We start from the raw sequence: 41821 nt of genomic DNA on the forward strand, positions 1-41821 counted from the left end.
CAAAGGGAGCTCAAGCCCATAAGGAGGGCCTACGAGGCATGGGTCGAGGCCGGACTTCCGCTCGATTGGGACAGGCAGGCCTTCGAGGCCGAGCGCAAAATGGATTCTAAAAAACACCTTGCCAAATAGGAGCGTCAGGACGCATGAAACCCCCGCCGCACGAAGTGCGCAGCGGGGGTTTCTTGCATGTCCGAGGACGTTCTGAAAAATAACTTCAGGGCGGGCCCGAACGATAACAACCGACTACAGGTCGATGTGCGATTCCTTGATCGGGAACGGCTCCGCGAAGTGGCACGCGCAGCAGTGACCAGGTGCAACTTCCTTAAACTCGGGAAGCTTCTCAGAGCAGATACCCTGAGCGATCGGGCAGCGAGTGTGGAAACGGCAACCGGTCGGCGGATCCAGCGGCGACGGCGGATCGCCAGCGAGGATGATGCGCTTGCGGGTCTTCTGGATATCAGGATCGGGAACCGGCACGGCAGACAGCAGCGACTGCGTGTACGGATGGTGAGGCTCGCTGTAGAGCGTCTTCCAGTCCGAAACCTCAACCATCTTACCCAGATACATAACGGCAACGCGATCGGAAATGTGCTGCACGACGGACAGGTCGTGAGCGATAAACAGATACGCGGTACCGAACTTGTCCTGGAGCTCCTTAAGAAGGTTCAGAACCTGGGCCTGAATGGATACGTCAAGTGCAGAGACAGGCTCGTCGCAGATAATCAGCTTGGGCTTCAGAGCGAACGCGCGGGCGATGCCGACACGCTGGCGCTGGCCGCCCGAGAACTCGTGCGGATAACGGTTGATGTGCTCGGGATTCAGACCGACGACGTCCAGCAGCTCGCGGACGCGCTCGATACGCTCCTCCTTGGTACCCACGCCATGAATGGTCATGGGCTCGGAGACGATCTCGCCGATGGTCATACGGGGATTGAGCGAAGCATAGGGATCCTGGAAGATGAACTGCATCTCGCGACGCATGTCCTTGATCTCATGCTTGCTCATCTCGGCAACATCTTTACCCTGGAAGAACACCTTACCGGCGGTCGGCTTGGTCAGGCGCATGATGGTGCGACCCGTCGTGGACTTACCGCAACCAGACTCACCAACCAGACCAAAGGTCTCGCCCGGATAAATCTCGAACGAAATGTCATTTACTGCAGAGACAACACGCTTGGAGAAGCGCTTGGCGAACATGCCGGACTCAGCGGGGAACTCCTTAGAGAGGTGCTCGACCTTCAGCAGCGGAGTACGCTCGTTGGTATCTGCCATTACGCCTCGCCTCCCTTCTTGGAATCCTTGCGCGTACGGGACGTCTCAGGAGCGTTCTTGAGGAACTCGGGGTCACCGGAGTAGTGGCACGCAGAGTAATGACCAGACTCGGTGACAACGCGCTCGGGGCGCTGCTTGCGGCACTTGTCCGTCGCATAGGGACAACGAGGCGAGAACACGCAGCCCTCAGGCAGGTTCATGAGCGAAGGCGGGTTGCCGTGAATCGGCGTAAGCGGCTTCTTCTCTTCGATGGCCTGCTCCGGGATGGAGCGGATAAGACCCCAGGTGTAGGGGTGGCGACTCTCGTAGAAGATTTCCTCAGCAGTACCGAACTCGACGGGACGGCCGGCGTACATAACCATGATCTTATCGGCCATATCGGCAACGACGCCCAGGTCATGGGTAATCATGATGATGGCGTTGCCGTTCTTCTCCTGCATTTCCTGCATGAGCTCGATAATCTGAGCCTGAATGGTAACGTCCAGAGCCGTCGTGGGCTCGTCGGCAATCAGGATATCGGGATCGCAGGCAAGAGCCATAGCGATCATGACACGCTGACGCATACCGCCGGAGAACTGGTGCGGATACTCATTGACGCGTTTCTCGGGCTCGGGGATACCCACGAGGTCCAAAAGCTCGGTAGCGCGCTTGAGCGCCTCCTGCTTGGAGTAGCCACGGTGCAGACGAAGGCCCTCGCCCACCTGCTTGCCGATCTTATAGACCGGGTTCAAGGAGGTCATAGGATCCTGGAAGATCATCGCGATGTCGTTTCCGCGAATGTGCTGCATCTCTTCCTCGGTCATCTCGAGGATAGAACGACCGCGATAGCGAACGTCGCCGCCCTCGATCTTTCCCGGAGGCATCGAGATGAGGCCCATGATGGTCATGGCGGTCACGGACTTACCGGAGCCGGACTCACCGACGACACCCAGGGTCTCGCCGCGATCGAGCGTGTAGGACACACCGTCGACAGCGCGAACGACACCATCCTCGGTATGGAAATACATCTTAAGGTCATCGACCTCGAGCAGATGCTGGCCCTCGGGAACCGGCTGGTCCTTCAGGTCCACATAGTTCTTGTTCTTCTTCATCCTTATGCGTCCTTCATCTTGACGTCGAGGGCGTCGCGCAGACCGTCACCCAGCAGGGTGAAGGCGAGCACCGTCGAGAGAATTGCCAGACCGGGCATGATCATCATCCAGGGAGCAGTCAGAAGATACTGCTGACCGTCCTGAATCATGGAGCCCCACGAAGGCGTAGGCGGAATAACGCCCATGCCGAGGAAGGACAGAGCGGACTCGGTCAGAATGGCGCCACCAATGTTCATGGTCGCGTAGACCACGATGGAGGCGACGGAGTTCGGGAAGATGTGACGCACTACGATACGAGCATCAGATGCACCCATCGCGCGCGCAGCGTCAACATAGTCGTTTTCTTTGACCGTCAAGATTGCAGAGCGGAAGACGCGCGCAATCGAAGGCCAGCCGAGAATACCGATGGCGATAAAGACGTTCTGAAGACCACGGCCGATAACGGCGATCATGGCGACAACGAACAGCACGTACGGGAACGCCAGGAAGATGTCCGCACAGCGCATGATGATCGTATCCCAGATCCCGCCGTAGAAACCGGCCAGAGCACCCATGACCAGACCGATCACCGTGGAGATCGCGGTGGCCATAATGCCGACGGACAGCGAAACGCGTGCACCGTAGATAACGCGGACGAGAATGTCGCGACCAAGGGCGTCGGTGCCAAACGGGTGCTCTGCACACGGAGCCAACAGCGACGTCTCGGCCATGGTGGTCGAGTCGGAAGCCGTCGGCGAACCGAGCCAGGGCTTAGCCCACAAATCTGCGGTCAGGGCAACCAAAACGACGATGATGATCCAGCAGACACCGATAACGGCGAGCTTGTTCTTGCGAAGACGCTTAAAAGCGTCACCCCACAGCGTGCGGGACTTGGCGGGAGCAGATGCGGCCTTGGTGGCGGTAGCCTGCTCCTGAGACTGAGAATCAGTTTCCTGCATGAGACGTACCTCCCTTAGGCCTTATCCGACGGACCGCCAAGGCGGATGCGCGGGTCGAGGAATGCATAGCTAATGTCGACGAGCAGGTTAATCACCATGACGACGACGACGATGAGCGTAACGCCGCCCATAACGATGGGCCAGTCACGCATGCTAATGGCGCGATAGACCTCATAGCCGATACCGGGCCAGTTAAAAACCGTCTCGGTCAGGATGGCGCCCGAAAGCATGCCACCAAAGTCGACACCAATATAGGTAACGACGGGGATGAGTGCATTCTTAAGCGCATGCTTGACGATGATCGCGCGATTGGAGAGACCCTTGGCCTTTGCCGTACGGATGTAATCCTGGTTCATGACGTCAAGCAGCTGCGAGCGCATAATGCGGGCGGCATAAGCGGTCGAAACCGAAGCCAGCGTAATGGTCGGAAGCACATAGTGCATCCAATCCTGATACTGAGAGCTGGAACCGCCGGCACCCGAGATCGGCATGGAGATTGCACCGCCCGTAGCGTCCTTGAGGATGACGCCAAAGAACAGCTGCAGCAACATACCGAGCCAGAAGGCCGGGACCGCAACGAGGATCGACGTGGTGAGCGTTACCAAAATATCCCAGAAGGAATAACGCTTTACCGCCGAAATGATACCCGCACCGATACCCATGATTGCCTCGAGCACGATGGCGCACGCGGCAAGTTTGACCGTATACGGATACTTCTGGGCAAAAATTTCCGTAACCGGCAGCTTGCGCTGATACGAATTGCCCAGATCGCCATGAAGCAGGCCGTTCATGTAATACAAGTAACGGTCCACGAGCGACGTTTGAACGGGGTCGCCGTTCTCGTCAAGGATCGCGTTGCCGTCCTCGTCCGACTGGACCAGGTGATAGCGGACGCGAAGCTGAAGCTCCACCTCGGGGGACAGAGCCTTGTCTCCACCGATCAGCTTGATCGGATCTCCCGGCACGATATTCTGAAGGGCGAACAGAATCAGCGTAACGCCCAAAAATACCGGGATGAACTGAAGCACACGTTTAACGATGTACTTACCCATACCACTCCCCTATCTAGGGATTAACCTAAATGGGATGCCGATCGCCAGACCGGCATCCCAAAATTACCATCAGCCAGTTTACCCCAGGTTAGGGAGAACTGTATGTTTCCCATGAGGTCTACGTAAATACTTGACCCTCACGGAAGCTGCAAACTCTTAGGCGAGCTCAGCGGTACCCAGCTCAGCGTGCTTCTGCGGATCGACATAGAGGTGCTTGATGCGATCGGAGCCGACGATGGTGTGCGTGTAGAACATCACCGGGATGACCGGGCAGTCGGCAGCGACCATAGCGTCGGCCTCCTGCATCTTAGCAACGCGCTCTTCGTCGTCAACCGTGGTGCGAGCCTCGTTGACCTTGGCGTCGAACTCGGGGTTGTTGTAACCGGAGCGGTTGTCGCCACCGAGGGAGTCGGAGTGGAACAGCGGATACAGGAAGTTGTCCATAATCGGGTAGTCGGCAATCCAACCCAGACGACCGAACTGATAGTTAAAGTTCTGGTACTGCTCGAGCAAGGCAGACCACTCAGGGGTATCGGAGACAGCGGTAACGCCAACCTTGGCGAGGTCACCGATGATGGACTCCATGATCTCCTTGTGGCCACCATCCTGGTTGTAGGAAAGGGTCACGTTAATGCCACGATCGCCGTTAGCGCCAGCGGGAGCAACCTTGTCCAGGTACTCGTTAGCCTTGTCGACGTCGTAGGCGCAGAACTCCCATGCGCCCTCCTTGTAGCCATCGATGCCCGGAGGAACAATGCCGTCGGCGGGGGTACGGGTACCCTTGAAGATAGTCTTGCAGATGGCCTCACGGTTGATGGCCAGGGAGATACCCCTGCGCAGGTCGGCGTTGTTAAACGGCTCGGCCGTGTTGTTGCAGGTCAGGTAGTAGGTGGAAGGCTCGGAGCCGAGCAGCATGCGCTCGCCGTCACCCATGGTGTAGCCGTCCTTGGACACGCCGCGATCCTTCTTGGCGGCGTCGATCTGAGCAACGGGAACGTCGCAGACATCGAGGTTACCGGCCTGGAACTCCTTGTAAGCGGTCTCCATGTCCTTGATGACCTGGAAGTGGATGCCATCGATCTTGGCCTTGTCGCCATAGTAATCGTCGAACTTCTTGAGGTTGATCTCCTGACCATCCTCCCACTTGCCGTCCATCATGAACGGGCCGTTACCGACCGGTGCAAGGTAGAAGCTCTTGGCATCGGACTCGGCGCACTCGGGAACCGGGGCCAGAGCCGGGTGAGAGGCGACGAAGGGGAAGTCGGCGTAAGCGGAAGACAGCTTGACGACGAGGGTCTCATCGTCGGGGCAGGTAACACCGCTGAGTTCAGTAGCGTTACCGGCAAGCAGATCGTCATAGCCCTCGACCATGGAAAGGTGATAGGAGACCTCGGAAGGGCCATACTCGGTAGCGATGGCCGACTTGGTGTTGACCAGACGCTCCCAACCGAGCTTGAAGGACTTGGAGGTAACGTCGTCACCGTTGTGGAACTTGGCCTTCTTGATCTTGAAGGTGAACTCGGTGGCGTCGTCGTTGGCCTCGAAGGACTCGCAAGCCAGCGGAACGATCTCGCCCTTCTCGGCGTCATAAGAGGTCAGAGCGTCAAAGAGCTGGTACTCGACCTGAGTGCCCTGGTCCTCCTGGACATTGTAGGGGTCGATGCAGACCGGGTTGTTGATGTAGAAGTTCAGCGTCGAACCGGACTCAGAACCGGAAGCGTCGCCGCCCTTCTTGCCGCATGCGGCAAGAAAAGCCATGGAGCTCGCAGCAAGGGTACCGCCGACAAAGGCGCGACGACCCATAACGGGCTGGTGGAACATAGAATCAGCCATGCCATCCTCCTTATGAGATAGGACAAAGTAAGTTCGGTCGGGCAACGTCAAGACAGCCCAATCGAACCATTCAAACGCGGTCCGCCGTTTTGGCTGGTTATACAAAGCGGACCAACGTATTGCAATACAGTAGCGCATTTTATGCACGATTTGGGGCTAATTCCGGTTAACGGTCGAGATTTTCTTTAGTTGGGCGAAGTATATGAGGATATTTTGACTCTGTTACAAATATGTAAACAAAAAGGGTCCCGCACTTGCGGGACCCTTTTCAAGTATTTATGCGGCTCGTGATTAGTAGCCCACGATGCCCTGCGGGAAGAAGAACATGCACAGCACGACGCACACGGCAAACACGACAGCCATGATGACGGTCAGGCGGTCAAGGTTCTGCTCCATAACGCCCGTGGCAGAGCTGGAGTTATACAGCGAGCTGGCAATCATATCCGAAACGCCGGTACCCTTACCGGAATGCATCAGGACGAGAATCGTCAGCGCCACGGCAGAAACAGCCCAAACGACAAACAGAAGAATCTGGAACGGACCCATAGATAAGCTCCTTAATAGAACAGTTCAAACTCCAGTACTGTACCACAATCCCCCGCTCTCCCCTACCTGCCACTCAAGGACGGGGTGGAAATGGCAGAAATACCAAAAAGGGGGGTTGTCCGGTTGTGGACAACCCCCTTGCTAGAAAACGGTATTTGTTTTCTATTAGGCCTCGGTAGCGAGCACGCGGCCCGTCATCTCGGCGGAAGGCTCAATACCAGCCATGGTGAGCATGGTCGGAGCGATATCGGAAAGACGGCCGTCCTCGATACCGGTGAGCTTGGCCTTCTCATCAACGATGATGAACGGCACGCGGTTGGTGGTGTGAGCCGTAAACGGATGCTTGGAACCGTCGGAAGCAACGTCAAACATGTGATCGGCGTTGCCGTGGTCGGCGGTAATCAGTGCAAAGCCGCCCTTGGCGAGAATCGCCGGGACAACCTTGGACAGGGCATCGTCAACAGCCTCAACGGCCTTAACGGCAGCGTCGAAGACACCGGTGTGACCAACCATGTCGCAGTTCGCGAAGTTCACGATGTAGAAATCAGCGCGATCCTCGTTGATGGCGGCGACGAGCTTCTCGGTAACCTCGGGAGCGCTCATCTCGGGCTGCAGATCGTAGGTAGCAACCTTGGGGGAAGCGACGAGCACGCGCTCCTCGCCCTCCTTGGGCTCCTCGATGCCACCGTTGAGGAAGAACGTCACGTGGGCGTACTTCTCGGTCTCGGCAGTGTGCAGCTGCTTCAGGCCATTGGCGGCGATAACGTCGGCCAGGACGTTCTCGGGGAACGTCTTGGGGAAGGCGACCTCGACGTCAAACGTCGGATCATACTCGGTCATCGTCACAAAGTGCGAAAGCTTGATCTGCTCGCGCTCAAAGCCGTCGAACTCCTTGTCCGTGAACACGCGGGTCATCTGACGAGCGCGGTCGGGACGGAAGTTGAAGAAGATGGCCGCGTCACCCTCGTGAATGCCCTCGTTGTGGGCAGCGAAGGGCTCGACGAACTCGTCGCCGCGCGGGTCCTTCTCGTAGTAGGCCTTGATACCGGCAACGGGGTCGGTATCAGCATCGGACGCGTTGACCATGACGTCGTAGGCGCGCTGGATGCGCTCCCAACGATTATCGCGGTCCATGGCCCAATAACGGCCCGAGACGGTGGCAACGCGAGCGTCGCAACCGGTCTCCTCGGAGATCTTAGCCAGGAAGGCGCAGAACTCACTCATGTAGCCGGCACCGGACTGCGGGTCAACGTCGCGGCCATCCATGAAGGCGTGGACGCGAACGGTCTTGACACCGTGCTCGGCAGCCATCTTGACCAGAGCCTCGACGTGGTTCATGTGGGAGTGAACGCCGCCAGGGCTCATAAGGCCCATGAGGTGGAGAGTCTTGCCGTCAGCCTTGACATCGTCCATGGCCTTGACGAAAACCTCGTTCTTGGCGATGGAGCCGTCCTTGATGGCATTGTTGATGCGCGAAAGCTCCTGGAACACGATGCGACCGGCACCGATGTTGAGGTGACCCACCTCGGAGTTGCCCATCTGGCCGTCGGGAAGGCCCACGTCCTCGCCCGAAGCACCGAGCGTGGTGTGGGGGTACTTCTCGTACAGGCTATCAAGGAAGGGCGTCTTGGCAGCGGCGACGGCGTTCTCGCCATCGGCCGGAGCAAGGCCGCAACCATCCATGATGATCAGGAGTGCAGGAAGATGACGTTGTGCCATATGTCCTACTCGCCTGCCTTGACGACCATAGAGGCGAAGTCGGCAGCCTTGAGCGAAGCGCCGCCCACGAGGGCGCCGTCAACGTCGGGCTTGGCGACGAGCTCGGCGATGTTGCCGGGCTTGGCGGAACCGCCATACAGCACGCGGATGCCGTTGGCGAGCTCCTCGCCGAACATCTCCTTGAGGGTCTCACGGATAGCGCCGCAGACCTCCTGAGCGTCCTCGGCGGTAGCGGTCTTGCCTGTGCCGATGGCCCAGATGGGCTCGTAGGCGACGACGACCTGCTTGGGGCAGGTGATCTCAAGGCCAGCAAGGCCAGCCTTGACCTGGTTCACGACGTGCTCGACATAGGTGCCAGCCTCGCGGACCTCGAGGGACTCGCCGCAGCAGAAGACGGGAACAAGACCGGCGGAAACGAGAGCCTTAGCCTTCTTGTTCTGATCCTCGTCGGTCTCGTGGAAGTAGTCGCGACGCTCGGAGTGACCGATGATGCAGTAGGTGCAGCCAGCGGACTTGAGCATGTCGCAAGAGGACTCACCCGTGAAGGCACCCTTGGCCTCCCAGTACACGTTCTGTGCACCGAGGGCGATGGGGGCAGCCTGAATGCGGTCATGAACCGTGGTGATGTCGATGGTCGGAGGGCAGACGAGCACCTCGACGCCAGCCGGAACCTCGGGCAGAGCCTGAGCCAGCTCGTCGGCGAGCTTGGCGGCCTCGGCGACGTCGTTGTTCATCTTCCAGTTACCAGCGATAAGAAGGGTGCGATTAGGCATCGAGAAGCGCCTCCACTCCGGGCAGGGCCTTACCCTCGACGAGCTCCATGGAAGCGCCACCACCGGTGGAGATCCAGCTCATCTTGTCGGCCAGGTTGAACTTGTTGACAGCTGCGACAGAGTCACCACCGCCGATGATCGAGGTGCAGTCAGCCTCGGCGACAGCCTCGGCGATAGCCTGGGTGCCGTGAGCAAAGTTGTCAAACTCGAAGACGCCCATGGGGCCGTTCCAGAACACGGTCTTGGCGCCCTTGACAGCCTCGGCATAGAGCTCCTCGGTCTTGGGACCGATGTCCATACCCTCACGATCGTCGGGGATAGCGTCGGAAGCAACAACCTCGGGGACAGCGTCCTCGCCAAAGTGATCGGCAACACGGTTGTCGATGGGGAGTAGGATCTTGACACCCTTCTCCTCGGCCTTCTTGAGCATCTCGCCGGCGCGCTCGACCCAGTCCTCTTCCTTGAGGGACTGACCAACGGTCAGGCCCTGAGCCAGGAAGAAGGTGTAGGCCATGCCGCCACCGATAATCAGGGTGTCAGCGGAGTCGATGAGGTGATCGAGAACACCGATCTTGGAGGAAACCTTGGAACCGCCGACGATGGCGACGAAGGGACGCTCGGGCTCGGCGAAGATGCCGGTCAGCGTGTCGACCTCCTTCTCGAGCAGGAAGCCAGCGACGGCAGGCAGGTAAGCGGCGGGGCCCACGACGGAACCCTGGGCGCGGTGAGCGGTGCCGAAGGCATCGAGAACGAAGACGTCGCCATAGGAAGCGAGCTTCTTGGCGATCTCGGGATCGTTCTTCTTCTCACGCTTGTCAAAACGGACGTTCTCGAGAACGAGGACCTTGCCCGGCTCGACGGCGGCGACAGCCTCAGCAGCCTTCTCGCCGTAGGTGTCGGCGACAAAGGCAACGTCGAGACCAGAGAGCTCAGCGAGTTTCTTGGCGACGGGCTCGAGGGACAACTCGGGCTGGAAGCCGGTGCCCTCGGGACGGCCGAGGTGGCTCATGAGGATGACGCGAGCGTTGTGCTCAACGAGATAGTTGATGGTGGGCAGGGCAGCCTTGATGCGGGTGGTGTCGCCAACGACGCCATCCTTGATAGGCACGTTAAAGTCAACGCGGACGAGAACGCGCTTGCCGTCGACATCGATGTCGCGGACGGTCTTCTTGGTAAAGGCCATGTTTGCTTCTACCTTTCGTACGTGTCTGCCTCCCATTACGGCAGACGATTTCTTATAAAAAGGGCGCGACCCTAGGGTGTAAGCCCTATAAGGCCGCGCCCTTCTTTAGACGCTCAACGAGCTATTCGCTAAAAGCTAAATTAAGCAACGAACTTCTCGAAGTACTTGATGGTGCGGACCATCTGAGAGGTGTAGGAGTTCTCGTTGTCGTACCAAGAGGTGACCTGAACGAGGGTCTGGCCGTTGCCGAGGTCAGAGCACATGGTCTGAGTGGCGTCGAAGATGGAGCCGTGGGTCTCGCCGACGATGTCGCGGGAGACGATCTGGTCCTCGTTGTAGGCGAAGGTCTCGGGGATGGTCTCGGCGTAGGCCTTCATGGCAGCGTTGACCTCGTCGACGGTGACCTTCTTGTCAACGACGGCGTAGAGGTTGGTCAGCGAGCCGGTCGGCGTCGGGACGCGCTGGGCGGCACCGATGAGCTTGCCGTTGAGCTCGGGGAGAACCAGGCCGATGGCCTTGGCAGCGCCCGTGGTGTTCGGGACGATGTTCTCGGAGCAGGCGCGGGAGCGACGGAAGTTGCCCTTGCGCTGCGGGCCGTCGAGCGGCATCTGGTCGCCGGTGAAGGCATGGATGGTGGTCATGATGCCGGACACGATGGGAGCGAAGTCGTTCAGACCCTTGGCCATCGGGGCGAGGCAGTTGGTGGTGCAGGAAGCAGCGGAGATGATGTTGTCCTCAGCGGTCAGCGTCTCATGGTTGACGTTGTACACGATGGTGGGCAGATCGCTGCCGGCCGGAGCGGAGATGACGACCTTCTTGGCGCCAGCGTTGATGTGGGCCTGAGCCTTAGCCTTGCTGGTGTAGAAGCCGGTGCACTCGAGAACGACGTCGACGTCGAGGTCGCCCCAAGGCAGGTTGTTGGCGTCGGCCTCCTTGTAGATCTTGATCTCCTTGCCGTCAACGGTGATGGAATCCTCGCCAGCAACGACCTCGTGATCGCGAGCGTAGTTGCCCTGCGTGGAGTCGTACTTCAGCAGGTAAGCGAGCATATCGGGAGAGGTGAGGTCGTTGATAGCGACGATCTCGGAGCCCTCATGACCGAACATCTGACGGAAAGCCAGACGACCGATGCGACCGAAGCCGTTAATAGCAACCTTTACTGCCATTGTGTCTCCTTTCGTAAGGCCCCCGCGAGCTACAGCGCCCGCCGTTGAGGCCCACAAACTAACCACTCGCCTAATATACCTTTTTTTTGACTTGAATTTCACGAGAATGCTCGAAATTGAAAAGCAAATTTACGTTAAAACGTTTTAAAGACTAAAATAGCAGCTAAATCCGTATATAAGTCGTTACTTCAAACTACCTGTTTGCTTCAATGAGCTTTTCAAGCCGTAAAACACGATGGTAGAGGGCTGACTTCGACAAGGGAGGGTCAGCCATCTCCCCCAAATCACGCAGCGACAGATCAGGATAGCGCTCGCGCAGGTCGCAAAAGACCGCCAAGGCATCCGGAAGCGCATCGCGAAGGCCACGCTGCTCGAGCTCGTCGATAAGCGCAAGCTGATGTTGGGCAGCACCGGCGCTTCTGGTTTGGTTGGCGAGCTCGGCATTCACGCGACGGTTCACATCGTTCTTAACCAACTTGACCGCGCGCGCCTCCTCAATCTCGGCAACGCTGCGCTTGGCACCAATCAGCTTTAATAGATGCTCGATTTCCTCGGCGCTCTTAATGTACACGGCATATGACCCCCGCCGTGCATTAACACGAGCATGGACCCCAATCTGCTCCAACAGATTGCAAAGTCCCTTGGCATATTGCTCGCCCTGCACAGCGATCTCCAAATGAAAATCGCCGCGTGGATCGGCCACGAAGCCGCCCGCGATGAGCGCGCCGCGGATATAGGCAAGTCTACAGCAAGGACGGGCAACGATATGTCGGGGTACGCCGGCGACAAGTCCTCCCCTACGGTCGAGGATACCCAGCAGAACCAAGGCCTTATCCAGGTCTGGCTGATCAGGCAAGGTGATGAGGTAGTTTCGAACCTTATGCAAGACAGATTTGCGGACGGTGAACTCCGTTTTGAGCTTAAGGATACGATGCGTCAGCGTGATCATCGTGCGCGCGACGGCTCCCGTCTCAGTCGCAACGGTCAAACGATACCGCCCAGAGCCGGCAAGGGAGAGCGTACCACTCACGCGCGTGAGGGCGGCGAGCGTCGACAAGTCGCAGTATTCACATTCGGGTTCGCAGCGCGCAAGCTCGTCGCGCACCTCAGCGGTAAACGACATGCAGGCCTATGCCTTCGTGTTGGCGCGCGACAGGTCGCGGTGGGAGATGCTCACATGATACTGAGCGCCTTCCAGGTAACGGGCCGTGGCCTCGGCAATGGCAACGCTGCGATGCTGGCCGCCCGTGCAGCCGATGGCGATAGAAAGCTGCGGCTTACCCTCCGCGATATAGCCTGGCATCACCGTATCGAGCAGCTGTGTCCAAGCCTTCCAAAACTCCTGCGTCTTGGGATGGTCCAGAACAAAATCAGAGACCTTTTTATCGAGACCGGTCATCGTGCGCATCTCGGGATCGTAGAACGGATTGGGCAGGAAGCGGACGTCGATCATAATGTCCGCCTCGACGGGCATGCCGTGCTTAAAGCCAAACGAGAACACGTGGACGTCCATGAGCTGCTGGTCGGACAGCTCGGAAAATGCCATACGTAGCTTGTTGCGCAGCGCAGAGGTACGCAGACGGCTCGTGTCGATAATCATATCGGCTCGGTCGCGCACGCCCTGCAGCTGAAGGCGCTCGCGCTGAATGGCATCGGCCGTAGTCTCCCCCGGCTTGGCAATGGGATGACGGCGGCGATTTTCGCTGTAGCGACGAATCAGCACCTCGTCAGAGGCCTCGAGAAACACGATGTCACAGCTCATCTCGCGCTCCTCGAGTGCGGCAACGGCATCGAGCAGCTCATCGAACAAGCCCTGGCTGCGCAGGTCGCAGGTGACGGCAAGATGCCTGCCCACGCCCGTATTGATGCCGACGAGTTCGGCAAGCTGGGCGATCAGACGCGGAGGCAAGTTGTCGATGCAAAAGTAGCCCATGTCCTCGAACACATGCATGGCCTGCGTTCGGCCCGATCCAGACATTCCGGTGATGATGACGATATCGGGGATGCGCTCCGAGCGCTCCGCCGCATCCATGGCATCTCCCTTTTGCATGTGCGCCTCCTAAAACAAGCGCGGGACCCGGCCAGCGGATCCCGCGCGATCAATTGCCTTTATTGAGTATACCGCCCCGAGCGGATACGAGGCCTGTCTTACGCCTCAAGCGCAGCCTTGAACCAACTTGTAATACTCGTGGGATGCGTGATGGCGGTGCCGACGACAACGGCCCAGGCGCCAGCATCGATCGCGGCGCGAGCCTCCTCGGGCGTGTGCACGCGGCCCTCGCAGATGATGGGAAGACCGGGGAATTCCTCGGTCGCCTGACGCAGGAGCGGCAGATCGGGGCCATCGGCCATGGTGCAGTCGATGGCAGCGACACCGTGAGAAAGCGTGGTAGATACCAGGTCGAAGCCCATATCAACCGCACGGCGAATGTCCTCGATGGTGGCACAATCCGCCATCAGGAGCACACCCTCCTCGTGCAGCGGGCGGAAGGTATCCTCGACCGACTTGCCGTCGGGACGCGGACGATCGGTGGCGTCGATCGCCACGATATCGGCACCCGCAGCAACGCAGGCGCGAGCGTGACGCAGCGTCGGCGTGATGTAAACGCCCTCGTGCCCATCCTTCCACAGGCCGATAACGGGGACCTCACAGCGACCCTTAATGGCGGCAATGTCGGCAAGGCCCTGGCAGCGAATGGCGGCGGCGCCGCCGAGCTCGCAAGCACGAGACATTTGAGCCATGGTCTCGGGCGTACGAAGCGGCTCGCCCATATACGCCTGAACGCTCACGACGAGCTTGCCCTTCAGGGACTGGATCAAAGGATCAACGGTCATGTTCGACTCAACCTTTCTCAAAAACAGCCTTCTGAGACACCGCACCTTGACGTTCAAACCGTCGCTCGCGTACCGAAGTACGCTTCGCTCCTCTTTCACGTCAATCTGCGGCACCTCAGAAGGCGCACTTGGTAGCTATGTTTATTTCAACGACGCAAGAAGGTGTTCGGCGGCACCGATGAGCGGAGCATCGCCCTCAAGAGAACCGATGAGGATCGGCGTGTCCTGAAGCGGATCGAGCGCCTGGCTGGCATAGCCCTCGTGTACCGAATCCTTCCACGTCTGTGAACGCCAATCGGGACCTTGGTGAATCACGCCACCCGAAAGCACGATGACCTCAGGGTCCAGGATGTTAGCGAGCGAGCCCAAGCTGGCACCCAGCGCAAAGCCGGCGTCATGGATGACCTCAGTCGCCTTTGCGTCGCCCGCGCGGCACAGGTCGTTTACATCGCGACCGACCGAAGGACGGCTGGGGTCGACGCGGCCAAAGCGCTCGTCGTACATGCGACCAATGGAAGTGCCCGAAGCAACAGACTCAAGATGGCCAGAACGCCCGCAGGCGCAGGGAATGCCGGCGGCAGCCGAGCACTCGATGTGGCCCATATGACCGGCAGCACCGTGGAAGCCCTGCATCACGCGGCCGTTCTCGACATATGCGCCGCCGATGCCCGTACCGATGCCCAGACACAAGACGGAGAACTTGCCCTTGCCGACGCCCCAGTGGGCCTCGCCCAGAGCATGAGCCTGCACGTCGCCCACCACGGCAACGGGAAGACCAAGGTCCTCGCGCAGACGCGGCCCCAACTGAACGCCAGACCAGCCGGGCATGATCTCGTTGGCGTAGGCGATGGCGCCCGTCTTGGGGTCGACGACACCGGCGGCGCCAATACCGATACCGAGGACCTCGACATCGGGGTTCGCCTCGAGAGCAGCCTTGATGGACGCCTCGATGCGCTGGAAAACTGCCTCGCCGCCTTCTTGGGCCTCGGTGGGAACCTCGGCTTCAAAGACCGGATGGGGCACGCCGCCATCAGCCGGATACTCCATAATGGCAGTCGCAATCTTGGTGCCGCCGATATCGACGGAGCAAACGTACTTGTTCTCCATGTCGCTCTCCTTAGGAGATATAAACAACTACAGGAAATGCGCCGTCAGGCTAGCCGTCACAGCGCGGTAAAGGTTTTCCAGGTGCCCGAGATCGCCGAGAAGCCGTGTGGCCATTGACCTAATGGGTCATGGCCGCACGGTTGAACGGCGAGGTCGGGTGCCTGGGAAAGCTTTAAAGGAGGCCGTTGTCCTGGAGGACCTTCTTAATCGCCTCGACGTTCTCACCGGTCATGGCCTTCACCGGGCGCGGCATGGTCGGGCTGTCGAAGATGCCCATGAGGTTCATAGCGGTCTTGAAGGCGCCGACGCCACCGGCATAGCCCTGGACGCCCGAGGTGACATCCCAGATGTGGGAGATCTCATTGAGACGATCCTGCTCGGCCTTGACGGTAGCCCAGTCACCAGCCTGAGCGGCCTTCCACTGACGCACGTAGCCCTCGGGCTCAACGTTGGCGAGACCCGGGACGGAACCGTCAGCGCCGCCGAGATAGGCGCCGTCGACAACAACCTCGTGACCGGTGAGGATGCTCATCGGATGGCCGTTCTTCTCGTTCTCCTGAACGAGGTAGCGGAACGAGATGTCATCACCCGAGGAATCCTTGACGCCAGCAAGGACGCCCTCGGCGCCGAGCTTGGCAAGGAGCTTCCAGGGGAGCTTGGTGTGAACGCAGACGGGAATGTCATAGGCAAAGATGGGCAGGTCGAGCTCCTCGTGCAGGATGCGGAAGTGCTCCTCGACCTCGGTCATACCCTGCAGGGCATAGAACGGGCAGGTGGCGACGAGGGCATCGGCGCCCAGCTCCTGGGCGACCTTGCCGTGCTCAATCATGCGCTCGGTCTCGGTATCGATGATGCCGACCAGAACAGGCACACGGTGGTCGACGATACGAACGGCCTCGGCGATAATCTGGCGACGGCGCTCATCGGTGGAGAAGACGACCTCGCCCGAAGACCCCAAGAAGAACAGACCATCGACGCCGGCATCGATCATGCGGTTGATGCTGCGCTCAAAGGAGGCAACGTCGAGCTGGTGGTCTTCGGTATCGGGAACAACGACGGGAGGGATAACGCCGGTGAATTTCTGAGTTGCCACAAGAATCTCCTTAGCTGTCTGGCGAGCGGCCCTATGCCGCTCACTCTTGTTGGCAGTGTCCAGGCCGTCTAGGCCAAAGAACACGGATAGAACGTTTGGTTAAAGAAGTCGACGACTTCGTTTTCGAACGCGTTAATACGCTCATGAGCGTATTTGGCATAGATGATATGCCTCCGGTCACACTCAAGACCGTTGAATACGGCAAACTGACCCTTGGGGTCGCTCACGGTATCCATGAGCGACGTGCCCATGAGCACCGATCCGCGCACCCGAGACGACAGAGCCTCGAGGCCACCGGGAATTGGATTGGCAACCGCCGTGCAGGCAAGTCCGCGCTCGTCCAGAGCAGAAACCGCCAGCGCGACACCGCCGCCAAGACCCTCGCCCCATGCAAAAATGCGATCGGGATCCATGCCATCAAGATTGCGCGCGACCTTCGCCAACGCGCAGCCCCAACGGACGCGCTTGACAAAAGCGGGCGAAGCAATCCCCCACTGCAGGTCGTCCGCACCAGCAACATCGTCATCCAGCGCGAGAACGGCATACCCCATGGCGGCAAATCTCGTCATGTGATGCCATCCACGCACGGGTCGATCGATGTCGTGAAACATCAGGCACAGCGGCACGCGCTCAGACACTCGGGCACGACCGACAGGCTCGATCAAACGAGCGTGAATCGCATCGTCACCGAGCTCAAAGGAGACCTCCGAGTAACGGGCGCAGGGGTTAACAAAGTCAATCGCCGTAATGGCCAGGCCTTGAATCTCAAGATTCGAAGCGCATGTCTCTAAATCAGAAACATCTGCTTGGACATCACCGCGCCAGTCCCGATATTCTGCGAGCCTTGACGAAACCGTTCCAGGCATCTCCGCGAGCCCGGGGACGATCAGCTCGTCGATATTGCTCTCGCACTTAGACATGAGCCTCCCCTCCCTCGCAGAAAAACGGAATGATCAGATCGTCAAAGTCCTGAATCTCCTCGTGGCCAAAGCCCTCAAAGAACTCGCGTCGCTTCTCACAGGCCAGATTGTTGTAGACCGCAAACTGCGTCGCCGGCGGACAGACGATATCGGCTGTGCCCGTGCCAAACAGCACGGGGCATTTGACCATGGGGGCAAAGTTCTTGGAATCGAAGTACGCCAGTTTGGCATAGGCCTCCTCAATACGAGTCGAGTCCTCGTCAAACCAACGCGACCAATAACGCAGGCCTTCATAAGCGATATCGTCGGCATCCAGATCCCAAACAAGGCGGAAATCCGACAGGAAGGGATAGAGGATGGCAGCGCGATTGATAAGCTCACTATTAAGCGCGCAGGTCGCAATGCCCAAACCGCCGCCCTGCGATGCGCCGTTCACAAATACGCGGGAAAGATCGATGCCCTCGAGCTCGCGAACAATACGGCACAGAATGCGGATATCCTGGTGCAAGCGGACATAGTAAAGATTGGCCGGGTCGCCGTCGATACCGGCGACGATATGCCCAGCAACCGTCGTGCCTTCAAATCCACCAATATCCTCGGAGGGGCCACCCTGGCCAGGACAATCGAGAGCGATGAGTGCCATGCCCATGCCCGCAAACGACGCCTGCTCGAACCAGCTGCGGCTTGCACCCGGATAGCCGTGGAACTGTAGCACCAGCGGCACGGGCTCGTCCGAAACCGGCTGGAGATACTTGGCATGCAGGCGTGCACCGCACATGCCGGTATACCAGAGGTCGAAAAACCGACAGGTCGCGGAATCCGCAACCGAAGCCGCCTCAATCGCATAGTCGAGCTCGACGGCGTCGGCCTCGGCCATGCGGTCCTTCCAAAAGAGATCGAAATCCGATGGACGGGGCATAGCGCCTCGATATTCACCAAATTGCTGTTGTAGCTCCTGAGCACTTGGCATGGCTCGTGAACCCAACCTTTCGAAATCGCAACGGAGGTGCGCCCGGCAAGGGAACCGGGCGCACGGGAGGGAAAGCGAGGCTACTCGCCGAGCTTGGGATGCAGCAGCGACGGCGCAGCGCCGAGCAGCATCTTGGTGTAGGGGTCCTGAGGGTGCTGGAAGACCTGCTTGGCCTCGCCCTGCTCGACGATCTTGCCGCCATTCATAACGATGATGTCGTCAGAGATATAGCGGACCGTCTGGATGTCATGGCTGATGAACACCATGGCCAGGCCGAGCTCCTTCTTAAGGTCGGTCAGCAGGTTCAGAATCTGCGCGCGGACCGAAACGTCCAGAGCCGAGGTGGGCTCGTCGGCGATGATGGCATCGGGGTTCAGCGACAGGGCGCGCGCAATTGCGACGCGCTGGCGCTGGCCGCCCGAAAGCTGGCCGGGAAGAACCTCGGCGGCGGAGCTGGGCAGACCGGTGAGCTCCAAGAGCTCCTTGACGCGCTTCTCCTGCTCGGCCTCGGTACCCAGGTTGTGGACGCGCATGGGGTCGAGCAGTTGCTCGCGAACGACCATGCGGGGATTGAGCGCCGTGGCCGGGTTCTGGAACACGACCGAGATGACGCGACCCATGTGGCGACGGTCCCCGGCGGTACGTTTGGTAACGTCCTTGCCCTTAAAGTAGACCTTGCCGCTCGTGGGGGCCTGCAGGCCGCACATGACGTTGGCGGTGGTGGACTTTCCGCAACCGGACTCGCCGACGATGCCGATGGTCTGTCCGGGCATGAGCTTAATCGTTACACCCTGGACGGCGTGAACCAGGTTGGGGTGCAGAATCGAGCCGGTACGGGTCCTAAAGGTGACGTGGACGTCATCAAGGAAGATGATCGGCTCGACGCCGTTGACTGCGGTCTCGCTCATCTACATCACCTCCGCGTGAGGGGTCAAACCATTTGCCTTGAGCACCTCGTCGGGGAGCTCGGAATAGAAGTGCTCGGTGCCGGGCACGCGCTTGAAGACCGGACGGGTGTCCAGGCCAATGCGCGGATGGCTCGAGCGGGGTGCGAAGCGATCGCCCTTGGGGAAATCGCGCGGGCTCGGAACGGCGCCGGGCACCTGGTGCAGGCGGCCCGAACCGCTCTCGATGGACAGGACGGAACCCAGAAGGCCGCGGGTGTACTCGTGAATCGGGTTGGTGAGCAGCTCCTTGGTGGGCGCCTGCTCGATAACCTGGCCGGCGTACATAACCGTGATGTTATGAGCGACCTCGGCGACCAGTGCCAGGTCGTGCGAAACGAAGATCATGGCAAAGCCGAGCTTGGCCTGAAGATCGTTAAGCAGCTTGATGACCTGCTTCTGGACGGTAACGTCCAGAGCGGTCGTGGGCTCGTCGCAGATGACCAGTTTGGGGTCGCGGGTAAGGGCCATAGCGATCAGAACGCGCTGACGCTGACCACCGGAAAGCTCATGCGGATAGCTCTCGAGCGTACGCTTGGGGTCGAGGCCCACGAGCTCCAGGAGCTCCTCGGCGCTACGGGTACCGCCGCGCTTGGTGAGCTGCTTCATCTGGGCGGAAATGAGCATGGAGGGGTTGAGCGAGGACAGGGCGTCCTGATAGACCATGGCGATATCGGTACCGCGCAGGCCGAACCACTCCTTCTTGCTCATCTTGAGCAGGTCGCGGCCCTCCCAGAGAACCTCACCGGAAAGATGCTCGTCATCGTCGGTCAGGCCCATGATGGCCAGCGTGGTGATGGACTTACCGCAGCCGGACTCACCGACCAGGCCCATGGTCTGGCCAGGACGGACATCAAAGTTGACATGATCGACGACGTTGATATCACCGTGGTGCTCAAACTGGATGCAGAAATCACGGACCGAAAGGATCGGCTCAACGGACTCATCGGGCACATGGCGGTCGTTACGCTTGAGCTCGACATCGCGCAGGGCGCCAAGACGGGCGGACAGGGACTGAGCCTGCTCCTTGTAAGCGCGAACAGGGTCGGAGACCAGCAGGTCGGCCTCGCGGCGCTTGGAGGAATCGGTCGGATCCAGGGCGGCGGAGGGAGCAGCGGCCATGGCGTCGGTAATGCCCTCGGAGAGGATGTTGAGCGCCAGGCAGGTGATCATGATAGCCAGACCCGGGAACAGCGCCTGCCACCAACGGCCAGCGAGCACGCCACCGCGGGCGTCGGCGAGGATGTTGCCCCAGGTAGCGGTGGGCTCCTGGATACCAGCGCCGATAAAGGTCAGCGAGGCCTCGAAGATGATGGCGTCGGCGACCAGGGTAACGGTGAAGACCATGATCGGGGCGATGCAGTTACGCAGAACATGCTTGATCAAAATCCACGGAGCCTTGGCGCCGGAAACGATGACCGCGCGGACATAGTCCTCGCCGTACTCGGACACGATGTTGGCGCGCACGATACGGGCAATCTGCGGAGTGTACATAAAGCCAATGGCGAAGATGATCGACGGCACGGAATTGCCCAGGATGGAGACGAAGACGGCAGCGAGGGCGATGCCCGGGATGGACATGATGATGTCCAGGATGCGCATGATCGCCTCGGAAACGGACTTGCGCGAAACCGCCGCGAGGGCGCCCACGACCGAGCCGCAGACCAGAGCCATGGCAGTAGCACCGAAGCCGATGATCAGCGAGTAACGGCCACCGTAAAGCATACGCGACAGGATGTCGCGGCCCTTATCGTCGGTACCGAAGATAAATCCATTGCCGGGAGCCTGGCGAGCAGTGAAAATCTCGACCGGGCTATAGGGGGCAAGAAGGGGCGCCAGAATCGCGGTCAGGGCGACCAACACCAGCACGACGGCGGCAATCTTAGAAGACAGCGTCATCTTCTTCCAGCCACCGAGCTTGAGCCCCTTGGAGGCAGCCTTCTCGAGCTGCTCGGTTTGCTTCTCTCGAATCTTTACCATAATCTACACCGTCCTGATGCGCGGGTTGATGAGCAGGTAGAGCATGTCAACCACGATGTTGATGATGATGAAGGCAAGAGCAACGACGATGACGACGCCCTGAACCAGGTTCGCCTCGTTGCCCTGAACGCCCTGCAGAATCGCAGTACCCATGCCGGGGAGGTTGAAGATGACCTCGATGACGACGGCGCCGCCCATAAGGTAACCGATCTTAAGACCGAGGGTGGTGACCGGGGTGATCAGCGCGTTGCGCAAAACGTTGATGCCGACGACGACCTTCTCGGGAACGCCGGCGCCACGGGCCATGCGGACGTAGTCCTTGTCGAGCTCCTCAACCATGGCGGTACGCACGATACGAGTCATCTGGCCCGTCAGCGGGAATGCCAGAGCGATAGCGGGCATGATCATACGTCCCAGATAGCCAGCCGGGTTGGTGGTGAAGTGAGGCAGAGCACCGGATGCCGGGAGCACCTTAAGGTAGGAAGAGAACAGCAGAATCAACAGAACGGCAAGCCAGAACGACGGGGTTGCCAAGCCGGCGATGGAAAAGACGCGGATCACTTGGTCCGGCCATTTATCGCGATACAGTGCCGCGATGACGCCGAGCAAAAACGAGACGACCGCGCCGATGGCAAGACCGATGAAGGTCAGCTGCATCGTGACGGGCAGGGCCGTGGAGATGCGCTTGGCAACGGAGTTGCGAGCAGCACCATAGGTGCCCATGTCACCATGGATCAGATCGCCCATGTAGCGCACGTAGCGCACGGGCCAGGGGTCGTCCAGACCATACTTCTCATGGTACTCGGCAACCGCCTCGGGCGAGGCACCGTCACCCAACGCCGTATAGGCGGGGTCGGTCTTGGAGAACGACATAAGGAAGAACACCAGGACGGTGACGCCCAATGCCATGATCGGCAGCGCCACGAGACGCCTTCCAATCAAACGTAGAAAGTTGTTCACGTTCTCTCCCCTTTCTTTTGTCGGTAGGACCAACTGGTATATGAGTATGGATACTCATTACAAGACCCGAGCGACATCGAGGCCGCCCGGGTCTTTGTTTCAACTATGAGGACGTTGCCTTACGACCGACGCCCCACATATGACTCAAACGAGTCTTAGGCCTTGACGGTCGCGACGCCCCTGAAGGACATGCTCGTCGTGCCGATGCCCTTGAAGCCATCGAGGGCCTCGCCGTTGGGCGCGGTAGACGGATCGTCCCAGGAAGCGGAGACGGTCTTGACGTGGACAACGGGGTACAGAACAGCGTTGTCGGCGATGATGTCGAAGCACTCGTTCCACTTCTTCTGCTGCTCGTCGCCCTCGGCGGCAAGAGCCTCGTCCATGAGACCGTGGAGCTTCTCCCACTCAGCGGACTCCTTCCACGGGCAACGGGTCTGCATCCAGACGTTGTCGCCGTACCACCAGTTGAGCAGCAGGTCGGGGTCAGCGCCGAAGCAGGACGGATCGCCAGGGGCAAGGAGGATATCGTAGGCCTCGCCGCCGTCGATGGCAGCGTAGGTGGCCGGCGAGGTATCGGTCTGGATGGTCACCTCGAAGCCGAGAGCGTCGAGGTCGTTCTTGACCTGGGCGGCCATGCCCTTAATCTGCTCGTTGTCGGTGGTGCGCAGGGTGATGGCACCCGGGGTGATGCCGGACTCCTCGATGAGCTTCTTGGCCTTCTTGGCGTCGGTCTTGTACACCGTGGAAGCCTCATGATAGTTGGTGAAGCTCTTGGGCAGGTAGCAGCTGGCAGCGGTGGCAAGGCCGGCGAAGGTGTTGGTGATCATCTTCTCGGTGTCGAGCGCGTACATGACGGCCTGACGGACCTTGACGTTGTTCCAAGGCTCCTTGGCGACGTTGAACATGATGAAGCGGGTGCCGAAGCCCTGGACGTTGTCGATCTTGCAGCCAGCGCTCTCGAGCTGGTCGACGGCGTCAGCGGTGACGAGCTCCATAACGAGCGTGGAGCCTTCCTGCTGGGCGGTAACGCGAGCGGTGGGGTCGGTCAGGATGCTGTACTGGATCTTCTTATCCTCGGCAGCATACTCACCGTTGTACTCGGGGTTGGGAACCAGGGTGATCTCGGTATCGGAGATAGAGTCGTACATCCAGGGGCCGGAACCGATCGGCTGCTTGGCGCGATCCTCCTCGGACTGAGTAGCCGGGGTAACACGGATGATGGCCAGACGATCCTTGAGCAGGGAGAAGTTGGGGACCTTGGTCTTGACCGTTACAGTGCTGGCATCCTTGGCCTCGATGGACTCGAAGGGCTGGAAGAACGGAGCATAGGTAGCGGAAGCAGCGCAAGCGGTGTAGGAAGCGACGACGTCGTCAGCAGTGACCTCGGTACCATCGGAGAACTTGGCGCCCTTGCGGATGGTGACCTCGAAGGTAGTGTCGTCCACGGACTTGGGATCGTCGGTGGCGAGCTCGTTGAAGGTGCTGTAGTCGTGGTAATCGATGCCGTAGAGACCCTCGACGACGTGCCAGTTAGCACCCAGGCCCACAGCGGAGCCGGTGCTGGCGGGATCGAAGCTGGACGGAGCGTAAGCGGAACCAGCGGTAATCACACCGCCGCCACGGTTGGCGGAATCGGCGGAACCGGAAGCGGAACCCTCGTCGTTGGAGCTGCCACCGCAGCCGGTGAGACCAAGCCCTGCGACAGCAGCGACGCTGCCGGTGAGGCCGAGGAACGAACGCCTGGACATACCCTTGTTGATGATGGCCATGTCTTCTCCTATCAATAGAGAATCTTACCCGGGAGCACCTAGACTTGCCCCCGCGCAACTTGCGGACGATATATACCTTACCTACCGACGAACCCAACTGAGGTGCCGCGCTCGGCGACCGATACATACATACGCTTGAACGGTATTTACTACCGTTCACCGAATTCATTGACAAACGATTCGCCAGACAGTATGTATCGACGAGGTGAGATATCAGTCATCGTCAACCCGCAGGATAGCAGGGTTGTTCACCATGGCTAGTCAAACGTTTTAGCGTTAATAAAACCCGAAATCGACAGGTAATCGCCGCGAAATAAATGATTGAAAATCGGCCAATCATGTATATCAGTTGTTTAGAAGCACGTTTAGTTTTCGGAACGGTTGGCCGATGCCTGGGCGCGTTCGGCATTCCATGCAACAAGTGCCTCGTGGACCGCTTTGGCGACATCGGCCGGAACGCCTCGAACTTCCGCGATCTCTTGCTCGCTCGCCGCGCGCAAACGCTTCATCGAGCCAAAATGGCGCATAAGGGCACGTTTTCTGGTGGGTCCCACGCCTGGAACGTCATCGAGTACCGAAACCGTCATGGCTTTATCGCGCAATTCGCGATGGAACGTGATGGCAAAACGGTGCGATTCATCGCGCACCTGTTTGATTAGATAGAGCGACGCGGACCCGGTCGGAAGCACGACTGGAGTCTCGTCCCAAGGCACGAAAACCTCCTCATCGGCCTTTGCCAAGCCACAAACTGGTATATCGAGCCCAAGAGCCTCAAGTTGCTTGATCGCAGCGGTCAATTGCGGCTTACCGCCATCGACAACGAGCAAATCGGGGCGCGATCCAAAGCGCTCGTCGGCCATGCGCTCGGGAGCATAGCGTCGTCCCAAAACCTCGGACATCGACACGAAGTCGTTTGCCTCGTCCAATTCGGCCTGAATTTTAAAACGACGGTACTGGCTCTTGTCGGCGCGTCCGTTGGTAAACACCACCATCGAGGCGACGGTAAAGGTTCCGTGCAGCGTCGAGATATCGAAGCACTCGATACGCATCGGCGGCGCTGGCAGCGCCAGCGCGCTTTCGAGCTCCAGGAGCGCCTGATTGGTGCGGTCGTCAGCGTACCCCGTTCGCATCATGTAGCGCATGAGGGCATGGCGCGCATTTTTGGATGCCATATCGAGCAAACGGTGCTTTTCGCCACGCTGCGGCCTATGGAGATGGCAGGAACGCTCGCGCTTGCCCGCAAGCCATTCCCCCAGCGCCTCCGCATCCTCAAGCTCGACGGAAAGGTTGACCTCAGCTGGAATATCAGCCGTCTCGTCGTAATAGCGCTTAAGAAAGCCCGACTGGAGCTCTTCCTCGTCAACATCAAGACCCTTGTCGAGAATGAACTCGCAGGTGCGAACTGTTCGGCCCTCGCGAACGACGAAGACGCAAGCGGCGGAGATGGTCTCCTCGCGATAGAACCCGATGACATCGATATCGACACTGGAGGGAAAAACGACTTGCTGACGATCGTCCAGACCCCTGATGACCTCCAAACGACGTTTGACGCGTGCCGCGCGCTCAAAGTCGAGCGCCTCGGCGGCATCCGTCATCTCGGAGGTCAGCTCATCGACGACATCCTTGCGATGGCCCGACAAAAAGCGCTCGACACGCTTGACGTTCTTGGCATAGTCTGCCGGGGAAATCGCGCCGACACACGCACCCGGGCCGCGCCCGACATGGTAGTCAAAGCAGGGACGCCCGTTTTGCGCGCAAATCATATTGACGATGTCTTCCTCGCCCTTGTGGGACTCAACGATACGGCGACAACGACGCCACTCCGCACAGGATGCGGAGCAGATGGGAATAACCTTGCGCAGCGTATCTATCGTCTCACGTGCCGCACGGCTATCGGTATAGGGTCCAAAATAGCGCGTTCCCGGCTTATGACGCTCACGCGTATATTTGATAGCGGGATACAGGTCGCCCTTTGTAATGGCGATAAAGGGGTAGCTCTTGTCATCCTTGAGGTCGACGTTAAAGTACGGATGGTACTGACCAATCAAATTGCGCTCGAGCACCAACGCCTCATGCTCGGTCTCCACCACGATATAGTCAAAGCTCGCCACCAGCTGCATCATCAGCGGAATCTTTTGACGCTCATCCTGCAGTGTCACGTATTGACGCATGCGGGCGCGTAGGTTTTTCGCCTTGCCCACGTAGATGACATCGCCCTTGGCATCCTTCCAAAGGTAGCATCCGGGCTGTGTGGGAACGCGCGAAACCTGCTCGGCAAGCGTTGGAATGTTGTCGTGACCGGCCACGCGCACCTACTTGCGACGAAGCAGCGCCGAGACCTCGGGCATCTTAAGGACGACGGCAAGGCCAAAGGTAACAGCAAGCGAGACGACACCCGCAACGCAAACATAGCCAAGAGTAATCAGAATCGAACCGCCAAGCGCCCCGACAAAGTGCTCAAGCGCCCCGACAAAGTGCTCAAGCGCCCACATGACGCCGGCGCCTGCGGCAGCACCCAGGCCACCGAGCAAAAGGCCAAAGAAACCGCCATGTAGGATAGATTTGACCTGAAGGCCACGCAGACGACGACGCAGCCACCACAGCGAACAACCGACCAAGATCACGTAGTCGACGACATACGAAAGCGCGATTGCCGGCATGCCGAAGCCCAGCACAACGCCAAATAGCAGAACCGAGCCGGCCTGGCCGATGGCAGAATACAGGCAATAGCGACTATAGGGCTTCATGTCGAGCAAGGCAGAGAAGCTCTTCTGCATCAACACGACCACGCCGTAGAGCGGCAGCGAGAGCGCCAGGTAGACAAGGTACTCGGACACCAGCGTCACGCCGGATTCATCGAACTTGCCAGCACAGTAGATCATGTTGAGCGGACGCGCGAAGACAATCAGGTACAGCGCGAACGGAATCAGGAAGAACAGCATCTGGGCGACGCCACGCGAAATGCCCGTGCGAACGCTGTCGTAATCCTTCTCCTGCGCGTCGTGAGAGAGCTCGGTATAGAGCGCCGTCGAAAGCGAGGCGGCAATCAGCGCGTAGGGCAGCGTGTACCACAGGCGCGCATAGGCGATGACGGAAGGACCAGTCTCGGGCTGGACCACCAGCGCGGCAGCGTTGGTGATAGAAGTCGAGACAAACATGCACACCGTGGCGAGCAGCGTCGGGATACCGAGCGCAATCGTCTGCCGCAGTGCGGGGTCCTTAAAGTCGATATGGATATGGGGGTGCACGCCGTGCTTGCCAAGCGCGGGGATCTGACATGCCATCTGAACAAAGACACCGAGGGTCGTACCGGCCGCAATCAAGATGATGCCGGCACGTTCGCCAAACTGTGCGGACACGGGCGCAAAACCCATAAAGCTCGCAATGACGATCACATTGTTGAGGACCGGAGCAAACGTCGACCAGAAGTAGTCGCGGTGTGCGTTGAGAACGCCCGAGAACACCGAGCCCAAACCATAAAACAGAATCTGGATGGCAAAGAAACGGAACATGAACGCAGCGGTATCCATGCTGCCGCCGTCACCCGAAAGGAACGATTGCGTCCAGATAAAGCCCGGGGCGAACACGGTCCCCAGCAACGAAATGCCACCCAGCACCAAAAGCAGAATGCCGAGCAGGTTGCCCACGTACTCGTTTGAGGCCTCGCGACCCTGCTCACGCCTCACGCCCATGTACACGGGCAAAAACGCCGTCACGAGCATGCCGCCCATCACGAGTTCGTAGAGCATATTGGGCAGGTTGTTGGCGACCTGATAGGAGGACGAGAGTAGCGACATGCCGATAGCGGCCGCCATTGCCCACGTGCGGATAAAACCGGTGACGCGAGACACGATAGTCAGGATGGTCATAAGCCCGGCGGAACGACCAACCGTGGAGTAGTCCGACGAGCCCATGTCGTCAGTGTCATCTCGCGACGAAGAAGCTTCGGATGAGGGTGTCTGAGGCGCAGATTCTTTTGCAAAATGAGCTCCGCGCTTCAATTCTTCCTGCGGCATCGCTCAGTCCTCTCTCGTAATCGCGGCAACCGTCGCCCCGCAAAATGCAATTAAATCATCGGGTGCAAGCTCGAGCTGATAACCACGCTTGCCTCCCGAAATAAAAATGGTATCCCAAAGGACACATGTCTCATCAATGAGCGTCCGGTAGCGTTTTTTCATACCGACCGGGCTGCAGCCGCCGCGAACGTAGCCAGTCGCCGCAAGCAAATCCTTCACATGCATCATGGCCAAGGACTTCTCCCCCGCGGCACGCGCGGCGGACTTTAGATCGAGCTCGTCGGCAACAGGGATGCAGCACACGACATAGTCGTTGGACGGTGTCACACAGACCAAAGTCTTAAATCCTTGACCGGGCTCCTCGCCAAGCTGCTCCGAAATCGCGACCCCCAGGCCCACCGACTCATCGCCATCGTCTTCGTACGTATGTAGAACATAGGAAATGCCGGCGCTTTCCAGCTCGCGCATCGCATTGGTTTTTGGCGTCTTTACAGCCTTTGCCATGACATATCCTTTCCCTCGCATTCGGACGCAAGGATTAAGTATATGTCCAATTCGGCTGCATACGTCACTTCGGCACAGCAAGCGCCATCGAATCACAAGGAGTCGATGGCGCCCATAAACTGAATCGCCTATTTATTGAGCATCAAGTTGAGCCTGGCGCTCCCGGTCACGCCTGAGCAACGGCGCCAAAAACTTGCCCGTATAACTCTGCGGACAGTCCGCAACCTGCTCCGGTGTACCCGAAACCACGACGGTTCCGCCGCCGTTACCGCCCTCGGGACCCATATCGATCAGGCGGTCGGCAACCTTGATGACATCAAGGTTGTGTTCAATCACCAGCACCGTGTTGCCCGCATCGACCAAGCGCTGCAGTACATCGAGCAGCTGGCGGACGTCCTCAAAATGAAGGCCGGTCGTCGGCTCGTCCAAAATATAGAACGTCTTGCCCGTCTGGCGTCGATGAAGCTCCTTGGCGAGCTTTACACGCTGCGCCTCGCCGCCCGAAAGCGTCGTGGCGGGCTGGCCCAGGCTCACGTAGCCCAAGCCTACATCGTACAGCGTCTGGAGCTTGCGCTTAATCTGCGGGATATTCCCAAAGAAGGCCAGCGCCTCGGTAACGCTCATGTCGAGCACGTCCGAGATGGTCTTGCCACGATAGGTGACCTCGAGTGTCTCGCGGTTGTAGCGTTTACCGCCGCAAACTTCGCAGGGAACGTAGATATCGGGAAGGAAGTGCATCTCGATCTTGATCTGTCCGTCGCCCTTGCACGCCTCACAGCGCCCGCCACTCACATTAAAGGAGAAACGACCTGGCGAGTAGCCGCGCGCCTTCGACTCCGGCGTACTCGCAAACAGTGCGCGAAGATCATCCCACAGGCCGATATAGGTAGCAGGGTTGGAACGCGGCGTGCGGCCAATCGGCGACTGGTCGATATCGATAACCTTATCGATACACTCGATGCCCTCGATTTTCTTATACGGACCCACAGGGCGCGTCGAGCGGTGAATGGCATTCGTAAGGGCAGGCGCAATGGTGTCGGTAACTAGGGAGCTCTTGCCCGATCCCGACACGCCGGTAACAACCGTAAGCGTACCAAACTCGATCTTGGCAGTAACGTTTTTGAGGTTGTTGGCTCGAGCGCCCGTAATTTTAAGGCAGCCGCGACCGGGTTTGCGCCGTTCATCAGGCACCCGGATCATTCGTTTGCCGGTCAGATAAGCGCCCGTCATCGACTCAGGACACGCCATGATATCGGCAGGCGTTCCCGCCGCGACTACGTGTCCGCCGTTGACGCCGGCGCCGGGCCCCATGTCGATCACGTAGTCGGCGGCACGGATTGTATCCTCGTCGTGTTCGACGACGATAACGGTATTGCCGATATCGCGCAGGCGCTCGAGCGTCTTGATCAGGCGCTCGTTGTCACGCTGATGAAGACCGATCGAGGGCTCATCCAGAATATAGAGCACGCCCATGAGACCCGCGCCGATCTGCGTTGCCAGTCGAATACGCTGTGCCTCGCCACCGGAAAGCGTCGCCGAAGCACGATCGAGCGTCAGATAGTCGAGTCCAACATCGACCAGAAAACGCAAGCGCTCCAGGATTTCCTTGACGATACGGCCGCCGATAAACCGTTGACGCTCGGTAAGTTCCAAGCCCTCAAAAAACTCGAGCGACTCACGGCACGACAGGCAACAAACCTCGTAAATGGACTTGCCGCCCACGGTGACGGCGAGCATCTCAGGGCGCAAACGAGCGCCGTGGCAGCTCGAGCACGGTTCCTCGCGAATGTACTTCTCCAGGCGCGCCTTGGTGTTCTCGTTCGTCGTCTCGGCATAGCGTTCGTACAGGATGTTGCGAACGCCCGAAAACTTTGTATCCCACTGGCTACGACGTCCGTCGAGCTTTTGGTAGTCGACCGAGATCTTCGTATCGCCCAGGCCATCCAAGAATGCACGACGCACGCGAGGGGGCAAGTCCTCCCACGGCGTATCGGCGCTCACCTTAAAGTGTTTGCAGACCGCAGCAAAAATCTGCGGATAGTAGTTCGAATTGCCAAACAGGCTACCAAAGACTCCGTCGGCAATGGACTTCGAGGGGTCCTCAATCAGCGCCTCGGCATCAACGGTTTTCTTAAAGCCCAGGCCGTCGCACTCAGGACATGCGCCATAGGGAGCGTTGAACGAAAAATCACGCGGCTGAAGATCGTCAATGGAGTGTCCATGCTCCGGGCACGCCAAGGCCAACGAATACTCCAGCAGTTCGCCCTCGGTCCCCTCGGGAGCATCGCGATCGGGCAGCATGTACACGTTTACATTGCCGTGCGCCAAGGCAGTCGCCTGTTCAACAGACTCGGCGATGCGGCCCAGAGAGTTTTCCCGAATCACGATGCGGTCGACCACGACCTCGATATCGTGCTTGAACTTCTTGTCCAGATCGATCGGATCGTCGAGCGAGCGCACTTCACCGTCGACACGCACGCGGCTAAAGCCCTCGGCGCGAAGGTCCTCAAACAGTTTGGTGTACTCGCCTTTTCGCCCGCGCACCACCGGTGCCAGCACAAACGCGCGGCGGCCCTCCCCCGCCGCCAAGACCTTGTCGGCAACCTGGTCGGTCGTCTGACGCTCAATGACGCGGCCGCATTCGGGGCAGTGCGGGGTGCCCACACGGGCGAACAGCAGGCGCAGATAGTCATAAATCTCGGTTACGGTGCCAACCGTCGAGCGAGGGTTTTTAGACGTCGTCTTTTGGTCAATCGACACCGCCGGCGAAAGGCCGTCGATTGAATCCAAGTCGGGTTTGTCCATCTGGCCCAAGAACTGGCGCGCATAGCTCGAAAGGCTCTCAACGTATCGACGCTGGCCCTCGGCATAGATAGTGTCAAATGCCAGCGAACTCTTGCCCGAGCCAGAAAGACCGGTAATGACCACGAGTTGGTCACGCGGAATGGAAACATCGATATCACGGAGGTTGTGCTCACGAGCGCCGCGAATAACGATAGAAGAATCAGACATGGAAGCTCCTTGCCTCCTATTGCATCGAATCATACTGTCGATGAGTTTAGCGCACTCGACGCGCACAGATGTTCGTAATACAAGATTCGCAGACCTTTAGCTTTGCGTATCGGGCGCTTTGTTTCTCGAAATGCCGTGGAAAGGTTACAGTAATCTAATACTGAACTTAATTTGCCGTAACAGAGGAACGTCCATGACCGAAGATATCCCCCTTGAAATCACTTCGAGTGACATGGCCAATCTGCCCATATTCATCGCCATCCTTATCGTGGCCACCGTCGTCGTGCGCGTGTATTTTTCAATCAAACACAATGAAAAGCCACCCATTGCCCGCGTCTTTTGGTGCGCGACGCTCCTCATCCCGCTCGGCATGGTAGCTGCATGGATTACGAATCAATTGCTCGTAAATGAGGACAGTTCCCTATGGGTCCTTTCTTATTCGGCGCTCGGTGCTGCCGCCGTCATACTTCTTGTCGAGCCCTTGGTTTCGGGACTTATCGACCAAACCGATCTTGCGACGGGAACGGTTGCCTGTATTTGCCGTGACATCCTTGTCATCGCCGCTGTTTCAGCGCTCTCGTTCGTTTCACTCGAAATTGCCTGCAACGAAACGTTCTATCGCATTCCCGCCAACTCATTCGGGTTTTCCGTCGGGCTGCTCGCGACGGTTCTGCTCTCCCTTTATTTGCTGGGACAGCGTCATGGAGGCGTCATGGCCCTCGTGCCCGTCGCCTGCTGCATCCTTGGCATTGCCGAGCACTTCGTCATAACGTTTAAAGGCGAAGCCATCCTGCCAAGCGATATCTTGGCCCTTGGCACCGCAATGGAGGTGAGCGAGGGATACGAGTTTACCTTTACCGCCGGAATCGTAACCTCTCTCGCCCTGCTGGAGATTTCCCTGGGGCTTCTTTCGCTTATCCGTCCGCGAAAGCTCCGTACGCCCACCCATGTCTTCCCCGCAATCGCCGCTAACCTCTGTGCTTTTCTGTTAGTGACCGTTGTGGGGCTCTCGGGCTTTTCCAGCATCGACTTGGAGCAGGCGCTGAATTTTGGATTTGACCGTTGGCAGCCCATCACCACATATGCGTCTCAGGGTTTTATCACTTCGTTCACCGAAATGGTCAACGAGTTGCCCATTGAGAAGCCCGAAGACTATACGCCCGATGAGGCGCAGAGCATCGAGCAGGAGCTCGCCGCCACCTACGACAGCACGTATGGCTCGAGCGAGCAGCGCGCGGCGGCCGTTGCCCAGTTCAATGAAATCAAGCCGACGATTGTTGCCGTCATGAATGAGAGTTTTAGCGACCTTTCGTGCTTTGAGCAGCTCCAGGCGGCCGGGTACACCGGCCCCGCATTCTACAACTCGCTTCCCGACACACTTGTTCGCGGCACCATGCTCGCTTCGGTCGCCGGTGGCGGAACGGCGAACTCCGAATTCGAATTTTTGACCGGAGCGACAACGGCCTTTGTCGGATTAGGCAAAATCCCCTATCAGCTATATCAGATGAATGGCGTCGACAGCCTGGCAAAGGACCTTAAGGAGCTTGGGTATACCGCTACCGCTATGCACCCGCAAAACCCCGTCAACTACCATCGAGATAAAATCTATCAGCAGCTGGGCTTTGGAGACTTTCTTTCAATCGGCGATTTCGAAGGTGCGCCCTGTTACCATGCCGGCGTATGCGACTACGCCACCTACGACAAGATACTCGACCTGCTTAGAACCGACGAAGCCCCGCAGTTCATCTTTGACGTCACGATGCAAAATCATGGCGGCTACGACTATGGCACCGTTCCCGCCGAGGAGCTTACAAACTATTGGGTCGAGGGAGCCAGCGAGGGTGCCAATAGCGCGCTCAACACCTATCTTACCTGCATCAACGCATCCGACCGGGACCTCGAGTACTTTATCAACGAGCTCCGCAATATCGGCAGACCGGTTGTCCTTGTCTTTTTTGGCGACCATCAGCCGAGCGCCGCAACGACTCTCAACGACGAGCTGTACCCTCAGGAAGATACGGCAAGCCACGCTTTCCGTATCTATCAGTCGACATATTTTGTCTGGGCTAACTATGAAATCGCCGGCAATACCGAGCTCAACGTCTACGACACCGTCGGGGCAAACGAGGTTGCAGCCATTACCCTTAATAAGATCGGCGCCCCGCTCACCGACTATCAAAAGGCTCTGCTTGCAACAAGGTCAGATGTGCCCACCATCAATGTCGCCGGCTACCTCGGTACCGACGGGCTGCGCTACGACTTGGAATCTGAAGACAGCCCATACGCCTCGACGATCAACAAGCTGCAGCGCATGCAATACCTCGAGTTCGCCAGCAAAGTTCAGTAAGCCCGCCCATTCGCTTGGACCCATCGTATTGCAAGCACGCTCGGCCCAAATGCATCGTAAATGACTCCCGCTCGCAAACGAGGGTACAATGACGCTCGTGTCACATCACGGGGCCCCGGCCCCAACATATACAAAGGAGTCATACATGGGTTGCGAGCACGCACAGGCCGCCGGCGGACAAACGTCGCCGTCGCAATTTGAGGAGAATACGCTGTCCGAGGTCAAACGCGTCATCGCCGTGCTTTCCGGCAAGGGCGGTGTCGGCAAGTCGTTTGTCACCGGTGCCATCGCCACCGAGCTTGCCCGTCACGGCCACAAGGTCGGCGTCCTCGATGCCGACATCACCGGTCCCTCTATCCCCAAGATGTTCGGTATGAGCGGACGCCACGTCCATGCCCTTGGCAACCTCATGCTGCCTGAAATCTCCGAGCACGGCGTCAAGGTCATGAGCTCCAACCTTCTGCTCCAAAACGAGACCGACCCCGTCCTTTGGCGCGGTCCGGTCATCGCAGGCGCCATCAGGCAGTTCTGGAGCGAGACCTCGTGGGGCCCCATCGACTACCTGCTGGTCGACATGCCTCCGGGAACAGGCGACGTCGCGCTCACCGTCTTCCAGTCACTGCCCGTCGACGGCATCGTCATCGTCACGAGCCCGCAGGATCTGGTCTCGATGATTGTCGCCAAGGCGGTCAACATGGCCGAGAAGATGAACGTCCCCATTCTGGGCATCGTCGAGAACATGAGCTATATTGAGTGCCCCGACTGCGGCAAGAAGATCGAGGTCTTTGGCAAGAGCAAGCTCCCCGAGGTCGCAGAGCGCTATAACCTCGACATCTTGGGCACGCTTCCCATTAATCCGGCACTCGCCGAGGCCTGCGATAAGGGCGAGGTTGAGACCGCGCTGCCCGATGGCATGTTGCCCAAGGCAGTCTCTGCCGTCGAGGCTATTACCCCGCACGAGACCGACGAGGCCTAAGTGAACACGAGCGCCTTCTATGACGTCCTGGTAATCGGCGGCGGGGCTTCAGGCCTCGCCGCCGCCATTACGGCCGCACGTGCTGGCAAAAGCGTCTGCATCGTTGAGCGCGATGTCGCCTGCGGCCTTAAGCTCCTTGCGACCGGTAACGGCCGCTGCAACCTCTCCAACGAATCGATTGATCCTCAGCGGTATAACCACCCCGCATTCGTCGAATCTGTCATGGGCCCCCAACCCGAACAAGAGCTTATGGGTTTCTTCTCCTCGCTGGGCATCATGACAACCTCCGAGGAAGGCCGACTGTACCCGCGCTCCCTTCGCGCCGAATCGGTGCGCGACGCGCTTCTCAACGTTTGCGACCGCCTAGGTATCACCTTAATCTGCGGAGCCAATATTGCCACGGCGCGCAAAGCTTCCGAAGGCTGGACACTCCAAATAGACCGTCCAGCGCGGGCACTCAAGGCAAAAAAGCGCGACGACCGAAAATCGGAGCTCCGCTCGCTTCGGAAAGCGCTCGCCGATGTCCCTCGCAAGAACGAGGCCCTGCAGGCACATGCCGTAATTATCGCCACGGGTGGCAACCCCACTGGTATCGCCGATACGTTTCGCCTCCCCCTCACTTCGCTGCGCCCCATCCTCTGCCCCGTATCGGCAACGGTCGTCGGCGATCGGGCGGCAATCAAGACGTTGGATGGCCTGCGCGTCCGCGCCCGCTTGACGCTCGCCCGCAATCATAATGAGCTCTGGCACGAAGACGGTGAAGTCCTGTTTCGAACCTTCGGTATCTCGGGCGTCGCTGTCTTCAACCTCTCCCGTCGTATCCAGCACGGCGATACGATCCTGCTCGACGTTTTCCCCGACCTCTCCAAAGACGAGCTGCTCGATATGCTCAACCGGCGCGTTGAGCTGCTCGGCGGCTTTTCGCCCCGCGATCCCCGTTGGCTCGACGGCATGCTCGCCCCGCAACTCTCCCGCGTCGTCTGCACGGCGTTCGAGCAGTGCCATCCAGGCTCCAACGATGTCATCCACCTGGTCTCGATCCTCAAGCACTTTAAGTTGCTCGTCGAGGGAACAGCCGAGGAGCGCTCGGCGCAGGTCACGCGTGGTGGCGTATCTGTCGAGAGCATCTCAACACCCAGTCTACGCGCGAGCAGCGCTGTCGACGCCCCGCTTTACGTCTGCGGCGAAGCGCTCGACATCGACGCCGATTGCGGAGGCTTTAACCTTGCGTGGGCCTGGCTCTCGGGCATTCGCGCTGCAAGCAGCCTGTAGCCGCGCAGTCTATAATCAAAAACGCATTCGGGCCGTCTGGGATACCGGACGGCCTCTTTCTTGCCTCTAAGGAGACCTCGATGATCGAAATCACCCAAGTCAACGTGTCGCTCGATGAAGCCGGCGATGAAAATACCTGCCTCATTGTTGGCAAGCGAGTCGCCAAGCGCATCCTACGTTGCAAGGACTCCGAGATCAAGTCCATCGAACTCCACCGCAAGTCAATCGACGCTCGCAAAAAACGAGACGTCCATTTTATCCTGAGCTTTCGTGTTGAGCTGACTAGTCCCCACCTCGAGCGAGAAGCGGTCGACAGCGTTGCCGAGCGTGACCGCTCGCGCGTACGCGCGATAGAAGACGATGAGCCTTCATTCCCCTCCCCCGTCTCCGACGCACCTCAAGAACGCCCTGTCGTTGTCGGCGCCGGATGCGCCGGCCTTTTCGCTGCGCTCACGCTCGCCAAAGCAGGTCTTAAGCCCTTGCTTATCGAGCGCGGCGACCCGGCATTTCGCCGCTCGCAGGCGATCGACCTCTTTCTAAAGGAGCGCATCCTCGACCCCGAGAGCAATATTCAGTTTGGTCTGGGCGGCGCGGGGACCTTCTCGGACGGCAAGCTCAATACGGGAACAAAAAATCCCGCCCATCGCCTTATCCTCGAAACCTTCGTCGAGGCGGGTGCGCCCCGCGATATTCTGTGGGATGCCAAGCCGCACATTGGCTCCGACATCCTTCCCAAGGTTGTCACCGCTATATCCCAGCGCATCGAGCAGCTCGGAGGTGTCGTCCGTTATCGAACGAAGCTCGTCGACATTCGCATCGACGCGTCTGGCGCCATCACCGGTATTGATGTCCAATCGTCCCAAGACGCCGCTTACGAGCCAATCGAGACAAAGCACCTCATCCTCGCCTGCGGGCATTCTGCTCGCGATATTTTTGAGCTCCTTAAGGACCACAACGTGGCCCTCGCACAAAAGACCTTTGCCATGGGCGTTCGCATCGAGCATCCGCAACGCGACATCGACAGAGCCCAATATGGAGCCTCGGCGGGACATCCAGCGCTCGGGGCGGCCCCCTACAAACTTGTTGCCCATCTTCCCAACGGCCGCAGCGTGTTCTCGTTTTGCATGTGCCCCGGCGGACAGGTTGTTGCCGCCTCTTCAGAACCGTGCCATCTGTGCGTCAACGGGGCCAGTCTCAATGCCCGCGACGGACGCAACGCAAATGCCGCCCTGCTCGTTAACGTCACGCCTGAAGACCTTCCCAACGATGACCCGCTCGCCGGCATCGAGCTCCAGCGTGCCTGCGAGGCGGCCGCCTATCGCCTGGGCGGTTCCAACTGGAACGCACCGGCACAACTCGTCGGAGATTTCCTCGCAGGACGCGCCAGCAAGGCGCCCGGAAAGGTAAAGCCCACCTATCCGCTCGGTGTGACCTGGACGGCAATTGACGAAGCCCTACCGCAGCATATCGTCGAGTCGCTCCGCCTGGGACTTCCCCTACTCGGAAAAAAGCTACGAGGCTACGACCGTCCCGATGCCGTTCTTACCGGCGTGGAGACTCGTTCGAGCTCACCGGTCACTGTTACCCGAGACCGAACGTGCCATGCCGTGTCGGCCCCGGGCCTCTACCCTTGTGGTGAGGGAGCTGGATATGCCGGCGGCATCATGAGCGCGGCCACCGACGGCATCCGTTGTGCTGAAGCCCTGATCGCAGACCTCTAACGCACAAATTCCAGCGCGCAAAAGACATAGGCCCCGAGCTCCACAGAGAACTCGGGGCCTGTTCGCTATTTCTTAAACCGTGCACCCTGGCGTTTTCTGCCCGATGCGAACGTGGAACCCTTGCGGGCCTGCGAGCGTAAGCGCTCGATCGTCTCGTCCTCAGACGCACCCTCGAGCATCGCCCGAATCTGAACGACGGCATCGCGCAGGCGCGCCGCCTCCTCAAAGTCCATAGCGGCAGAAGCGTTACGCATATCCTCTTCCATGGTTTCGACGATCCGCACAAGCTCGTCATGCGGCAGTTCTTCCAACTGCTCCGCAAGTGTCTGCTCGGGCGCCACCGTTTCCGGCACACCGCCCTCGCCCGACTCATCGGGCGTATAGAATGCGCCATGGCCAAGAGAGTCGCCCTTCGAGCGTCCCTTGGAGCCCACGGTTTTTTCGGCCTCGGCAATAAAACTTGAGATGTCGTTGATGGCCTTGCGCACTGTCTTGGGCACAATGCCATGTTCTTCGTTATATGCCATCTGAATCTCACGACGGCGCTGCGTCTCCTCGATGGCCTCTTTCATCGAATCGGTCACAACGTCTGCATACATGATGACTTCGCCATCGGCGTTACGGGCCGCACGGCCAATCGTCTGAATCAGCGAACGGCGGTTGCGCAAGAAGCCTTCCTTATCGGCATCGAGAATTGCCACCAGTGAGACCTCGGGGAGATCCAAGCCCTCGCGAAGCAGGTTGATGCCAACGAGAACATCGATCTTGCCTTCGCGCAGCGTTCGCAGGATCTCGACACGGTCCATTGTCGCCGTATCAGAGTGCATGTAGTTGACCTTAATGCCGGCATCAAGCAGATGGTCGGTCAGGTCCTCGGCCATGCGCTTGGTGAGCGTGGTCACCAGCACGCGCTCCTTGCGGGCCACGCGCTCGCGAATCTCGTCCTCAAGATCGTCAATCTGGCCTCGGACAGGACGAACGTCGATCTTGGGATCAAGCAGGCCGGTCGGACGAATGATCTGCTCAACGTCGTTTTGACTCACGCGCAACTCATAGTCGCCCGGCGTAGCCGAGACGTAGATGAACTGGGGAATCCTCGCCTCAAACTCATCGAAACGAAGCGGGCGGTTATCGAGCGCCGAGGGCAGGCGAAAACCGTGTTCCACCAGCGTCACCTTACGCGAGCGGTCACCTTCGTGCATGCCGCGAATCTGCGGCACCGTCACATGGCTCTCATCGATGATGCAGAGCATATCCTTGGGAAAGTAATCGATTAGGGTAAACGGCGGCTCGCCCGGTTTGCGACCGTCCAGATGACGCGAGTAGTTCTCGATGCCGTTGCAAAAGCCCATCGTCTCGAGCATCTCAAGATCATAATCGGTGCGCTGCTGCAGACGCTGCGCCTCGAGCAACTTGTCGGTCGCCTTGAGCTCTGTGACGCGCTTCTCGCACTCTTCGCTGATCGATTTCAGAGCCGCCTTGACCTTCGGCTTCTCGGTCACGTAGTGCGATGCCGGCCATACGGGGATGGCCTCGTACTCACGAAGCATCTCACCGGTGACCTCATCGATCTCGGCAATCAACTCGACCTCGTCGCCAAAAAACTCAAACCGCAATGGATGCTCGGCATAAGGCGGATACACGTCGACAACATCGCCGCGCACGCGGAACGTGCCGCGTGCCAGGTCATAGTCATTACGATCATATTGAATGTCGATAAGTGCATGGATAAAGTCATCGCGCTCGAGCGGCACCTTCTTGTCGACGTTTGGAGCTAGGCCCGCATAGTCCTCTGGAGAGCCAATGCCATAGATACACGAGACCGATGCAACGACGATCACATCGCGTCGAGAGAGCAGTGACGCGGTCGCCTGATGGCGCAGCATCTCGACCTCTTCGTTAATCGAGGAGTCTTTCTCGATATATGTATCGCTTTGTGGCACATACGCCTCGGGCTGATAGTAGTCGTAGTACGAGACGAAGTAGACCACAGCGTTATTGGGAAAGAACTCTTTGAGCTCGCTCGCAAGCTGAGCGGCGAGCGTTTTATTCGGAGCCATGACAAGGGTCGGCTTACCCAAGGCCTCAATGGTTTTGGCCATCGTAAAAGTCTTACCCGAACCAGTCACACCCAGCAAAACCTGATAGCGGTCTCCGTCCCTCACGCCCCGTACAAGCGACTCAATGGCCTTAGGCTGGGAACCAGCGGGCTCGTATGGAGACACGACCTTAAACGGCACATCAGCGCCCTCAACGCCAAAGCGCTTAAGTTCACCACCAACGCGTTCTACTTCAAATTCCGCCATGGATACTCCTAACTCATACATCTGCAGTATACGCAGGCGGTGGGCTTAGTCCTATACGAACCGATCGGGATAGAGAGTCTTATATCGAACCCAGGCATTATTGACGCGGATCAGATAAGCCTGCGTCTCGGGAAAGGTGATTGCATTATGAAGCGACGTACTCTGCTGCGCCCATCCGTCGACATTGCCCATGCCGGCGTTATAGGCGGCAATGGCACTGTCAGTCGACCCGTTAAAATACGCTAGAAGATACGAGAGATACGCACAGCCAAACTCGATATTCGTAGCCGGATCGTTAAGGTTGTCGGCCGAATACTCGCCACCGTCGACAAGGCCTTTGGCGATCATATCCTGGGCAGTCTCGGGCATCAGCTGCATCAATCCCTGAGCACCCTGATTCGACTCGGCCTCGGAATCCCAATTCGATTCAGACTTAATGACAGCGCACACCAGATACGGATCCAGATTATGCGAAATACTGGATTGCTTTACATACGCCTCGTAGTCAATCGGATACAGCGGCTTAAAGAAAGCGGCAGGAGCATACGAGTAAACGAATGAGATAAGGCCGAAGGCAAAAACGGTAGCCAGCGGTATAAGGCGATACCACGTAAGGAAACGTGTCTTAGGCATCGGCCTCCTCCTTATCCACTACATCCCCGAACCCATGGCACGAAAGCCATGCGTCCAGTTGTTCAAAGAGCGAGTTATCGTCTGCCGCATTGTCAATCACAGTTGTAGCGAGATTGCACAGCGCAGACTCTTCGGGCTGGCAAGCAGAACGGGCATCGAAATCAGATGGCTCCATGCCACGTTGAATAGCGCGCTCGCGACGAACTGACAAAGGGGCGCTGATGACCAAAATTTCATCAGCCAAGCCAAATGCATCCTCAAAACCAGTCGGAGCAGAAACCTCGACCACCGCAAAGGGATAACGGGGAGACGAAACCGTACAACAAACCGGATCGAGAATCCTAAGCGAAAGCTGTTCAATGAGAACGGGATGCACAATGCCATTGAGCCGTGCGACCGAATCAGGAGAAGCAAAAGCTCGAGAAGCGAGGATGTTGCGGCGAATGCCGCCATCCTCATCCAAAATGTCCCAACCGAATTCATCCGCGAGAGCATTGACGATATCAGAGCCCGGCACATACAGCGATTTTGCAAGCTCATCCAGATCGATTAGCATAGCGCCACGAGATTCGAAATAGCGGCAGGCAGTCGACTTACCCGAAGCAATATTGCCCAAGACAAATACGGTAAACATCAAGCCCTCCCTAACGCCAATGCGAGTAATTATCGCTCAAATACACTAGAAGGACTCAATATACAGCCAAACAGTAAGAGCGCATACGGGGGAACTAGGTCCCAAAGTACAACGTGTATATAACGCAAAAAAGGAGGAGGCCGCGAGGCCTCCCCCTTCTCAGTTCAAGCGTACGGCTCGGTGCCGTCCACCGGTCAGCGGCGCCCTGGCCTCCCACGGGCTGACCCCGCAGTACTCTCGGCGCGATGG

32 protein-coding genes are annotated in these 41821 nt (G+C 58.7%); 4 read left to right on the forward strand and 28 right to left on the reverse strand.

Annotated elements, in window-relative coordinates; translation table 11 throughout:
• Positions 1 to 243 precede the first annotated feature (243 nt).
• From I4W09_RS07405 to uvrA, 25 genes are all read right to left on the reverse strand, one after another.
• The gene (locus I4W09_RS07405) at positions 244 to 1272 is read right to left on the reverse strand and encodes an ABC transporter ATP-binding protein (protein WP_022094888.1); all 1029 of its coding nucleotides are present in this window, start codon (positions 1270 to 1272) and stop codon (positions 244 to 246) included.
• On the reverse strand, positions 1272 to 2363 hold the full coding sequence (locus I4W09_RS07410) for an ABC transporter ATP-binding protein (RefSeq protein ID WP_022094887.1): 1092 nt from the start codon (positions 2361 to 2363) through the stop codon (positions 1272 to 1274). Before I4W09_RS07410 ends, I4W09_RS07405 begins: the two co-directional genes overlap by 1 nt.
• A 2-nt stretch (positions 2364 to 2365) precedes the next feature.
• Complete coding sequence (locus I4W09_RS07415) at positions 2366 to 3301, reverse strand: ABC transporter permease (RefSeq protein WP_055310513.1); 936 nt, start codon at positions 3299 to 3301, stop codon at positions 2366 to 2368.
• A 14-nt stretch (positions 3302 to 3315) separates the two neighbouring features.
• Entirely contained in the window at positions 3316 to 4353 is a 1038-nt protein-coding gene (locus I4W09_RS07420) for an ABC transporter permease (protein WP_022094885.1), read from the reverse strand.
• Between the two features lie 156 nt (positions 4354 to 4509).
• Positions 4510 to 6186 (reverse strand): peptide ABC transporter substrate-binding protein, encoded by a 1677-nt coding sequence (locus I4W09_RS07425; protein WP_196033307.1) that lies wholly within the window; start codon positions 6184 to 6186, stop codon positions 4510 to 4512.
• Positions 6187 to 6477: 291 nt separating this feature from the next.
• Complete coding sequence (secG, locus tag I4W09_RS07430) at positions 6478 to 6732, reverse strand: preprotein translocase subunit SecG (protein WP_006236144.1); 255 nt, start codon at positions 6730 to 6732, stop codon at positions 6478 to 6480.
• Between the two features lie 165 nt (positions 6733 to 6897).
• On the reverse strand, positions 6898 to 8451 hold the full coding sequence (gene gpmI / locus I4W09_RS07435; RefSeq protein WP_117877273.1) for a 2,3-bisphosphoglycerate-independent phosphoglycerate mutase: 1554 nt from the start codon (positions 8449 to 8451) through the stop codon (positions 6898 to 6900).
• Between the two features lie 5 nt (positions 8452 to 8456).
• Positions 8457 to 9224, reverse strand: a complete 768-nt coding sequence (tpiA, locus tag I4W09_RS07440; protein ID WP_035138884.1) for a triose-phosphate isomerase — start codon at positions 9222 to 9224, stop codon at positions 8457 to 8459.
• Positions 9217 to 10407 (reverse strand): phosphoglycerate kinase, encoded by a 1191-nt coding sequence (locus I4W09_RS07445; protein WP_099431437.1) that lies wholly within the window; start codon positions 10405 to 10407, stop codon positions 9217 to 9219. Before I4W09_RS07445 ends, tpiA begins: the two co-directional genes overlap by 8 nt.
• 140 nt (positions 10408 to 10547) lie before the next feature.
• Positions 10548 to 11573: a type I glyceraldehyde-3-phosphate dehydrogenase gene (gene gap / locus I4W09_RS07450; protein ID WP_055286941.1), complete on the reverse strand. Its 1026-nt coding sequence runs from the start codon at positions 11571 to 11573 to the stop codon at positions 10548 to 10550.
• Positions 11574 to 11766: 193 nt separating this feature from the next.
• Positions 11767 to 12696, reverse strand: coding sequence for a DNA-binding protein WhiA (gene whiA, locus I4W09_RS07455; protein WP_055286943.1), 930 nt, complete (start codon positions 12694 to 12696; stop codon positions 11767 to 11769).
• A 6-nt stretch (positions 12697 to 12702) separates the two neighbouring features.
• Complete coding sequence (gene rapZ / locus I4W09_RS07460; RefSeq protein WP_022094878.1) at positions 12703 to 13623, reverse strand: RNase adapter RapZ; 921 nt, start codon at positions 13621 to 13623, stop codon at positions 12703 to 12705.
• 98 nt (positions 13624 to 13721) lie between these two features.
• On the reverse strand, positions 13722 to 14408 hold the full coding sequence (locus tag I4W09_RS07465) for an N-acetylmannosamine-6-phosphate 2-epimerase (RefSeq protein ID WP_006236154.1): 687 nt from the start codon (positions 14406 to 14408) through the stop codon (positions 13722 to 13724).
• A 141-nt stretch (positions 14409 to 14549) separates the two neighbouring features.
• Entirely contained in the window at positions 14550 to 15515 is a 966-nt protein-coding gene (locus tag I4W09_RS07470; protein WP_055286945.1) for an ROK family protein, read from the reverse strand.
• Between the two features lie 172 nt (positions 15516 to 15687).
• A complete protein-coding gene (locus I4W09_RS07475; RefSeq protein ID WP_035138887.1) occupies positions 15688 to 16608 on the reverse strand; it encodes a dihydrodipicolinate synthase family protein in 921 nt (306 codons plus the stop codon).
• 68 nt (positions 16609 to 16676) lie between these two features.
• Positions 16677 to 17528 carry an acetylxylan esterase gene (locus I4W09_RS07480; protein ID WP_055286947.1) on the reverse strand — a complete coding sequence of 284 codons (852 nt, stop codon included), beginning with the start codon at positions 17526 to 17528 and terminating at the stop codon, positions 16677 to 16679.
• Positions 17521 to 18498, reverse strand: coding sequence for an acetylxylan esterase (locus tag I4W09_RS07485; protein WP_055310506.1), 978 nt, complete (start codon positions 18496 to 18498; stop codon positions 17521 to 17523). Before I4W09_RS07485 ends, I4W09_RS07480 begins: the two co-directional genes overlap by 8 nt.
• Before the next feature lie 80 nt (positions 18499 to 18578).
• The gene (locus I4W09_RS07490; protein WP_196033310.1) at positions 18579 to 19406 is read right to left on the reverse strand and encodes an ABC transporter ATP-binding protein; all 828 of its coding nucleotides are present in this window, start codon (positions 19404 to 19406) and stop codon (positions 18579 to 18581) included.
• Complete coding sequence (locus tag I4W09_RS07495; RefSeq protein ID WP_022094872.1) at positions 19407 to 21422, reverse strand: dipeptide/oligopeptide/nickel ABC transporter permease/ATP-binding protein; 2016 nt, start codon at positions 21420 to 21422, stop codon at positions 19407 to 19409. It lies immediately after the preceding gene.
• 3 nt (positions 21423 to 21425) lie between these two features.
• Entirely contained in the window at positions 21426 to 22382 is a 957-nt protein-coding gene (locus I4W09_RS07500; RefSeq protein ID WP_022094871.1) for an ABC transporter permease, read from the reverse strand.
• A 155-nt stretch (positions 22383 to 22537) separates the two neighbouring features.
• Entirely contained in the window at positions 22538 to 24151 is a 1614-nt protein-coding gene (locus I4W09_RS07505) for an ABC transporter substrate-binding protein (protein ID WP_195363241.1), read from the reverse strand.
• 365 nt (positions 24152 to 24516) lie between these two features.
• Complete coding sequence (gene uvrC / locus I4W09_RS07510; protein ID WP_022094869.1) at positions 24517 to 26457, reverse strand: excinuclease ABC subunit UvrC; 1941 nt, start codon at positions 26455 to 26457, stop codon at positions 24517 to 24519.
• 6 nt (positions 26458 to 26463) lie between these two features.
• Entirely contained in the window at positions 26464 to 28065 is a 1602-nt protein-coding gene (gene murJ / locus I4W09_RS07515) for a murein biosynthesis integral membrane protein MurJ (RefSeq protein ID WP_196033313.1), read from the reverse strand.
• A gap of 105 nt (positions 28066 to 28170) precedes the next feature.
• Complete coding sequence (ybaK, locus tag I4W09_RS07520) at positions 28171 to 28671, reverse strand: Cys-tRNA(Pro) deacylase (protein WP_006236166.1); 501 nt, start codon at positions 28669 to 28671, stop codon at positions 28171 to 28173.
• 132 nt (positions 28672 to 28803) lie between these two features.
• Positions 28804 to 31683: an excinuclease ABC subunit UvrA gene (uvrA, locus tag I4W09_RS07525; protein ID WP_196033316.1), complete on the reverse strand. Its 2880-nt coding sequence runs from the start codon at positions 31681 to 31683 to the stop codon at positions 28804 to 28806.
• A gap of 193 nt (positions 31684 to 31876) precedes the next feature.
• Here uvrA and I4W09_RS07530 point away from each other — a divergent pair, with 193 nt between their 5' ends.
• From I4W09_RS07530 to I4W09_RS07545, 4 genes are all read left to right on the forward strand, one after another.
• Positions 31877 to 34030 (forward strand): LTA synthase family protein, encoded by a 2154-nt coding sequence (locus I4W09_RS07530; protein WP_196033318.1) that lies wholly within the window; start codon positions 31877 to 31879, stop codon positions 34028 to 34030.
• Positions 34031 to 34175: 145 nt separating this feature from the next.
• Positions 34176 to 35006: an Mrp/NBP35 family ATP-binding protein gene (locus tag I4W09_RS07535; RefSeq protein WP_006236172.1), complete on the forward strand. Its 831-nt coding sequence runs from the start codon at positions 34176 to 34178 to the stop codon at positions 35004 to 35006.
• Positions 35007 to 36278 carry an NAD(P)/FAD-dependent oxidoreductase gene (locus I4W09_RS07540; RefSeq protein WP_195544113.1) on the forward strand — a complete coding sequence of 424 codons (1272 nt, stop codon included), beginning with the start codon at positions 35007 to 35009 and terminating at the stop codon, positions 36276 to 36278.
• Between the two features lie 80 nt (positions 36279 to 36358).
• Positions 36359 to 37999: an NAD(P)/FAD-dependent oxidoreductase gene (locus I4W09_RS07545; RefSeq protein WP_196033321.1), complete on the forward strand. Its 1641-nt coding sequence runs from the start codon at positions 36359 to 36361 to the stop codon at positions 37997 to 37999.
• Between the two features lie 65 nt (positions 38000 to 38064).
• On the opposite strand, the gene uvrB is transcribed toward I4W09_RS07545, so the two are convergent.
• Genes uvrB through coaE form a run of 3 tightly spaced genes read right to left on the reverse strand, consistent with a single transcriptional unit; the run spans position 38065 to position 41572 of the window.
• A complete protein-coding gene (gene uvrB / locus I4W09_RS07550) occupies positions 38065 to 40305 on the reverse strand; it encodes an excinuclease ABC subunit UvrB (RefSeq protein WP_196033324.1) in 2241 nt (746 codons plus the stop codon).
• Positions 40306 to 40356: 51 nt separating this feature from the next.
• Positions 40357 to 40938: a lytic transglycosylase domain-containing protein gene (locus tag I4W09_RS07555; protein WP_195503703.1), complete on the reverse strand. Its 582-nt coding sequence runs from the start codon at positions 40936 to 40938 to the stop codon at positions 40357 to 40359.
• Positions 40931 to 41572 (reverse strand): dephospho-CoA kinase, encoded by a 642-nt coding sequence (gene coaE, locus I4W09_RS07560; RefSeq protein ID WP_195503702.1) that lies wholly within the window; start codon positions 41570 to 41572, stop codon positions 40931 to 40933. The genes I4W09_RS07555 and coaE overlap by 8 nt, the downstream gene beginning before the upstream one ends.
• Between the last annotated feature and the right edge of the window lie 249 nt (positions 41573 to 41821).

The sequence above is a fragment of the Collinsella aerofaciens genome (assembly GCF_015670795.1).
Lineage (GTDB): Bacteria > Actinomycetota > Coriobacteriia > Coriobacteriales > Coriobacteriaceae > Collinsella > Collinsella aerofaciens_Q.

Coding starts and splice junctions, on each gene's coding strand:
- I4W09_RS07545 (WP_196033321.1), top strand. CDS start 36,359: ATGATCGAAATCACCCAAGTCAACGTGTCGCTCGATGAAGCCGGCGAT.
- uvrA (WP_196033316.1), bottom strand. CDS start 31,683: ATGTCTGATTCTTCTATCGTTATTCGCGGCGCTCGTGAGCACAACCTC.
- I4W09_RS07405 (WP_022094888.1), bottom strand. CDS start 1,272: ATGGCAGATACCAACGAGCGTACTCCGCTGCTGAAGGTCGAGCACCTC.
- I4W09_RS07425 (WP_196033307.1), bottom strand. CDS start 6,186: ATGGCTGATTCTATGTTCCACCAGCCCGTTATGGGTCGTCGCGCCTTT.
- I4W09_RS07495 (WP_022094872.1), bottom strand. CDS start 21,422: ATGGTAAAGATTCGAGAGAAGCAAACCGAGCAGCTCGAGAAGGCTGCC.
- coaE (WP_195503702.1), bottom strand. CDS start 41,572: ATGTTTACCGTATTTGTCTTGGGCAATATTGCTTCGGGTAAGTCGACT.
- I4W09_RS07490 (WP_196033310.1), bottom strand. CDS start 19,406: ATGAGCGAGACCGCAGTCAACGGCGTCGAGCCGATCATCTTCCTTGAT.
- secG (WP_006236144.1), bottom strand. CDS start 6,732: ATGGGTCCGTTCCAGATTCTTCTGTTTGTCGTTTGGGCTGTTTCTGCC.
- I4W09_RS07420 (WP_022094885.1), bottom strand. CDS start 4,353: ATGGGTAAGTACATCGTTAAACGTGTGCTTCAGTTCATCCCGGTATTT.
- rapZ (WP_022094878.1), bottom strand. CDS start 13,623: ATGCAAAAGGGAGATGCCATGGATGCGGCGGAGCGCTCGGAGCGCATC.
- I4W09_RS07465 (WP_006236154.1), bottom strand. CDS start 14,408: ATGACCGTTGATCCTTTGATCCAGTCCCTGAAGGGCAAGCTCGTCGTG.
- I4W09_RS07480 (WP_055286947.1), bottom strand. CDS start 17,528: ATGTCTAAGTGCGAGAGCAATATCGACGAGCTGATCGTCCCCGGGCTC.
- I4W09_RS07470 (WP_055286945.1), bottom strand. CDS start 15,515: ATGGAGAACAAGTACGTTTGCTCCGTCGATATCGGCGGCACCAAGATT.
- murJ (WP_196033313.1), bottom strand. CDS start 28,065: ATGGGCTCGTCGGACTACTCCACGGTTGGTCGTTCCGCCGGGCTTATG.
- whiA (WP_055286943.1), bottom strand. CDS start 12,696: ATGTCGTTTACCGCTGAGGTGCGCGACGAGCTTGCGCGCTGCGAACCC.
- uvrB (WP_196033324.1), bottom strand. CDS start 40,305: ATGGCGGAATTTGAAGTAGAACGCGTTGGTGGTGAACTTAAGCGCTTT.
- gap (WP_055286941.1), bottom strand. CDS start 11,573: ATGGCAGTAAAGGTTGCTATTAACGGCTTCGGTCGCATCGGTCGTCTG.
- ybaK (WP_006236166.1), bottom strand. CDS start 28,671: ATGGCAAAGGCTGTAAAGACGCCAAAAACCAATGCGATGCGCGAGCTG.
- I4W09_RS07535 (WP_006236172.1), top strand. CDS start 34,176: ATGGGTTGCGAGCACGCACAGGCCGCCGGCGGACAAACGTCGCCGTCG.
- tpiA (WP_035138884.1), bottom strand. CDS start 9,224: ATGCCTAATCGCACCCTTCTTATCGCTGGTAACTGGAAGATGAACAAC.
- I4W09_RS07555 (WP_195503703.1), bottom strand. CDS start 40,938: ATGCCTAAGACACGTTTCCTTACGTGGTATCGCCTTATACCGCTGGCT.
- I4W09_RS07410 (WP_022094887.1), bottom strand. CDS start 2,363: ATGAAGAAGAACAAGAACTATGTGGACCTGAAGGACCAGCCGGTTCCC.
- I4W09_RS07445 (WP_099431437.1), bottom strand. CDS start 10,407: ATGGCCTTTACCAAGAAGACCGTCCGCGACATCGATGTCGACGGCAAG.
- I4W09_RS07415 (WP_055310513.1), bottom strand. CDS start 3,301: ATGCAGGAAACTGATTCTCAGTCTCAGGAGCAGGCTACCGCCACCAAG.
- I4W09_RS07530 (WP_196033318.1), top strand. CDS start 31,877: ATGACCGAAGATATCCCCCTTGAAATCACTTCGAGTGACATGGCCAAT.
- I4W09_RS07505 (WP_195363241.1), bottom strand. CDS start 24,151: ATGGCCATCATCAACAAGGGTATGTCCAGGCGTTCGTTCCTCGGCCTC.
- gpmI (WP_117877273.1), bottom strand. CDS start 8,451: ATGGCACAACGTCATCTTCCTGCACTCCTGATCATCATGGATGGTTGC.
- I4W09_RS07485 (WP_055310506.1), bottom strand. CDS start 18,498: ATGCCAAGTGCTCAGGAGCTACAACAGCAATTTGGTGAATATCGAGGC.